42 protein-coding genes are annotated in these 47,658 nt (G+C 51.3%); 11 read left to right on the top strand and 31 right to left on the bottom strand.

Annotated features, from left to right (window positions below):
• Nucleotides 1-264 precede the first annotated feature (264 nt).
• From R6U90_RS05025 to R6U90_RS05010, 4 genes are all read right to left on the bottom strand, one after another.
• Nucleotides 265-1,128 (bottom strand): glycine betaine ABC transporter substrate-binding protein, encoded by an 864-nt coding sequence (locus tag R6U90_RS05025; RefSeq protein WP_410351579.1) that lies wholly within the window; start codon nucleotides 1,126-1,128, stop codon nucleotides 265-267.
• 100 nt (nucleotides 1,129-1,228) lie between these two features.
• Nucleotides 1,229-2,140, bottom strand: coding sequence for an ABC transporter permease (locus tag R6U90_RS05020; protein ID WP_410351581.1), 912 nt, complete (start codon nucleotides 2,138-2,140; stop codon nucleotides 1,229-1,231).
• A 21-nt stretch (nucleotides 2,141-2,161) separates the two neighbouring features.
• Nucleotides 2,162-3,373 carry a glycine betaine/L-proline ABC transporter ATP-binding protein ProV gene (proV, locus tag R6U90_RS05015; protein WP_410351578.1) on the bottom strand — a complete coding sequence of 404 codons (1,212 nt, stop codon included), beginning with the start codon at nucleotides 3,371-3,373 and terminating at the stop codon, nucleotides 2,162-2,164.
• A 479-nt stretch (nucleotides 3,374-3,852) separates the two neighbouring features.
• Entirely contained in the window at nucleotides 3,853-5,616 is a 1,764-nt protein-coding gene (locus R6U90_RS05010; protein WP_410351577.1) for a radical SAM protein, read from the bottom strand.
• Nucleotides 5,617-6,152: 536 nt separating this feature from the next.
• Between R6U90_RS05010 and R6U90_RS05005 the strand changes: the two genes are divergently transcribed.
• Nucleotides 6,153-7,106: an ABC transporter substrate-binding protein gene (locus R6U90_RS05005; protein WP_410351576.1), complete on the top strand. Its 954-nt coding sequence runs from the start codon at nucleotides 6,153-6,155 to the stop codon at nucleotides 7,104-7,106.
• Between the two features lie 4 nt (nucleotides 7,107-7,110).
• A complete protein-coding gene (locus R6U90_RS05000) occupies nucleotides 7,111-8,841 on the top strand; it encodes a diguanylate cyclase domain-containing protein (RefSeq protein ID WP_410351575.1) in 1,731 nt (576 codons plus the stop codon).
• A 297-nt stretch (nucleotides 8,842-9,138) separates the two neighbouring features.
• Here R6U90_RS05000 and R6U90_RS04995 read toward each other — a convergent pair whose 3' ends face one another.
• The 5 genes from R6U90_RS04995 to R6U90_RS04975 all read right to left on the bottom strand — a co-directional run bounded on the left by R6U90_RS04995 (nucleotide 9,139) and on the right by R6U90_RS04975 (nucleotide 12,901).
• On the bottom strand, nucleotides 9,139-9,783 hold the full coding sequence (locus tag R6U90_RS04995; RefSeq protein ID WP_410351574.1) for an adenylate kinase: 645 nt from the start codon (nucleotides 9,781-9,783) through the stop codon (nucleotides 9,139-9,141).
• 304 nt (nucleotides 9,784-10,087) lie between these two features.
• Nucleotides 10,088-10,279, bottom strand: coding sequence for a DUF3330 domain-containing protein (locus R6U90_RS04990; RefSeq protein WP_410351573.1), 192 nt, complete (start codon nucleotides 10,277-10,279; stop codon nucleotides 10,088-10,090).
• Complete coding sequence (locus tag R6U90_RS04985; protein WP_410351572.1) at nucleotides 10,279-10,791, bottom strand: hypothetical protein; 513 nt, start codon at nucleotides 10,789-10,791, stop codon at nucleotides 10,279-10,281. The genes R6U90_RS04990 and R6U90_RS04985 overlap by 1 nt, the downstream gene beginning before the upstream one ends.
• A 709-nt stretch (nucleotides 10,792-11,500) precedes the next feature.
• Nucleotides 11,501-11,776: an MOSC domain-containing protein gene (locus tag R6U90_RS04980; protein ID WP_410351580.1), complete on the bottom strand. Its 276-nt coding sequence runs from the start codon at nucleotides 11,774-11,776 to the stop codon at nucleotides 11,501-11,503.
• A gap of 381 nt (nucleotides 11,777-12,157) precedes the next feature.
• Nucleotides 12,158-12,901 (bottom strand): LysM peptidoglycan-binding domain-containing protein, encoded by a 744-nt coding sequence (locus tag R6U90_RS04975; protein WP_410351571.1) that lies wholly within the window; start codon nucleotides 12,899-12,901, stop codon nucleotides 12,158-12,160.
• A gap of 281 nt (nucleotides 12,902-13,182) precedes the next feature.
• Here R6U90_RS04975 and R6U90_RS04970 point away from each other — a divergent pair, with 281 nt between their 5' ends.
• Nucleotides 13,183-13,899, top strand: a complete 717-nt coding sequence (locus R6U90_RS04970) for a VC0807 family protein (RefSeq protein ID WP_410351570.1) — start codon at nucleotides 13,183-13,185, stop codon at nucleotides 13,897-13,899.
• Between the two features lie 66 nt (nucleotides 13,900-13,965).
• On the opposite strand, the gene R6U90_RS04965 is transcribed toward R6U90_RS04970, so the two are convergent.
• Together R6U90_RS04965 and R6U90_RS04960 are read right to left on the bottom strand one after the other, a co-directional pair.
• Nucleotides 13,966-14,880, bottom strand: coding sequence for a patatin-like phospholipase family protein (locus R6U90_RS04965; protein ID WP_410351569.1), 915 nt, complete (start codon nucleotides 14,878-14,880; stop codon nucleotides 13,966-13,968).
• A gap of 100 nt (nucleotides 14,881-14,980) precedes the next feature.
• A complete protein-coding gene (locus R6U90_RS04960) occupies nucleotides 14,981-16,864 on the bottom strand; it encodes a putative bifunctional diguanylate cyclase/phosphodiesterase (RefSeq protein WP_410351568.1) in 1,884 nt (627 codons plus the stop codon).
• A gap of 1,657 nt (nucleotides 16,865-18,521) precedes the next feature.
• On the opposite strand from R6U90_RS04960, the gene R6U90_RS04955 reads away from it, so the two are divergent.
• Together R6U90_RS04955 and R6U90_RS04950 are read left to right on the top strand one after the other, a co-directional pair.
• Nucleotides 18,522-18,803, top strand: coding sequence for a hypothetical protein (locus tag R6U90_RS04955; protein ID WP_410351567.1), 282 nt, complete (start codon nucleotides 18,522-18,524; stop codon nucleotides 18,801-18,803).
• Between the two features lie 792 nt (nucleotides 18,804-19,595).
• Nucleotides 19,596-20,414, top strand: coding sequence for a phosphate/phosphite/phosphonate ABC transporter substrate-binding protein (locus R6U90_RS04950; protein ID WP_410351566.1), 819 nt, complete (start codon nucleotides 19,596-19,598; stop codon nucleotides 20,412-20,414).
• 219 nt (nucleotides 20,415-20,633) lie between these two features.
• Here the strand turns inward: R6U90_RS04950 and R6U90_RS04945 are convergent, their stop codons facing one another.
• The 3 genes from R6U90_RS04945 to R6U90_RS04935 all read right to left on the bottom strand — a co-directional run bounded on the left by R6U90_RS04945 (nucleotide 20,634) and on the right by R6U90_RS04935 (nucleotide 23,319).
• Nucleotides 20,634-21,302, bottom strand: a complete 669-nt coding sequence (locus R6U90_RS04945) for a rhodanese-like domain-containing protein (protein WP_410351565.1) — start codon at nucleotides 21,300-21,302, stop codon at nucleotides 20,634-20,636.
• Nucleotides 21,303-21,382: 80 nt separating this feature from the next.
• Nucleotides 21,383-22,345, bottom strand: coding sequence for a diguanylate cyclase (locus R6U90_RS04940; RefSeq protein ID WP_410351564.1), 963 nt, complete (start codon nucleotides 22,343-22,345; stop codon nucleotides 21,383-21,385).
• A complete protein-coding gene (locus R6U90_RS04935; protein WP_410351563.1) occupies nucleotides 22,342-23,319 on the bottom strand; it encodes a response regulator in 978 nt (325 codons plus the stop codon). The genes R6U90_RS04940 and R6U90_RS04935 overlap by 4 nt, the downstream gene beginning before the upstream one ends.
• Before the next feature lie 627 nt (nucleotides 23,320-23,946).
• Between R6U90_RS04935 and R6U90_RS04930 the strand changes: the two genes are divergently transcribed.
• Nucleotides 23,947-24,921 (top strand): GNAT family N-acetyltransferase, encoded by a 975-nt coding sequence (locus R6U90_RS04930; protein ID WP_410351562.1) that lies wholly within the window; start codon nucleotides 23,947-23,949, stop codon nucleotides 24,919-24,921.
• A gap of 202 nt (nucleotides 24,922-25,123) precedes the next feature.
• Here R6U90_RS04930 and R6U90_RS04925 read toward each other — a convergent pair whose 3' ends face one another.
• From R6U90_RS04925 to R6U90_RS04910, 4 genes are all read right to left on the bottom strand, one after another.
• Nucleotides 25,124-26,848 carry a BCCT family transporter gene (locus R6U90_RS04925; RefSeq protein ID WP_410351561.1) on the bottom strand — a complete coding sequence of 575 codons (1,725 nt, stop codon included), beginning with the start codon at nucleotides 26,846-26,848 and terminating at the stop codon, nucleotides 25,124-25,126.
• A 701-nt stretch (nucleotides 26,849-27,549) separates the two neighbouring features.
• Nucleotides 27,550-27,729 carry a dodecin domain-containing protein gene (locus R6U90_RS04920; RefSeq protein ID WP_410351560.1) on the bottom strand — a complete coding sequence of 60 codons (180 nt, stop codon included), beginning with the start codon at nucleotides 27,727-27,729 and terminating at the stop codon, nucleotides 27,550-27,552.
• A 654-nt stretch (nucleotides 27,730-28,383) separates the two neighbouring features.
• Nucleotides 28,384-29,118, bottom strand: coding sequence for a DUF72 domain-containing protein (locus R6U90_RS04915; protein WP_410351559.1), 735 nt, complete (start codon nucleotides 29,116-29,118; stop codon nucleotides 28,384-28,386).
• Between the two features lie 7 nt (nucleotides 29,119-29,125).
• Nucleotides 29,126-29,824, bottom strand: coding sequence for an SDR family oxidoreductase (locus tag R6U90_RS04910; protein ID WP_410351558.1), 699 nt, complete (start codon nucleotides 29,822-29,824; stop codon nucleotides 29,126-29,128).
• A gap of 1,163 nt (nucleotides 29,825-30,987) precedes the next feature.
• Between R6U90_RS04910 and R6U90_RS04905 the strand changes: the two genes are divergently transcribed.
• Nucleotides 30,988-31,935 carry a mechanosensitive ion channel family protein gene (locus R6U90_RS04905; protein ID WP_410351557.1) on the top strand — a complete coding sequence of 316 codons (948 nt, stop codon included), beginning with the start codon at nucleotides 30,988-30,990 and terminating at the stop codon, nucleotides 31,933-31,935.
• Between the two features lie 460 nt (nucleotides 31,936-32,395).
• Here the strand turns inward: R6U90_RS04905 and R6U90_RS04900 are convergent, their stop codons facing one another.
• The 6 genes from R6U90_RS04900 to R6U90_RS04875 all read right to left on the bottom strand — a co-directional run bounded on the left by R6U90_RS04900 (nucleotide 32,396) and on the right by R6U90_RS04875 (nucleotide 36,088).
• Complete coding sequence (locus tag R6U90_RS04900) at nucleotides 32,396-32,845, bottom strand: ion channel (protein WP_410351556.1); 450 nt, start codon at nucleotides 32,843-32,845, stop codon at nucleotides 32,396-32,398.
• A gap of 141 nt (nucleotides 32,846-32,986) precedes the next feature.
• Nucleotides 32,987-33,736: a transposase gene (locus tag R6U90_RS04895; protein ID WP_410351555.1), complete on the bottom strand. Its 750-nt coding sequence runs from the start codon at nucleotides 33,734-33,736 to the stop codon at nucleotides 32,987-32,989.
• A gap of 307 nt (nucleotides 33,737-34,043) precedes the next feature.
• Nucleotides 34,044-34,544 carry a DsrE family protein gene (locus R6U90_RS04890; RefSeq protein ID WP_410351554.1) on the bottom strand — a complete coding sequence of 167 codons (501 nt, stop codon included), beginning with the start codon at nucleotides 34,542-34,544 and terminating at the stop codon, nucleotides 34,044-34,046.
• A gap of 208 nt (nucleotides 34,545-34,752) precedes the next feature.
• The gene (locus R6U90_RS04885; protein WP_410351553.1) at nucleotides 34,753-34,989 is read right to left on the bottom strand and encodes a sulfurtransferase TusA family protein; all 237 of its coding nucleotides are present in this window, start codon (nucleotides 34,987-34,989) and stop codon (nucleotides 34,753-34,755) included.
• A gap of 11 nt (nucleotides 34,990-35,000) precedes the next feature.
• On the bottom strand, nucleotides 35,001-35,417 hold the full coding sequence (locus tag R6U90_RS04880; protein ID WP_410351552.1) for a DsrE family protein: 417 nt from the start codon (nucleotides 35,415-35,417) through the stop codon (nucleotides 35,001-35,003).
• 74 nt (nucleotides 35,418-35,491) lie between these two features.
• Nucleotides 35,492-36,088: a TetR/AcrR family transcriptional regulator gene (locus R6U90_RS04875; RefSeq protein WP_410351551.1), complete on the bottom strand. Its 597-nt coding sequence runs from the start codon at nucleotides 36,086-36,088 to the stop codon at nucleotides 35,492-35,494.
• Between the two features lie 210 nt (nucleotides 36,089-36,298).
• Between R6U90_RS04875 and R6U90_RS04870 the strand changes: the two genes are divergently transcribed.
• Nucleotides 36,299-36,916: a rhomboid family intramembrane serine protease gene (locus R6U90_RS04870; RefSeq protein ID WP_410351550.1), complete on the top strand. Its 618-nt coding sequence runs from the start codon at nucleotides 36,299-36,301 to the stop codon at nucleotides 36,914-36,916.
• A 38-nt stretch (nucleotides 36,917-36,954) separates the two neighbouring features.
• Here R6U90_RS04870 and R6U90_RS04865 read toward each other — a convergent pair whose 3' ends face one another.
• The 3 genes from R6U90_RS04865 to R6U90_RS04855 all read right to left on the bottom strand — a co-directional run bounded on the left by R6U90_RS04865 (nucleotide 36,955) and on the right by R6U90_RS04855 (nucleotide 42,045).
• Nucleotides 36,955-37,407, bottom strand: a complete 453-nt coding sequence (locus tag R6U90_RS04865; RefSeq protein ID WP_410351549.1) for a YtoQ family protein — start codon at nucleotides 37,405-37,407, stop codon at nucleotides 36,955-36,957.
• 388 nt (nucleotides 37,408-37,795) lie between these two features.
• On the bottom strand, nucleotides 37,796-39,421 hold the full coding sequence (locus R6U90_RS04860) for an aspartate:alanine exchanger family transporter (protein WP_410351548.1): 1,626 nt from the start codon (nucleotides 39,419-39,421) through the stop codon (nucleotides 37,796-37,798).
• Between the two features lie 266 nt (nucleotides 39,422-39,687).
• The gene (locus R6U90_RS04855; protein ID WP_410351547.1) at nucleotides 39,688-42,045 is read right to left on the bottom strand and encodes a DUF748 domain-containing protein; all 2,358 of its coding nucleotides are present in this window, start codon (nucleotides 42,043-42,045) and stop codon (nucleotides 39,688-39,690) included.
• Between the two features lie 250 nt (nucleotides 42,046-42,295).
• Between R6U90_RS04855 and R6U90_RS04850 the strand changes: the two genes are divergently transcribed.
• Nucleotides 42,296-42,778, top strand: a complete 483-nt coding sequence (locus tag R6U90_RS04850; protein ID WP_410351546.1) for an HU family DNA-binding protein — start codon at nucleotides 42,296-42,298, stop codon at nucleotides 42,776-42,778.
• Nucleotides 42,775-43,419 carry an HU family DNA-binding protein gene (locus R6U90_RS04845; RefSeq protein ID WP_410351545.1) on the top strand — a complete coding sequence of 215 codons (645 nt, stop codon included), beginning with the start codon at nucleotides 42,775-42,777 and terminating at the stop codon, nucleotides 43,417-43,419. The genes R6U90_RS04850 and R6U90_RS04845 overlap by 4 nt, the downstream gene beginning before the upstream one ends.
• 419 nt (nucleotides 43,420-43,838) lie before the next feature.
• Here R6U90_RS04845 and R6U90_RS04840 read toward each other — a convergent pair whose 3' ends face one another.
• Both R6U90_RS04840 and R6U90_RS04835 read right to left on the bottom strand, forming a co-directional pair.
• Nucleotides 43,839-44,087 carry an addiction module protein gene (locus tag R6U90_RS04840; protein ID WP_410351544.1) on the bottom strand — a complete coding sequence of 83 codons (249 nt, stop codon included), beginning with the start codon at nucleotides 44,085-44,087 and terminating at the stop codon, nucleotides 43,839-43,841.
• 497 nt (nucleotides 44,088-44,584) lie between these two features.
• On the bottom strand, nucleotides 44,585-45,205 hold the full coding sequence (locus tag R6U90_RS04835; protein WP_410351543.1) for a hypothetical protein: 621 nt from the start codon (nucleotides 45,203-45,205) through the stop codon (nucleotides 44,585-44,587).
• Between R6U90_RS04835 and R6U90_RS04830 the strand changes: the two genes are divergently transcribed.
• Nucleotides 45,191-45,826 carry a hypothetical protein gene (locus R6U90_RS04830; protein ID WP_410351542.1) on the top strand — a complete coding sequence of 212 codons (636 nt, stop codon included), beginning with the start codon at nucleotides 45,191-45,193 and terminating at the stop codon, nucleotides 45,824-45,826. The genes R6U90_RS04835 and R6U90_RS04830 overlap by 15 nt on opposite strands.
• Nucleotides 45,827-45,935: 109 nt before the next feature.
• Here R6U90_RS04830 and R6U90_RS04825 read toward each other — a convergent pair whose 3' ends face one another.
• Both R6U90_RS04825 and R6U90_RS04820 read right to left on the bottom strand, forming a co-directional pair.
• Nucleotides 45,936-46,871 carry a lipase family protein gene (locus R6U90_RS04825; protein WP_410351541.1) on the bottom strand — a complete coding sequence of 312 codons (936 nt, stop codon included), beginning with the start codon at nucleotides 46,869-46,871 and terminating at the stop codon, nucleotides 45,936-45,938.
• Nucleotides 46,872-47,362: 491 nt separating this feature from the next.
• Nucleotides 47,363-47,488 carry a hypothetical protein gene (locus R6U90_RS04820; protein WP_410351540.1) on the bottom strand — a complete coding sequence of 42 codons (126 nt, stop codon included), beginning with the start codon at nucleotides 47,486-47,488 and terminating at the stop codon, nucleotides 47,363-47,365.
• Nucleotides 47,489-47,658: the final 170 nt, after the last annotated feature.

The raw sequence follows: 47,658 nt of genomic DNA, 5'->3' as shown, positions 1-47,658 counted from the left end.
CGGGTAATCGCCGACCACATAATTGGCCCGCATGGCGCCGCCGACGGTCAGATTACCAAACTGGATTTTATCGCTGGCCGTGGCCTGGGTTAATGGGATACTAAACAGTAAAGCGAGAGTGGAACTGCCGGTAATTAGAGCACGAGAGTGGGACTGCAAAAGGGTTGTTATTTTCATGCCGGTTTCTCTCCTTGGATATAGCAACAGCTTGTTTTTGTTACCTGCCCGTTGCCGGGCAGGTTCTGTTTTCTACCAGCGATACAATCAAAGCTCCCCGCTGATCCAGTACTCGACGCGCTCTTCGTTCTCGTCGATGTATTTTGTAACGGCCTCTTCATACGAGGTTTCCTGGGCATCATTCATCGCTGACTCCAGGTCCTCAATGGGCAACTGCATGCGCGAGAAGAAGCTGGCTGCCTTGATGTTATCCTGATAGAACCCTTTGCGGGCCACGGCATGGATACGCTCGTAGCTGCCGAGTACACCTTTGGGGTCTTCCAGATAGCGTAGATCAAAAGCGCCAAACATCCAGTGCGGGCTCCAGCCGGTTACCACAATCCATTCATCGCGGCGTACAGCCCGTTTCAGTGCGGCCGTCATGCCGGCACCCGAGGAAATCTGCAACTCATAATCCAGGCCATATTCCTCGATAGCCTCTTTCGAGAGACGGGTCAGTCCGGCACCCGGGTCGATACCAGTGATAGTGCCATCCAGTTTTTCACGCACTTCCGGATTTTTCAGGTCTTCAATCGAGTTGAGCTGATCTTTGGGAATACTGTTTGGAACAACCCAGCCAAGACGCGCATGGGTGTACAACAATCCCAGATTAACCACATCGGTACAGGTCTTATCGATATAATCCTCGTGGGTACCGGGCTGCCAGGACATCAACATAATATCGATACCGCCGGATTTGAGCCCCTGGTACTGGGGCGCGATATCGGTCTGAACAAGCTCAACTTCCTGATCCATCCGCTCTTCGAGAATGCGGGTGGCCAGTTTGGTGACAAACTCGGCATCAGACCAGGCGGTCCAGCCGATCTTGAGCTTCTCCTGGGCCAGGGCGCCGCTGACGCCCAGCGTCATGATCATGACGAGGAATAGATACGATAGTTTCTTGATTGACATGCTAGCTCTCCGTTTCTTATGTAATTAATACGCAGGCATCGAGCCCGATAGGCCGATCCCTTGCCGGTATCTGATCACAATGCAATGCTTCTGTTTGTGATCAGTTTGAACCTGATTGGCGGCCATTCACCCGGCCGAGACTGAAAAACTGACGCAGTCGCTCTACCAGACTGCTGGTCGTGACTCCATGCCGACCCTGGCCGAAACTCTGGGTAATCCGATCAAGCAATATCGCCAGCAGAACTACGCCGAGTCCGCCTTCAAAACCCAGCCCGACATCCAGACGTTGAATCCCGGTCAGCACCGTGTTGCCCAGCCCCCCGGCGCCAATCATCGAGGCGATGACCACCATGGACAATGCCAGCATGATCGTCTGGTTGACACCGGCCATGATGGAAGGCATAGCCAGCGGCAGTTGCACCTTGAGCAGCAGCTGGCGACTGGTACAGCCAAATGCCAGGCCGGCCTCGACGTTTTCCTGACTGACCTGACGAATCCCCAGGTTGGTCAGCCTGACGGCCGGCGGCATGGCAAATATAAGTGTAGCAATCGAGCCCGGGACCTTGCCCAGTCCAAAAAATATAGCAGCTGGAATCAGATAAACAAACGGCGGCATGGTCTGCATCAAGTCCAGAACCGGCCGCACGACAGCTTCCACGCTTTCACTGCGCGCCATGGCGATGCCGATGGGAATGCCAATCAGCAGCGCCAGCAGGCTGGAGCCGATAACCAGGGCCAGGGTGGAGACGGTCTCGTCCCAGATACCCATACCGTATATAAGCACTACCGCGAGAATCGCAAACAGGCCAAATTTCCAGCTTACCCGCCACGCCGCCAGCGCAATGATGATGACTGACAGAACCAGGGGAGGTACCGCCAGAAGACCATCCTCAAAGGTATCGACCAGCAAGCCGACAATATCAGCGAACCCATCCAGCAAACCGGTCAAATTGGTTTGAATCCAGTTAACCCCGTTCTCGACCCAGTCACCAATCGGGATATCGAAATCGATTATTTGTTTATCCGCCATGGTTCAACCCGCCCTGTTAAAGGTTTTCAGAAGAATATTCTTGTCGATAACTCCCAGATAGTGGTCAGATTCATCCACCACCGGGACCGGGTAACCCTCTTCGACAACCCGTCTTAATACCTCTTCCAGCTCCATTTCCGCTGGCGCTGACTCCCCCGCGGTGAGGAATGCTTCATCCCAATCCTGATCGTTTTCTGTGGCGCGGATCAGGCAGTTGACACTGACCATACCACTATAATGCTGGTCATTATCCACGACCACGGCCAGGTGACGGTCGTCGTCACGCATCTGGCTCAGGGCATCACGCACACTCGTCTCGGAGCGCTTGAACAGGGCAACGGATTTTTTCTCGGCGATGTCACCGGCATTGAATACCTTGCTGACATCCACACCATAAAAAAAGGAGCGTACATATTCATTGGCCGGGTTGGTAACAATCTCCTGCGGCGTCCCGATTTGTACAATCGCACCGCCATCCATGATAGCGATACGATCGCCGATCCGGATTGCCTCGTCGAGATCATGAGAGATGAAGACAATGGTATGTGCCTCGGTTTGTTGCAGTCGAACCAGCTCGTCCTGCATTTCGGTTCGGATCAACGGGTCCAGGGCCGAGAAAGCCTCATCCATCAGAAGTATGGACGCATTGGTGGCCAGTGCACGCGCCAGACCAACACGTTGCTTCATGCCACCGGATAGCTCATCGGGATAACTGTCCGCATTGGCCTCGAGTCCCACGGTCGACAGTGCCTTCAGGGCGTGCTCCCGCTGCTCCTGTTTCTCCATGCCGCCGACATCCAGACCAAAAGCGGCATTTTCCGCGACCGTTTTATGCGGCATGAGTGCAAAAGACTGAAACACCATGCTCATGCTCTCCCGCCGCATGCGGATGAGCTCTTTTTTGTTCATGGCGGTGATATCGCGGCCATCCAGCAGAACACGGCCCCGCGTCGGTTCTATCAAACGGTTTAACAGACGCACCAGTGTGGACTTGCCGGAACCGGAAAGCCCCATGACCACGAACACCTCACCGTCACGAATCGAAAAATCGGCATTCTGTACGCCGACAGTCGTGCGGGTGCGCTCGAAAATTTCGTCCTTGGACAACCCCTGCTCCAGCAGGCGCAGAGCCTCGTCGGGTTCGGGACCAAATATTTTGTAAAGATTTTCGACAACGAGCTTGTCTTGCGGATCATCACTACTGATGGCGGCCATTCGACTCTCTCCCGGAGTTTATTAGCGCAGTATTTACCATGTGTTGCGGTGATACCGTTCGGTATATCAGGACAATCAAATCAGGAATCAGTGAACGTCAGAGGTGTACAACGACGCCCGGTATATTCCCCGCTAATAACGTCGACAATCAATCGCCAAGTTATTGTTTTGGATATTTAAACCTTACGCATGCTTATGCCAGCTGTCAACTCGCATCCCCACGGAGAGAACTGTTCTGGCATCTATCCTGCAGGGTATCGTCATGTCGATGCCGAAGAGATTCACGGCCCGGGTCCGGGCACCGAACAAGTCATCCGGATATCGGGGGATTAACTCAGCAGTCTGGATCATGGAGCAAGACTACGCCGCCCGGATTTACCGGGACATGTGAATCCGCTTCGCTTTTCCCTGGGTGGCATGTTCGAATATCGGAGACCTTATATTCAGAAATCGAAAGGGGGCAAAAAGAAACAGCATTTTTACATTAACCGACGAGTCATATGCAATCTGACGTCAGCTTCTTCGGTGAGAGCATGAAACAGGTGATGAGGACCGGTTGCGGCGTCGATTTTGCTTTGAAGATCGCCGCGAACTTCGGCATAGTAATCGAGTAATTTGCGATCGAAACGGTACAATGCCCGGGTTAACGGATCCTTGCGTTGCCGGGCCATGATTTTCTCCATCCCATCCCGGTACAGCTCCCCCAGGCAGATGTGTACGGCATTGAACAGCGTTACCCAGCCGTTGAACCACAGCATCATATCGATATCGAACGATTCCCCCTGTGGTGGACCCTGTGTAAGTATCTGCTGCAGCAGATCCTTTTCCTTTACTATCTCCCACTCCTCCAGTAGCGCAGCGCGCCCGTAACCGTCGATAGTCGAACTGGTCAGCAATACCGGGCTGCCCGGGTATTTGTCGAGCACAAACGTCGCATCCTTCAACACCTGTTGTGGCTGCTGTGGGGATTTGGGATTGCGTTTCAGACGCGGCGAGGTTTTCACATCCAGCACCTGTACCTGATGACCGCGTTTATCCAGTTCCTGCGCCAGGCGTGCAAACACCCCTTTTTGCAATACGTCCCGGGAGAAATTCAGGGTCGTCTGCTTGTGCAACAGGGCCAGCTGGATTTGTTCGGAATAACATGGATAGGCTTCGACGATATTGGCGATCTTGGCCACGGGGATACGCTCGGCCAGCAGACCCTGCTTATCAACATAAACCTCGTTATGAAACTCGTCGAAGCTGATCTGCAACAACACTCTTGCAGTGGCCCAGGTCTTCGGGCGGGAATCGATGGCCTGTGCCATCTTGCCCAGCACTTCATGGGTAATTTCGCGGCTGTCGGCAAAGTCGCCATTGAGCAGCAGAGCAAAGTTCTTGATATGCCGCATACGGCGGATGGCCGCGTAAAAATGATCCAGCTGGCGGGTCAGATCACCACCGGTAAACAACACGCTGTCAGTGTGTTGATCCACCAGGTCGAAGACATGATTCGGGTCTTCATTCTTGCCCCGCGGGGGACGCCAGGTGAACATGCAATGCCGGCAGGTCTGAGGACAGCCCATGGCAGGGATAATTCCCATCTTCTCGTAACGCGACGTCACCCCTTGCAGTTCATCCGGCAGAGCGTCCACCAGAGCGAGCCGCTCTTCATCCTCCGGGCCGAGCATGCCCTCGTAGCGCTCGCGTTCCTCGCGCGCTACATTTTTGAACTCGACCATGTAGGTTTGGGTGAACAGTCCCAGGCCCTGCCACAGGGAAAGGATGTCCTGAACCAATTGCCCGGTATTCCCGTTCGCGGCTGCCAGCAGGGACTGAAACTCCTGCCATTGTTTCTGGCCTTTGGCCGGATGTTCGCGCCAGTGCTGGACATAACCGCTGACGAATTGCTCGGCACTGTCGCAAAGCAGCAGCTCCATGAGAAAACCAAAGCGGGGACCGCGGAAGGTCTCCAGCACCTGCGAGCGGTAATTCTCGTGGACATTGTGTCGCAACCAGTGCCAGGCATAGAGATAGGCCAGGGGAAAAGCGAGCTCGGCGGCCCGGGCTTGCCCGGCCAGCATCTGACGCATAGCGCCACCGGTGGTGAGCCGGTTAACCTCGTCCTTGAAGCGCTGGCGCATCGTGGTCAGATATACGGGTAACAGATTCGCCTGATTCGCCACCCAGACGGCCTTCCCCTTGCCACTGACCACGGCAACACCTTCCACCCCCTTGTGTTCGTCTGTTCTACCACGCACTGACGCCATGCAATATCCTGTCGATTCGCGACTCGTAAATGATTAATTATACATACAACTTTCGCCGGGCTTTTGACACGCACTATTTAGTAACACGATCAGACGAAATAGGGTGCCTGCTGATCAGCTATAGTGCATGCCGCCAGTTTACATGGGTAGTAAATTACCGCCCCCCACACAAGAGATCCCGCAGAAATAATACGGCATAAAAACGGGTTTCCCTGACTATAAAATGTACCGTTCCTGAAATAGCAATCGTCCGACCCCGCTATGACAATAGTTATCCTCGCCCCCATCTCACAACTTGTTTGAATTCCCAAATGATAATGAGACGCGTTTTTTTAAAATAAATCTATCTATATAATTAATCGAGTATTGGCGACAAGATACTTCACTGACCGTAGGGAAATTTCAGACACATCCCCCTTAATTGTAATACTTATATTGCAGCGGTAAGATGAAAGAATTAATCCTGCTAACGGCATGCTGAGATGCAATAACCCAGTTTGGCACACCAGTCCTCCCATAGAGGTAAAATGACGACACAAACACTACTTGCTATTTTACTCATAGCGACTGTCGCACTGATCTCGGCCTGTTCTCCCGGTGACACAACACCAATGCGGGTCGGTACCAACCTGTGGCTGGGCTATGAACCGCTGTATGTGGCGAATGAGCGGGGTACCTGGCCCCCAAAACAGATCCATCTTGCACAGTACCCGTCAGCGACAGAGGTTATACGTGCGTTTCGAAATAACGCCCTGGATGCCGCCGCACTCACACTGGATGAAGCATTGCTGCTACGCCAGGACAACATTCCTGTCAAAATCATACTTGTCATGGACATCTCTCAGGGTGCTGATGTCATCCTGGCCAGACCGCCTGTCAATCATTTAACCGGCTTAAAGGGCAAGCGTGTCGGCGTAGAGAGCACGGCTCTCGGCGCCTTTATCATTACTCGCGCCCTGGAACTTCAGGATATGTCGTTATCTGATATCGAGATTGTCAACGTGGACACGAATCGCCATGAACAGGCCTATGTAGATAAAAAGGTCGATGCAGTCGTGACATTCGAACCGGTAAAAACGCGGTTACTCAAAGCCGGAGCTAACCAGATTTTCAGTAGCAAAGATATTTCGGATGAGGTTGTCGATGTGCTCGTGGTGCATGAGGATTACATAAACTCCAGGCCAGAAAAAACAAGACTATTAACCAGCGGTTGGTTTAAAGCTGTTGATCATCTTAACAACAACATGCAGGAGTCCGCCAAAAATATTGCCAAGCGACAAAGACTAACCCAGGAAGAGGTCATAGAAGGCTATAGGGGACTGATCCTGGCAGACAAGAAAAAGAACAGAGAGCTTTTATCCGGCACCCCGGCAAGCCTCGAGTCGACGATATATAAGATGCGCAACATACTCACCAAATACAATTTACTTGATAAAGAAACAGACACCGACAACATGATCTCTGCACGGTTTGTCAATTAGAACTATGCTCAAACCGATTTTCAGCCTGCGCTTTCAGATCCCCATATTAACGATTGTTATCGTTATATCTGTATTGATTATCGCTTATTTAATCAGCAGCAAAATTGCAATTAAGACTATCATCGAAGAAGAAAAACAGCGTGTTTATGACCGACTCAACTTCATACAAAATGGTGCTGAACAATTACTAAGAGTAGAACAGGACGATAGCCTCCAACAATTAATTTCCAGTTTTGCCTCTGAACCCGATGTCAAAGACATAGTTATTGTTGATACCGAACTTAAGGTTCTCGCCTCCTTGCAATATAGTGACCTGGGGCGGCCCTGGGACCCGTCATCACACAATATATCTTCAGAAAGGATTGCCCGTTCAATAAATAATAATATTTCCATGGTTTATCTGGATAAGAAACTATGGGAAATCAATGGTCTTGCGAGGGTCTGTAATCTACGGTTTTCAGATCAGCTTCGTCCATTTAGATGTGGCCTTCTTTTTTACAAGCTCGACATGGGCTTCCACCTGGACTCGATATCCGAAACTTTATCTAACCAGATACTTATCATTGGCGGCGGTGTCGGATTAACTGCTCTGTTAATCATGGTATTTGTTCACAAGTTTATTACCCGGCGCACTACCATGATTACTGATAAGGTCGAAGAATTTGAAGCTGGCAACCGGGATAGCCGCCTTTCTGTGCGGGGCAATGATGAAATTGCGTTACTCTCCAAACGTCTCAACCATATGTTCGATACTATCAACGAGAACCGCCGTACCATTCTGGATCGCGAAAAACGCTTGTCCAACATCCTTGACACTGCAATTGACCCTATCATCACCATAGACTCGCGGGGGAGAATTGAATCCTTTAATTCTGCGGCAGAAATAATTTTCGGTTACAAAAAAGATGAGATCATTGGTCAAAACATCAACATCTTGATGCCTCAAGAATATGCTATTTATCATGACACATATATAAATAACTATATTAGCACCGGCACCGCTAAAGTTATCGGTAAGACACGTGAAGTCGTCGCCAGGAAAAAGGATGGCAGTACCTTTCCGGTTGAATTATCTATTTCACAATATGACGTCGATGGACAAATTCATTTTACGGGAATAGTGCGGGATGTGTCCGAACGCAGAGCACTACAAGACGCATTGATAAAAGCTAATGAAAACCTTCTCGAGAGTAATGCCGAATTAACTGATTATGCACTTCAGGACAGCTTGACAGGGCTGGCCAATCGCCGACAGTTTGATCATACGCTATATAATGAACTGCAACGTGCCCAGCGGCAGAACTCCTCGTTATTATTAATGTTGTGTGATATTGATTATTTCAAGAAATATAATGATGCTTACGGCCATCAAAAAGGTGACGACGCTCTGGGGAAAGTTGGTGAGATCCTGCGGGAGACTTTTCAGCGCAGCAGCGATCTTCCTGCCCGTTATGGAGGAGAGGAATTTGCTATTATTCTTCCCGGCCTGAGCATCAGCGAGGGCCTGGCAATCGCAGAAAAGCTCCAATATTCACTGAAGCAACAGGCTATTCCGCATTCGGGGTCAGAAGCTTCAGGCCATATCACTCTGAGCATCGGGATTGCCAGTCTTCACCTGGAATATGATACACCCCGGGAGCAGGCGGCTGTACTGATTAAACATGCTGACAAGGCGCTGTACGAGGCAAAATCTGCGGGGCGCAACTGCATACGGATTTACAAGCCGGAACATTGACCAGAATATCCTTGACTTTGATTCAAAATCACTGGTTTGCACTTCGCGATTGAATTTTCCAGTTCTTTACTCAATCTATCTGGTCATGTGCGACTGTCGTTTGCTAAAAAATAATCTATTTATACTTATAATTCATACCGACATCCCTTTTTATCCGGCTCAACGAACGAAATGAATATAGCAATGCTTTACTATTCACAGCCTGGTAGCAGGCTCCAGGTTGGACCGGGTCAGAGCGCAGTTATTGCTAACCATCAATAATCTGCGCTCTGAGCCCTGAATGCTGACCACAAGAGGTTATGCGAGACCGCATTTCTCTTTGATCGCAATCACAACGTCATCACTGGAGGTGGCATTGATACGCATCAGCATGCCTTCCTTCTCATAGAACCCTGCCAGTGGCGCGGTCTTCTCGTTGTAGGTATCAAGCCGACTGGCAATTGCCTCTTCGGTTTCGTCATCACGCTGCACGACTGGTCCGCCACACTCGTCACATACGCCTTCGACCCGGGGCGGCTTGCTTTTGACGTTGTAGATTGCGTTGCACTGGGTACAGGTACGGCGTGTGGTCAGGCGATCGAGGATGACCTCGCGCGGCACAGCCAGATCAACTACTGCATCCAGTTTTTCACCCATCTCTTCGAGCATGGTCTTGAGCTGTTCGGCCTGGGGAATGGTGCGTGGGAACCCGTCCAGCAGGTAGCCGTTTTTGCAATCGTCTTCCTTCAGGCGCTCTTTCATGATGCCCATGATCAGCTCATCCGGGACCAGGTCGCCCGCGTTCATGTAACTCTGGGCTTGCTTACCCAGTTCGGTGCCCTCTTTGACCGCCGCACGCAGAATATCGCCGGTGGAAATTTGTACAGAACCGTCAATATCGCTCAGCATGTTGGCCACGGTGCCCTTGCCGGCACCCGGCGCGCCTAACAGAATCAGTTTCACTACGTTTCCCCTTTTATTCGGATGAATGGTAAGTCAGAATCAGAGGAGGGTTATTTCATAAATTGGGCTAAAGTGCCAAATAATTTTTTTTAGCCGCCAATAAACTGATATCTAGTACGGCAAACAGTCGATCAGATACCCTGTCACCTTGCATTGATCGGGTATCCCGGGGGGGGGGTCCTGAGCTCGTAGGGCCTTTACAGGCTTGTTGGCCACACACCCTGTTATAGCGGCATACCTCGAAATACCGGCAGCAGAACAGGAAACAACGATGAGTTTCTGATTTCGAACTCGATTTGTTTGCTCACTGGCGGCTTGCTGGCTCGCTGTCCTGTTTCCGGCTTTGATAACAGTCAAAACCACAATACCAGCGCATATACTCACCGCCTTCCTCCGTAATGGCGTCAACCCGCGGAATCTCACGGCGGCATACCGCGCATTTGACTGTTTCCGGTAGCCTTGCGCTCTTTTCCGATTTGTCTGGCGTATCAGACATCAGACGCTCACTTCCTTGATTTCCATGGTCGAATCCATCAATTCATGTGCCTTTTCAGCCTCGCGCTTGTCACTGGCGTGGACTATCAGAACCGGATAACCCTCTTTCAGAACGTCTTCTACCAGGGAGGTCAACATATCCTCTTTAACATGGAGTCCGCGTATGGCTCCTGCCAGCCCGCCGACGGTAGCGGCATAACCGATGACCATCAGGGGCGCAACCACCGGGGCACTGACATACAAGGCAGGCAGCCCCAGGCCTATACCTGCTGCACCGATTGCACCGCCCACACCGCCAACCCCGGTACCCATCGCGATATCCCGAACGAATTCCTTACGCACGCCCGTGGATTCGGGTTCAATTTTTTTCTCCTGCTCGCGCACAGCCTCCCCGGCCTGGACAGGGTTTACCTGTTCTTTGGAAAACCCGGCGTCATGAAACAACTTCTCGGCCTGGGCCAGAGAGGTTGAGTCGGGGAAAATTCCTGCCAGTTTGTGTGGATATTGTTTCATGGCGATGCTCCCTGATGAGGGTAATTGACTCAGCATATACTCTGTAAAACATAGCCGGGCGCGGTGGCCGAAACATTGATATTAATCAATGCCTGCAAAATCTGATAGACAGGGCGCCCCGATAATCACTGCAACCGGCGGCAAAATGTCCGCAAAGCTCGCACGACCAGGCAGGTAGTTTCTACCCGATGCCCGAGACACTTCCCCCCGGAAAAGGGACCCGTCATCTTTTCGAACAGTGCCCGGCCTGATGGATACCCTTTGTCATATCATGTGTTAACGATTTTCATGCCCCTGTGCCAGCTCGTGTAACCTGATCGGCGCCGTGGCAAACTCTGCTGCTGTCGGTGTCAGAACCCGTATTGCGTAGAAAGCCAGCGCCGCTTGTTTGCCTGTATCATTTAAAAGTTGATTAAGATTTCTGTCATGGCATCAGTCTCATGGGCCAGGCGAGTGAGCTGGCATCAAACAGCAGCCTACATAAAATACGCGCAGGCTTGTTTTAAACAACAGTACCGCAACAGGAGAGTCGACGAATATCGCAGTAATGTTCACAACTTTTGATATAAGGATGAGGAAAAGAATGAACACACGGCTCGGCAAACACACAAGCAATGATCAAAGAGGTATTCCCGGGTGCAAAGCCAGAGCAGAAGAATCGTGCAGTAATTATTTGAATATTGAAAAAGGCTTATCCGCCGGTGAGTTTTTAATTGCGCACAATCTCAATCCGGTCACCGACCGCGACAACCCCACTACTGAGAACGGTGACGCATATCCCGCTGTTTTTACCAAGTGCGCCACCAAGCCCTTTGCCTTCTATCTTATCAAGGTAGCCACACGGTGGGCGAGGTTTGTGATAACAAAAAACGGCATTGCCTATTCGGAATGTCTTATCCTGCAAGTCTCTGGTTTTAAGATGGCTGATAACAAGGTTACGGCGATGATGTCCCGTATCCAATCTGGCGCGCAAGCTGTCCGACAAGCCCTTTTTGGCTTTACTCAGGTCATCCTGGCTAATCAGCGTAACCTGACAGGCTTCGGTAACCTGCCAATACCCTCTGGCAGCACTGTAGCGGTCACCCTCCAAACCAGTCTGTTCAAGCGCCTTTATACGATGGACAGATTGTATTTCAGCGCCAGCCGAACAGGCAATATAGATCGCCTTGAGTTCCGGCAAAGCTTGATGACGAGAAAAAGAGAACAACTTTTTCAGAATTGACAAAATATCAATCCCCTATTAACTAACAGCATTCCTGCATGCAACATTGCTCAACCAGATGGCAATATAAAAATTATCTCTGATACCTGAATTATCATATTAATGAGGCATGTCCGTCACTGATCCGTTTTATTGCTTTATGTTTCAGATTCGTATACGAACGATTTCGCCGGGATAAATCATGTCCGGATTTTCGATTTCGCTTAACGTAGCCAGCTCCGGATAACGGAACGGATCATTTACATAATATTCTGCTATATCCCACAGAGTGTCACCTTTTTTAACGACATGAGTAATGATACGTTGTTCCTGAAAAGAATTGGCGACCCCCTCCGTTTTGCCTGGTAAAACTGACTGTACATCCTGAACCGGTTGAATTTCTGTCTTTTCTGACACATCACTCAATACTACCGGCATAACCCGGATAGCATCCTCCATTGCCACATTATCGCTCACATCGACATGCTCGGTGTTCGTGCTTACAAGAGCGTCATTATTTACGCTAAAATGCATGTAAGCGAGACCACTCAGACCTATTATCAAAACCAGAGCTAAAACCCCCGGGACAGACAGGAAGGATCTGCGTTTTAGTATCTCGCTTGTTTGTGTGTTTACTGAGGAGGATGATCGTTCATCTGCCATCATCTGTGTTGTGTCTGCCGTGTCTGGGGCGCCACGGGTATTCCGCTTTTGGGGATTGACAACCGGGGAACCAGGATAGATTGCCCGTCGTTCCTTCTCAGGAACATCTCCCGGTATTTCCCAATCAACGGAAGTTCGCATGGGCTCCCGCCTGGGGAGCGACTCCGAATCAGTCGTTGCCCCCTGTTCAGGCAAGGCAGTCTGCCTTTCCTGCTGATGTGCCGGTTTATTTTCAGTTTTTTTCATAACTTATGAGATTGCCTCAGAACAGGAATCCTTCCGGCATAAATCCCCGATTATGCAGTACATTTCACTATTCGCTGCGAATGAAACCGGGTCCGGCTTCATCATTCGCTCGTAGAAACTGGTTAAAAAATAATCCCTTATCAATTTCTCCACCCTTCTACCGCCGATTTATCGGGTTAACCGGAACGAAATGGATGCAAGCCTGTCAGAATCTTGATGTAGCACAACAAGACATCAATATATTAATATAGCATATTGCAAACACAACCCGTATGAAGCCGATGAACGACGAGACAACGACAACACAGCTCCCCCCCACGCATAAACCCCGCCCTATGGTCGACCTGCTGGTCAGCATCCTGATTCCATCCGTAATCCTGATGAAACTTAGCGGTCTGGAACATCTGGGCCCTGGTGGCGCTCTTGTCTTCGCGCTGGCTTTCCCGCTCGGCTGGGGCACATTTGAATTGTTCAAATACCGGAAATTCAATTTCATTGCGCTGCTTGGTTTGGTCAGTGTTCTGCTCACTGGAGGCATCGGCCTGTTACAACTCAGTCCCGAATGGCTGGCCGTCAAGGAAGCAGCAATTCCCGCCATCATCGGTATCGCGGTTCTCATCTCAACCTATACACCCTATCCGCTAATCAGGACATTGGTATATAACCCACGGATTATGGATATAGAAAAGATCGACATGAAACTCCATGAGCTTGGTAACCGGCAAATATTTGAAAGCCGGCTACAGAATGCAACGTACTTTCTGAGCGGCACCTTCCTGTTTTCCGCCATCATGAACTATCTGCTCGCTACATGGATCGTTATCAGCCCGGCGGGGACGAGCGCCTTCAACGAAGAACTGGGAAAAATGACCCTGCTGAGTTACCCGATGATCGCCATCCCATCCACTGTCATGATGATCGCAATTCTGTTTTACCTGTGGCGCACGATTCGCCTGCTGACCGGGTATAAATTAGAGGAAATTATTAATACTCCGTGAGAATCGGCAGATAAAATATCCGGCCTGCATTTACCGGGTTTTATACATAATAATAAAACACGATTGTCACTGATTCCCTTCAGTTCTGTATTTTGTGATTTCTTGTTGCAGCCTGTCCCGGCCTGAGCGGCTTTGACCGTATATCTCATTAGCCTTGTAGAACTCCAGCACACGAATATCCTGAATATCAGGCTTGATATAGATGTCTGGCGATCGGTTGCGCATTTTTTCCCGCATCACCGTCGCCTGCATGATCTGAAAGGTATTAAAAACAGTTTCAAAATAGGTTGGCTCGTTGTCAGTCTCAGGGGTACGCTCACCCAGCACATCAATGGCTACCACCACATCACAATCATCAAAAAGCAGGTCATAAGGCACAGGGTTGACCAGTCCGCCATCAACCAGCACTTTTCCCTGATACTCTACCGGCTCAAATAAACCGGGTACGGCGATACTCGCCCTGATCGCGGAGGACAGTTCGCCGGATTCGAATACCACCTGTTTGCGGCTCCAGAAGTCTGTCGCCACAACCATTAACGGAATTTCGAGTTGACTGAAATCGGTAACTCCAATCAGATCCAGCAGATATTGCATCAGGTCCCTGGATTCGATTAACCCTCCTCTGCCCATACTGGGTTCTATAAACTCGGCCCAGTTGAAAATTTCTTCACTGAATAATGTATCGAGCCAGTCCTCATCTTCCGAAACTGTCATACGTTCGACGACCTCGCGGATTTGCCCGCCGGAAAGTCCCGATGCATACAGACAACCCATCACCGCACCAATACTGCATCCGGCAATGCGATGAGGCCGGATTCCCAGTTCATCTAAGACTTCCAGCATTGGAATATGCGCCAGGCCTCTGGCACCGCCACCTCCCAGTGCAAGTCCGATTTTCTGGTCTTTCAGCTCACGCCCGCAGCCTGTATTGAGCAGGCTGACGGCAAGGAATGCCAGAAATTCTCGCCGGGTCAATGTCATTGTTTTATCCATTCATCAAGCATAAGAAAAAGATCAGTGACAAACGAGCGATATCAGAGTCAGAAGAGAATATTTTCTGATATTGGCAAAAACTGGACACTTATCCAGAGGTTTCCCGGCGCTGTTCGCTCAGATAATTTCCGGTATCGGCGACCGTCATGGGTCTGGCAAAGAAATACCCCTGTCCGGCCTCGCAACCCATATCGGTCAGCATGCGCTGCTGTTCGGCATTCTCGATGCCCTCGGCGACCACCGTCATCTCGAGACTGCCGGCCAGACCGAGCACCCCGGCTACTACGGCCCGGTGGCGCTTGCCCAGTGTCATCGCGCGGATGAACGAACGATCCATTTTGAGTATGTCCATCGGCAGGCTGGTCAGGTAACCGAGCGAGGAGAAACCGGTACCGAAGTCATCAATTGCGACCTCCACGCCGGTCTGACGCAGCATCGCGATCTTTGTTCTGCTGTTATCCAGGTCCTCGATTAGCGTACTCTCGGTGAGTTCAACCTTGATGTCCTGTGGGCGTAACCCCGCCTCGTGAATGATGCGGAACATGTCCTCGCAGAAATCGGCCTGCAGGAATCGACGGGCCGACACATTCACCGACACCTTGATGTCGTGGCCTGCCTCGCGCCAGACGTGTAACTGGGCGCAGGCCTTTTCCGCAACCTGCGCGTCGAGGCGATGAATGAGACCAATTTCCTCCGCCAACGGGATGAACGTCATAGGAGAGACCTGGCTGCCATCCGGCTGGTTCCAGCGAGCCAGGGCCTCGACCGCTTCTACACGGCCCGTATCCAGGTTCACGATAGGCTGGTACTGCACCTCGATCTCGTTGCGGCTGATCGCCTCGCGCAGCAGGGTCTCCCACTGCACGGCCGCCGCCGCGTGTTCGCCCATCTCCTGCGAAAAGAAGCGGATATCCTGACTGACCCGCTTGGCCTGGTACATGGCCGCATCTGCATTTTTGATCAACGACTCGGCGTTGATGCCGTCAGCCGGGTAACTGGCGATGCCGAAACTCGCGCCGACAGTGAACCGCATACCTTCATGGATAAACGGCTCGTCGGCCAGGCTGAGCAGCTTGCGTGCTGCCATCTCCGCATCTTCACGGGTGGAACCGAGGGGTAGTATGAAGACAAACTCGTCACCACCAAAACGGCTCAGAAGCACATCCGGCTTGCACGAAATGCGCAGTCTCTGCGCCAGTTTAATCAGCAAAAAATCCCCCACCGAATGACCATGGGCATCATTGATGTACTTGAACCGGTCGAGATCCATGAAAATGACGCAGAATTCGCAGTTCTGCTGTTCAGCCCGGCGCAGGATCCCGTCGAGTTCCCTTTGCAGATGGCGCCGGTTTGGTAGCTCGGTGAGCGGATCGTAGTCGGCCAGCATGCGTACGTGGTTTTCATAGTCCTTTTGCCGGGTGATATCGATGGTGGTCGCGCGCACCGAAACCATCTTGCCATCTTCGTCGATTACCGGTCCCGCATAGTGTCGTGCCCAGCGCATGTCGCCGTCGGCCGTAATGAAGCGAAACTCGATGACCTCCAGCTCTCCTGTCTTCCATAAACGGGCTCGTTGCTCGGCCCACAGGGCGGCATCGTCGGGATGTACTATACGATCCAGCAGCGAAGGTTCGGCCATCATGTCGCTGGCACTGTAACCGGTGAGCCGTTTCACGGCAGGCGAGATGTAGCGAAAGCGCCCGTCAGGACTCTGAATATACGAGCATTCGAGCGCAAAATCAGCGACGGCCTTGAACAGCTTGCCCTGTTCTTCCAGGTCGCGTCGCAACCAGGCCACTGTGCCGATGAGCGAGCCCAGCACCAGAGCCACGATGACTGGGATGACGATGTACTGGATGCGGAATTCGCCGACCACCACCAGGTTCTGGATCAGCGCAAACGGTGCGATAACGATGATCGCAAGACCGATGCCCTGTAGATAGGCAATAAATTTTGAATTATGATGTTTCACGTAATCCAGCGCACTCCCCCGGTTCTGCGATCATTTGAATCCAATGGATTAGGACGATTATGCATCGACCTGTTCTACATCACACCGCTATTACCGCCAAAAACATCAATGATAAATCTACCTTATGCCCTTTCATGGATAAAGCCCGAATACGCAATCTCTTCTCAGTAAACCCACTCCAAGAGCATCAGCTGACAAACGAAAATTATTCACACTTTACTGGCTACTGCCCTCGTTGTGCAGCAGACACTTCCTGGCGTGCTGAGAATCGCCGACGACAGGTCCTCCACCAGATTCGACCGGTACAGATTCTCTGCATTCTCTATCACGTATTGCACAGCGTTGCGGTCCCTGCAATACAATCTAAGGGAAATCGATGAAGACCAGAAAATATTCGCTAGCGTTGCGGAACAGCCAATTCCTCTGCGCGAAGACTCTGGTGTTAAAGCAACTGCATGATTGATTGAGTTTGCAATATACGCATTCCCTGGCTTGTGTGATTTATTGCCGTTGGCATTTTTTATACCTCTCTCGCCAGTATCTGGCTTGTATTGCTGATGTGCCAAAAAAATCACGGCCTCAACCTGCTTTATGAATAATACAACAAATTGTGAAATTTATTATAGACTGACAGTTGGTATTTTTAGCCCGTGTTCCCGCACACAAGCATGAGTTGATGTACTCATAAACTGCATCAATATTAGCGGAGAATGGGATGTCCGTTCTGCCTGTCAGACTCCAGGTAATCTTCTACTGCTTGTTATTGGGATATCTGGTTCTGCTTGCGCCATAACTTTCTGCGCACAACTACCTGGCGCGAGCTTCTCTGATTGTTCAATCCCCTTGATGAACTTAATCCAGCCACACGGTTTCCCGTTTTTTTCTCCCAAAACAGCGGATAAATAAATGTTCAGAATACCCGATCACTTTGTTCAAAATATTGCCTCGCTTTGCTCGCAATGACTGATAATAGAGAGGTCATCTCGAGGAACAACGTGACAAAGGAATCTCACTGGACTGGTATTTGGACCAGCTATTTAGTCATCTTTATACAAACCTTTGATTTAATCAGGGACGGGGCCTTAAACGTCCCCCGGCAAGAGTGGAGATCTCTTTCAATCTCAGTGAGGTAAAGGTATCTCGACATGATGCCCGTATCTGATAATAGACGATAATTCTGCGGGTTTCCTGTTTACGGGGATTTTCAGGCACAGGCCGGTTACGAGAAAGCGCAAATGCAGGGATAAATGTAAATCTCTCAAGCTGTTGCCGGAGACCGACAACTCACTGCCGCCCCGGGCAGGTTGTTCTCGTCCTCCAGGGAACACCCTGGCAGGCTATTACAGCCCGGGCGGCGAAAGATATGCACCCGCGCCAGATAACCTCGCTCAGGATATGTAACTGGCGCGGGCTCAAATAATACTGTTTTTTATCTGTGCTTTCGTCACATATTTATGACACGGCAGTAAGCATGTCCCGCTTTCTTCAGCCAGATGCCCTCAACCCCCAATAGAAATTCGGCCATATCACTCTAATCAGATATGCTTATAAACCTGATTCTTCATCATCATTGTGTTTTATCAATGACCGGATAACCCTGCCTTGCTGAGATAGGTTTACGAGTTTGATTTGCATCAAAAACATCGGAGAAACAGACATGCACGAAGACAACAATATTGAACAACGCGGCCAACAGATACAGCGATTACGCGACAAGCTTGAAGTATTGCGGCAACAACAGGAGCATGTACCCGACCACCTGCGTCATGATTATAGTAATGAGTTGCAACGACTACAGGATATGTTGCTTCAGGCGGAACAGCGACAACATGAAGAACTGGCCAAGCACCAGCCGGGCCTGGTCGCCAGGCAACAGGATTATGAGGAAATGGATAATGCGCTGGACAGCGCTCTGGCCCGGTTTGGTCCACCTGATTGAAGCGATACGTATCATGGCGATACAACTATTTGAATTTTCACGATATTTTACAAAGTCAAAGTCAGAATCAGATAGTCCCGCAAAAAGCATTTTACTATTACGCCTCGGAGTACAGCGGACGATGTAAACTGCCTGCTTAAAGTTCATCTTCTGAATTACCCGGTCAGATTTATGTAATACCGGCCATCCTGACTAAAGGATGGCATAACATTTCTGTTTTGAAGGTAGTAGCCCGGTCTCGTTGATGTTGCTTTTTGACTCCTGCAAGCCTGTCCACCAGCCAGATGGCAAGGGATGCCAGCATGCCGATCAGTAGCAAACTTTCGGTACACGCGGTTCCAGTGTGCACGGCCTGATACACTCAATCTTCGGCGACTGTTCTATACCTCCCGCAAGCCCTGTTCATTCGGCATACATTCTCACTGGCAATTCATCACGTTTTTTTGCCATTTGGAGCACATTCCGGCGAGGTCGTGTTCAATCCATAGCGAGAAGACTTTGATCCGACAGATTGAGGATATTGGTAAAATGAGAAAAGAAGACGGGAAGGGGGACATTTTTTTCCGCTTTTTGTTCATGCATTTCATCCGTAAATAACCCAGTAAATCATTCCACTTTTACTGATTATCAAACTGCAACCAGCTTGAAAGGGGATCCGACAATTCAACCCGAATTGAGTACAGAAATACTTCAACTGCTTTTGCAAAAACCTTATACTTTTAAGACTATTAAACATATCCGGGGCGTCAGCTCGTGAATTAGCTTTTTCACAAACCATATAAGGGGAGGCTTATGCAGTATATACCTGGAGTGATGCTGGCTATCGTAATTCTGTTGGCTTTTCAACCGGCACATGCGGCAGAAAAACCATTGATCTTTTCTACCGCTCCGACACATTCCGTCGAAGTCACCCGGCAAATATATACACCGATTGTCCGTTACCTGTCCGGGAAAACCGGCAAAAAAATCATCCTGGAGCCCGCCAAAAACTTTATCGAATACTCAAACAAATTCAAAAAAGATTATTACGATTTCGTCTTCGATGGCCCCCATTTTGTCGGCTGGCGCATGACCAAATACAGGCACACCCCGCTGGTTAGTCTCTCTGGCAAGATCAATATCGTGGTGGTCAGTAACAAGGATATTACGGTCAAGGATTATCATGATCTGATTGGCCATCGGGTTTGTACCTTCGCCTCACCCAACATGCTCACCATGGCCTTTCTCGAGTATTACCCCAACCCGGCTCGCCAACCGATACTGATCACGGTCAAAGGCTTCAAGGCCCTGCAGCAATGCCTGTCCCACCCGGGCAACTACGGTGCCGTGCTGCGCGACAAGATGTGGAACAAGATCAAAGACAAGAAAAACATCCGCATCGTCCTCGCTCCGCAACGTGACTATCCCGAACGGACCATCTCCGCCTCTAGCCGGGTCGATACAGAAACCCGCCAGAAAGTCATCGAGGCACTATTACATGAAGACGCCAAACCCCATATACACAACCTGCTGGAGACCTTCAAAACCAATGGCATCGTCGCCGCCGATCCGGAGGAATACGAAGGCCTTGGTCTTATGTTACGCCATGTATGGGGATTCGAACTGCCCTGAGCGAGCTCAAGCCAATGGATTGCGTGGATCGGATCACCATGACGCAGGGAATAACAAGTCAGGTTCTTTCTCTTCGGTACTTTTTTTGCCTTTACAAAGCTGATTTCGTCATAAAATCAACCTGATGGCCACGGACGGCCCCCGCACTGGGGACAAAGAGCTTCAATCCCTTAAAGAAGGGGTCGGCTCCCATCGTGCGGGCAAAGGGCTAATGCCTTGCTAGTTACTTTCTTGAGGTTGCTTGACCGTCTCAAGTCCCAGGTTGAACCAGTTCTGCATACCGCCGCGATACCATTTGAGTTTATGTGCAGGATAACCGTATTCCAGCAAGCTGCGAATATTGGCGGGCGACTGGCCACACCACATACCGTTACAGAACAATACCAGGGTTTTGGCTTTCGAGTAATCAAACAGTCCGTCCTGTTCCTTCACGCCGAACTTCCCGGTCAGAATATCGACAATATCAAATGGGGCTGCGCCCTGAGCCGGATTGAGTTCTACCCAGGGTATGTTAATCGAACCGGGAATGGTGCCGCGCTTGACCCACTTCGGAGTCCGCGAATCAATCACCAGAACCGACTCGTCGCCGGAAGAGACCTTTGTCAGGTAATCCAGCATTTCCACCTCGCCGACAGTCTCAACCCCCGGTGCCAGGGACATGGGCTGAATACAAAACGGCGGACAGTTGCGCGAGGTTTTGGCAAAGTCATCCACTACTTTGTTGTCATTGTTCTGGTTACGCTTGATGGTTACGGTTTTACCATTGTGCTTAACATCCACACTGCCAAGTTCCGGGGTGATCTTGACTTTCAGTTCTTGCGCATAGGCTGGCTGCGCGTGGACGCCAATGAATAACACAGCGGTGAAAAACAGATATTTTATATTCATGCTTGGACTCCGTGATATTGCGTTTTTTGAGTGAAACCCGTTTCTGAAGAGGGTAACCGGCAGAATTATGCCTGTCGCCGCTACTCGACACCGAAAACACTGGCCCGGTTCCGGCCGTTCTTCTTGGCATGGTAGAGCGCCTGGTCGGCCTGCTCAAGCCAGAGAACGTAATCGCCTTGCTGGCCGTTTTCGGCAAGGCCAAGACTGATGGTGAAACGGATATCAGTTGACCCGCAGGATACTACACTCTGTTCGATGGCGCGGCGCAACCGCTCGGCAAAATGGAGTCCGCCGTCAATATCTGTGTCTACCAGTATCACACCGAACTCCTCACCACCATAGCGACCGGCAATATCTACCTCACGCTTGACCTGACGCAGCGACTCGGCCACCTGGCGGATCACTTCATCGCCGGCCTGATGGCCGTAGCTGTCGTTGACCTTCTTGAAGTGATCGATATCGAACATCACCAGTACCGACTTCATCCCGCTACGTTCGCTACGCTTGAATTCCGCGCTGAGCAGTTCTTCCCAGGCGCGACGATTGTAGAGTCCCGTGAGGCCATCGGTCTGTCCCAGTCGCGCCAGCTCCTTGTTGGCCTGCTGCAGTGCCTGCTCATCGATGGCCGTGTCGGTAACGTCATAGATAATCAGGCAAACCTGCTCTACCTCGCCGTTAACTGATATGAGCGGAATAATCGTAGAGTTCTGATACATAAACTCTGCGTTGCCGGTGATCGGGTGGTAGCTATTGAAACGGAACAGATAGGGACGCTGGTTCCAGGTGGAGAAAGCCCGGTTATTGAGCAGAAAGACCGATTCGATCTTGCCCACCAGCCATGCCTCGGGCAGCTCGGGAAACAGGGAAAAAAGATTCTGATTGCGTACTTCGCCGGGGGTCAGGCCGCTGTGGTTCTCCATAAAGCCATTCCACAGCTGAACCCGCATTTTTCTATCCAGCACCACCAGACCCACATCAACATCCTGCAGAATCCGCAGGAGCCAGTGCATCTCGGCGAGATTACCGTCATCGCGGTCATTCATAACCGTACCACCTCCATGTGCTGCTGCAGGGCATTGATCGACGTTTCGGTAAAGAGCAGCACCTGGTCGCAATGGACAGGCACACTGCCTATGTCGTAACTTAACTCGATGGCAAGCGTGCGTTGAGCACCACCTCCCTGCAACAACTCTTTTGCCTGACTGTGTAGATAGAGCCGCGGATGGCCTTGGCTGAACTTGACATCAAGCTGTTCACTAATCCCCTTGAGGAAGGCGCCCACCAGCACGTTACCTACCTCCATCAGTAACTCCAGCTCGCTCTCTTCCGGTGCGCTGTCATCGTAGTTCATCAACCGTGCCAGCGCTGGCACGCTGCTGTCGTCGAAAAAAAGCAGCGTCTCGCCAGCCAGCCCGGCGCCAATGAAGCCCTGCGAGACGATTGACACACCGTGGTGGCCGACACCACCCAGCAGCATCACGAGTTCACTGCGCTCCAGCAGGTTGACTCTGGGAATAGACAATTCCACCCCTTCGTGAATCACCCCGGCGAGCAGGCTCGCCGCGCGACCCATCGCCACATTAGCGATCTCCTGGCACCAGTCGTAGAAGTCCACCTCTTCCAGTTGAGCAGCAGGTTCAGCATTCAGCAGCTCGAGTACCCCGTAACCTTGCAACACCTCGACAAGCTCTGCGGGATTGACCGGTTTTTTTATAAAAGCGACGGCACCGAGCTGCTTGACACGGCGCTGGCTCTCCTCCTGGATATCACCGGAAATAACGATGGGCAACGCAGGCAGGTTATTGTTACGAATAAATTCAAGGACATCGAAGCCGTCCATGTCGGGCATGGTCAGGTCAAGAAACAGCACATCTCCCATACCCTGGCGGATCGCCTCGATCCCCTCGCGCCCGCTGGCGGCGTAGGTGATAGAAACCTTCCAGTCGGAAGGCAGTGCGCGGGCAATCTGCTTGCGGGCGAAACTCGAATCGTCACAGATGACGACAGGGGTAGTCATAATTTCTGATTCCAGGCCTGGTACAGGCGCAGTATATTTAGTCGGCCAGAGTGTTAAAAGCGAGGCGGCACTATCATCCCACGATCATCCGTGGAAGTTGGGATATAAAAGAAAAATACGCGATTATATTTTACCCGCCGCTGCTGAATAATATCTTCTTTCAATTTAAAATACGACCCGACATCGCAAAAGAGCTGCACATGCAACACTTATGTATTTATCATGCGTCGTATCATATCGTGCAAGGGACAAACAACCGGGAAGTTTGCTTCACCGGGTCAGGATTTCCGATCTGCCACGGAACCCCGCAAAGAACTATTAAAGCACCATGACGAGGCTGTGCATTTCCATATCATAAGTAAGGAATTAGAAACCTTGAGTTCGTTAAGGTTGCTCTCGCATTCATGAAAAGTTCACTACGCAAGCTTCAATGTATCACTGGCACGTCGAGAAGATATATATGCTTCTGCAGCCGACGTCCGGCAATGTCTGCCCATCTAAAAAGCGTTAAAACGCTTAACAAAAGTTAACAAATTTTACAGCCAGTAAAGTAGACGGCCAAGGCGTTTTTACGTATACCTTGTCATCGTAAAATCTACAATAGCACCGGAGTGAAACCCAACAGACATGCCAGCGACAAATAACACATTCAGTCATACCTATCAGAAAAATGGTACGCTATTTCGCCCTTTGCAGGAATCCGATGTTAATGAATATGCAGAAATGCTGTATAGCTCATTCAATGACTGGTACTGGAAGCACGGTTGGGGAAAGAATTATTTCAGTTGCCAATCACAGCAGACCCGAATCTTTTTCGACATCTATAATGATCTCACTCCCGGAAAAAGTATTGCCGCATTCTGTAGTGAAACCGGAAAAATTATGGGAGCCTGCTTTTATCATCCCCGCAAACAACATGTCTCCCTGGGCATTATGAGTGTACACCCGGACTATACCGGCAGAGGCATTGGCCGGGCCATGGTCGATCATATTCTTAACTACACCAGGGAACATGAATATCGAAGCTGCCGTCTGGTAGGTAGCGCCATTAATATGGATTCATTCTCGTTATATAACCGCGCCGGTTTCATCCCGCGGGAGACTTACCATGATATGGTTCTCAATATCCCGAACGATGGATTCATATACCCCGTCGAAAACACCGCGCGCATACGGGAAGCGACGCTGCAAGATATACCGGCAATGGTTGATCTCGAAATGGAAATCAGCGGCATACACCGGGAGATGGATTTTGAGTATGCTATCAGTAACCCGCGGGGTTGTTTACATGCCAGCGTGTATGTTAATGATTATAAACAGATTGACGGTTTCATCCTTTCCACCAGACACCCCGCGCTACATATGATGGGACCTTGTGTGGCACGCACTGAATTGATTGCCAACTCCCTGCTCGGCTCCGAGGCGAACCGGTTCAAAGGAACCTGGGTACTGTTTTCTATTCCGATGCGCCATCGCAAGATGGTAGAACAGATGTATCAGTGGGGTGCTGTCAACGTGGAAACCCATCTCAAACAGGTCTGGGGAGAGTTTCATGGCTTCAACGGGGTGAGCATGCCAAGCTTTTTACCCGAGACCGGATAACCCCATTGAACAAAAATGCAAGCTTTTCCGTTGATACTAATTATACATATCAACTACTTTTCATAGACAGAGTTTCACAATAAAGCCTCGCGCTTCAACTGATTTGACATGCTGGTAATTGCAGGTAGTGCCGAACGGGGCATCAACAGCTCGTGGCAAACTTACCCGGGTATGACCGGCATTCAAGCCCGCTATTCAAGTTTTATGTCTCCTTCACGCCACTGATTTTGCTTCGGCCGGTCCATGGTTCTTCAGCGCGGCCTTGATCGGGGGTACGCCGTGGCGCGGCCTCTTCGTCACGCAGCGCTATTACCAGCGCATAAGCCATAATTGCCATAATAAGGGAAAATGGCAAACCTGCGGCGATGACCGCCGCCTGCAATGCCGTAACTCCGCCACTGGCCAACAATACAGCCGCGATGGCGCCCACACCAATCCCCCACACGACCCTGTGACGCACCGGCGGCTCGGAATCGCCAACCGACAGGATAGTGGTGATGGCAAGTGTTCCGGAATCGCAGGAAGTAACAAAATATACAGCAATCAATATCGTCACCAGTACCGATAAGAGCCATTGCAAACTTGCATGCACCTCCAACCCCGCGAACAAAGCGTAAAGGCCGCCGGTCACATTCTGGTTCACAGCGGCGGTGATGCCACCCGAACCGAATAATTCCACGTGCAAAGCTGTCCCCCCAAAGATGATCAACCACAGGCCAGTAAGCAGTGTGGGAACCAACAATACACCCATGATGAACTCACGGATCTTACGCCCGCGGGAAATTCGGGCGATAAACAAGCCGACAAAGGGCGCCCATGCAACCCACCATGCCCAGTAAAACAGGGTCCAGCGTTCCTGCCAGCCGTCATTGTGGTTGACGTCGGTCCAGAACGATAGCAAGGGAAGGTTATGCAGATATTCGCCTAATGTGGTAAGGAAGAATCCCGCCAGATAAAGCGTGGGACCAAAAATTAGTAAAAAGACCAGCAGCGCGAAAGTCAGGTACATATTAAGATCAGACAATACACGCACACCGCGTCGCACCCCTAAAATAACCGATAACAGAGCTACTGTGGTCACCAGAGCAATGATGACAAGCTGGGGGACTTCACCCGTTGGAACACCGGCCACCACATTAAGACCGGTATTAAGCTGCTGCACGCCCAGGCCAAGAGACGTCGCTACACCAAAAACGGTTCCCAGTACCGCAAATACATCAACGGTGTGCCCAACAGGACCGTAGATCCGCCGTCCGATTAGGGGCCAGAATGCGGAACGTATGCTCAGAGGCAGTGACAACCGATAGGCGAAATAGGATAAACTCAAACCGACAAAGGCATACACCGCCCAGGCATGCATACCCCAATGGAAAAAGGCCAGACGCATCGCGGTAGTCGCTGCCGCAGGCGTGCCACCGTTCGTGATAAACGGGTTTCCCTGAAAATGCAGAATAGGTTCGGCGACACTCCAGAAGATAAGCCCGATCCCCATGCCCGCTGCAAACAACATGGCAAACCATGAGAACAACCCGAATTCAGGAGCCTCGTCCTGGCGACCCAGGCGCACGTTCTTGTAACGGCCGAAACCCAACCACAACACGAAGACCAGTATTGCTGCAACCAGCAACACATACCAGGATTTGAAGAGCACTAGTGTCTCGTCACGCATTTGCGTGAACAATTCGGTGGCCTGATCAGTCCAAACGCTGCCAAGAACAACAAATGCAACCACGGCCAGTATCGTGATGGACGCCACAACCGGATTCAGCCCGATGAACAGCCCGCTGGCCGAACGCAGCTGAGCCTCGCGCCCTTTGAGCATGGCACGTTGTCGTGATGGTTGTTTCGGCTCGCGTGGATTGTCAGTTTGCTCGCGTGTCGACTCGGCCTCCATGGACTCAAGTACCTTGTTGATGGGGTTCCTCATATTCTGTCAACCGTAGATTACTTTCAGACCAGGAATGAACTGCCAGGCAGAACACGGATCAGTTCAACCTGAAGATGGATGCCGATTTTTCTGAATGTCGAATTGAGTTGGGTGCGGAGATTGTTCAGATTACCCCCAGGTTTTATCTATCTATATTACGTGGGTTTATTGCACATATATACCTGGTAGTGAAAATCCTGTTTTCGTCTTCATTTATACAGTCATCTTCTCATCCCACGGGGAAGAGACACCGTTTCACAACAGACTAAAATAGCAAAGCATAAAATTGCCAGTAAAAAAAGACTGATTGAGATAATCACTAATCACGACCCATTGCAATCCAACGTATAATCTCCCGGCTTTTAAATATAGTCGTTCACAAGACCATATCTGTACACCGCACCATACAATGTACTCTGTAGTATGAGTTTCTATTATGCTGAGCACGGCGAGACTGGCGACACAAAAAACAGAGCAGATATTTCTCTCCGGAAAAGGGACTACCCATTTCAAGTTGTATTATCGAGAAATACAGGTAATACACAGACCATCTGCACTCTTGAGGGCGCCCTGACAGCCTGATCTTGTGCCAGCCTTGACCTCTTATTTTTCAACCTGATTAGCGTGTTTTTTATCTTGCCCGCCACGAACGATTTTGCGCAACGGCGGGGTAAGACGCACTCACTCCAGTTCGAAAGTCACTATTGCATTAATTCGATATTGACTGAATTGTTATCGACAACCTTCGCCTCGAATACGTGTATGTATATCGAACTAATATTGTGCAATGATTCGAACGGCTTATCTACGGCATTCACGGCGGCGTCTTCCCGGCTTATTCCTGATTCCGCAAGAACCTCGATAATGTAAGGCGCACTCACACCCCCTCAAGATTTAAATTAAGTAACAACAATTCAGAGAACTCCTCTCGCTTATCGAAATCTACACAGGAAGAATAAATAAAAACTTTAGAGTTTTGAATATTAGCATTCTCCTTCTGTTCCTTCATTGACAAATTTCAATGTTACATCAAGGAAGCCAGATTATTATCGACAGCCATCTTTGTATGGTGCTGCATAAATATTATTATTAGTGGTTGTTTTATTCAGCGCGAGATTTGGCGTATACCCCCCCTTTTTATTCTTCTGCTATATTTTATATTTCTTTTACCTGGTCAATAATATCGCTTACTCTTTAAGCTCTATCTGTAAACACTCATCGCCTGGGGCATTACTTTCCTGGATACTCGAAATACGGCGATCGAAGACAACAGGATCGTCAAACCGTAAAGCATTACACGACAGGCTTCAAGCCGCCGTTTATTGCGAAATCTTTGTGGTGTTCAGTACCAACAATACCGACCAGATAAACATTACTCAGTTGGTTCACTTGCTACGAATTCCCGGAGTCTAGAAACGTCGTAAGCAGACCAGCTATAACCCCTGGTAATGGTATATATCAATAGTCATTGCGATAGTTGGCGGGTAACAAAGAGTCTCTTGTCTGTACCTGTACACTTACGCTTGGGTAAGATGCTACTGAATCATCGATTTCAGCGAGCGGGCATTCAATGGCGCATACCCGGATTGGTCATTATCGAAAAAACAGAATACATCCTTCCCCTGTGAAGACCAGCTGGAAATAGCACCGGCCCAACCGGCCAGGGATTGCTTGTCATACTCGCCCTCATAAGCGTCGCCGGGACCATGGAGTCTTATATAAACAAAGTCCGTCGTCACTTCCCGGGGTGAGAGGAACCCGTTGAAATCGTAAATGCAAAAGGCCGTATCGTATTTTGCAAGAATTTCATAGGCGCGAGGATTCAGCCAGCTACGATCCCGAAATTCAAATGTGTAGCGGAATTCCCGGCTCAATGAGGCAAGAAATTCAGACAGCCGTTTCTCATTGAATTTCCAGTTTGGCGGCAATTGAAACAATACTGGCCCGAGTCTTGGCTGCAGCACGGATATATGCTTCAAAAAGCGGGTTACGCTATCACTTGAGTCTTTAATTTTTTTCATGTGCGTAATATAGCGACTGGCTTTCACTGTAAACAGAAAGTCTTCTGTTACTGTATTTCGCCAGTGTCGCAGTGTTTTCTCATCCGGTAATTTATAAAACGAATTATTGATCTCTACACAGGAAAATTCTTCAGCGTAGAATTTCAGCTGTTCTTCGCTGGACATATTTTCTGGGTAAAAAGGACCTTGCCAGTGGCCATATGACCAGCCTGAGGTGCCAATGTATACAGAGTTCTGAGTGCCACGCATAATCTTTCTACCAGGGCATAGGTGTGCCATCGTAGCTGATGAAAGTGCCTGATTTATCCATACTGAAATCATCAATCTGGTTACGCAGTCCTTCGACGGACTGAGAAGTGGATATACCATTAGAAGGCCCCATCCTTGTTGCCACACCACCAGGATGAAGTAAGAGCACACCGATTCCTTCCGGTCTCAGGGCGTTTGCGAGGCCTTTCATCGCTGCATTGAGCGTCGCTTTGCTGGATCGATAATAATAACTGCCGCCAGTGTCGATGTCCGCAATACTCCCCATATGGCTGGTCATAACCGCAATCAGAGGCTTTTCGCTACGAGATAGTTGATCTATAAATGCTTCCGACACACGCACCGGCCCGAGAGAATTAATATCAAGGGTTCTGAGCCACACGCTGTATTCTATATTCCCGGGTTCTGGCGAACTGTAAGAGTCCTCCAGATAAACGCCCGCGTTGTTGAACAACAAATCCAGACTGACTCCTTCCAGTTTTCGCTGAACTGCACGGATATCCTCAATCAGAGTCACATCCAGACGATGCACCGAGACATTTTCATGCGAGCTGGCCAGTGCCTGTAGCGCCTCTGCCTCTGCCGGGTGACGGCAAGTTGCATAAACCCGCCAGTTGTCTCGGGCATATTGAGTCGCCAGCTCCAACCCGATGCCCCGGTTGCTTCCTGTAATCAGAATATGCGGCATAAACAATTACCCTCATATAGTTTTTGCTGTTAAAATTCAGTACCCGAATTTTCGAAGTTATCCAGCATTCGAAAACGCTGGTCCTATTCAATAAACACCAGCTTCCAGGCCGATGATTCCATCACGGCGTTTATAATCGTCAAAATGTCTTGATTTATTTGCCTGCCCATAAACCAATTGACCTGGAAAGAAGAGCCTTCAGAATCGCTGCTGGATAACTTTTCTCAACGACGAAAGCAGCAGGAGTTGTATGAAATTCGCTCACGACCTGGTTCGCGGTTTGCTCTGCAAGCAACTCTGATGTCACGTTGACAAACTTTTCCGGTTCGTTGGCTTAAATGATTGAGATCACGACCCAGTCTCCGTTTGTCAATCGCTCTGGTCTGAACAAAATAAAATCATAATTATTATCCTCGTAGTGACTAACAAACCTTTTTGCATACGGGTTATCTCAAGCTCGCATCGGTTTTTTGCCATGCAGAATTATGGCTCATCTCATCTCATATGCAATATTACTATTTCCTGCCAGGCGGCCTATGAGACTGTTTATGTCTACGAGTTAATACATCTAAAGATTATTCATTGTTATGGATATCACCTGCAAATAAAATATTTATTAACTAACTTAACCCGACTATAAATGTGCTCATTGATATATATCACACATTAACAATGTATTCATGAATATCATGTGTAACTCGATATATTCCCGGAAATATCGTCTCCTCAAGACTATAGTTAATATTATTTGATTACGAAACTATACTTTCTCTTTCTTCACTGAAAAGTATTCGCCTATCCCGCTGCTTAGCGAATAGAACAAAAGACTGGGCATAGAGGAGGAGTAACGAACGTGAATTATTCGCACATCCGCTACAGAATTTTCTCACTGCCTTACTCGGTAAAACGTTATTATTTCTTGCACAGGAGAACGGCTACCGTCTGTCATTGACATTTTCAAATGAACTACCTGGTATTTTTTGGTTATACTCATAAGTTTTTCGATCTTGCTCTTCTTATTACAAATAATCAGGCATTTATAATGCCGGTAAATACACAGGAAGCACGCTTGTGCAGCTATAGATATACAGCTTCTTGACCATGCAATTTACTCATATTACGAACCGGAAAAAAGATCTCGTACACGTCCAGGTGGAGGGAATATGCAAGAATACATCGACGTCATTCTCAAGACAGTAAACTGGGAAATAATCATCTTTTCAGCCTTGCGCATCCTGTTCATTTTAGTCGTTGCCTGGATTGCCATGAAGGTAATCGAAGCCGGACTTCGTCGGCTGGAGAAGCGTCTCATTAAACGCGGCAGGACGATCGGCGAAGTAGCCGGTGAGGCCGAGAAGCGGGCCGATACGCTGGTGCGACTGCTAAATCAGGCGATTCGGATCACGATGTGGGCAGTGGTGTTGCTAATCATCTTGCGCGAGGTCGGTATGGATATCGCTCCCATCCTCGCCAGCGCCGGTATCGTCGGCCTGGCTGTGGGTTTCGGCGGTCAGAACCTGGTGCGTGACGTAATTTCAGGTTTCTTTATCCTGCTTGAAAACCAGGTGCGCGTCGGCGATGTGGCCATCGTCAACGGTACAGGTGGGCTGGTCGAGGCAGTGAACTTCCGCACTTTGATTTTGCGCGACCTTTCCGGTGTGGTGCACGTCTTTCCCAATGGCACTATCACCACTCTGTCGAATATGACCCGCGAGTGGTCCGCCTATGTGTTCGAGATCGGCGTGGCTTATAAAGAGAACACCGATCGGGTCATAGACATCATGAAACAGGCTGGCAAGGAGCTGCACGAAGATGAAACTTTCGGCCCCTTGATGATTGATGATGTCGAGATATTCGGCGTCGATCAGTTCGGCGACTCGGCCGTGGTCATCAAGGGCCGGCTCAAAACACTCCCCATCAAGCAATGGGATGTGGGTCGTGAATACCGCAGGCGCGTCAAATACGCCTTTGATCGCGAAGGCATTGAGATACCCTTTCCTCATCGTTCCATCTACTTCGGCGAAATGAGCAAACCCTTCGTCACCCAGTTAATCAACCAAACCGGACAATTCGAGACACCTAACCGTGAGGAGCAAAAGAGTTCATCATGACGGCAGGGACACAACATCAACCTTGACCATGGTGCGCTTGAACACTTAACCGCCCTGCCTGGGCCAAGTACGAATTTTCCATTTATTAGCGACCACCGTACCTGACACGGCTTTTTACCAGGCTATCGTTCAGCCATGTTCACGAAGAAGGCGGCGAAGAGGGAACTCTTTTGGGTTTGCTCTGGCCACAAATATCCTGAGATGTCTTTGAATCACTCAATCTCGACTGGCAATCATAAACAACGTGTGCATGGCATACGAGTCCACGGTTATTTTCAGTATCTGGTCACATATTGAGCGATCGCATACCTGGCAAGGCCACCACAGGGCACCTTTTATGTGGCTTTTCAAATATTATTAACAACAGACAGTAAAAAGTGCGGCCCGGTAGAAGGACAGCCACTTTCTACTTATTATGAATATCCATATTCAACTGTAAACATCCATCCAGCAACCTGATTTATCTTTGTGTACTACCCCAATGACGCTGCATTTCTATAAATGTTAATGAAGCCGACCAGGTAATAAGCGCAAAGCCGCTGAGAGCCTCGGTCCCATACAGAAACCGGATTGGCCCTTCAGGGTAGATTTCGCCGTATCCAAGCGTGGTAAAGGTAATCGATGATAAATAAACATGATCAAGAAATAACACCGGATAGGGGGCAATGATATTCCCGCTACCAGAAACATATTCAAGCAATATCCAGGCAGTGGTGGCAAACAGCGTGATCTCTACGGCATGAACCAGGATCAGGGCAATCACCATCATCAGAATACGCTGCCGCCCACGCTGTCCCGAGCGTTCCAGCCAGGCGCTGAGCCGGACAAACGCTTCATAATGCAGCGTCACAGCCAACAAGAGCGTCATTATCGTCATACTCACAATGATAATATGGAGTTCGTTTAGCATATTTTTCCCTGATAATATCCCTGATTTAAATCATCTCGTTTTTATATATTGTCCGGGAATATAGCAAGAACTGTCAGGGTTGGACCAACATAACCTATTGGAAAACCGAATTAATCCTTCTAATTCGGTCATGCCTGGCCCTTACAATGGCGATTCGCCTCCAAAACCAGCCCTGTAATCCAGGGGCGACTCCCGCATTGCCAGCATCCCGTGCTGTTCTTCAATGTCACGGTAGCGGCCATGACTGCCTGGTGTTGCCCTGATCGCCTCAAGAAAATCCCTGCCACCCACCGCCAGGCTCTGTGTCCAGCAGGGTTCGTGCGCATAGTCCGCGTTGGCCATTGCCGTTTCAATCCAGCCGGCATGCTGTTCGCTTAATCCGGCGTTACTCTGAATACCCAACAGTTCACGTAATGCCAGGCGATCGATTACGGTGTAGCGTTGCGGCGCGTGCTGTATCTCACGGTAGCCGCAGACAGCCCACTCGCCGGGGTGGCTGACCACGCCGGCGCGTACCATGTTCAGATCGATATACACCATACAGCGCGCCAGATATCCCTCGCTGTCCACTGCCGTGGCATGATACCGATCCTCCCAGAACGCCCCCTTGCGGCCTTTTCGCCGGTTGTATTCCTGCGCGACCCGTCCGGCAATCAGCTGCATTGACTCGGCAATCTCGCCCTCGCCGCGATCGCGGACCAGCAGGTGAATGTGATTGGAGGTGACGATGTAATTCAACACACACAGGCCAAATCGCTTCCTGGCCTGGTACAGCCAGTACCGCCAGCGCTGGCGGTCTTTGGCAAATTTGAGTAGAAATTCCTGGCGGTGGCAGCGGTGCGAGATGTGCCAGATGTGATTGGGTAAAAAATGGCGGTTGGCGCGCGGCATGACGGCTTCCTCCTTAAAGCGACGTTTTCATCCATGAAAAGAGGCGTTTAAGGCCTCAGACAGCGTTTATTTTAGTAAAAAATATTGCTTATTCAACTGGTTGCGGTGGTCCGACCCAGGCATTGCAGGCATTGTTCATCCTTATTCAACTGGTTGCGGTGGTCCGACCCAGGCATTGTTAACGCCTCACTCAGTGTTTATTTTGGTAGAAAGTCATTCTTATTCAACGGATTGCGGTAGTCCGACCCGGGTTCGAATCTTGTAGCCCGAACCGGGTTCGATTTTCGTCCTGATGGCTTGAACGGCTTTAGTAGACGGGCACGAGGTGATACCCCTGTGCCTGATAACCGATTAGTGAAATAAAACCATCACCAACCAGATTAAGCTCAGATAGCAGGGTTTGGTTATCGATAGCGAATGCATCGGTCGCCACGGCACAGATCTCCTGTTTAATTCCCAGTCCTGCAAGCTTTTCGACATTGCCTTCGATTTCCATCAGCAGGGCGCTGTGCGTGTCTTCAATTTCAGCTGTCGGGGAAGTACTGAGATATTGAACGCTGGGACCGATATATACCAGCACAAAATCAGGCGTTACGCCCTGATCCTGCATACCCTTGAAGGTGCCCTGAATGACTTCCAGATAAAAATTCATTTTCTTTGCATCGGCAATATCAATCAGAAACACCGCCTGGCCGACTTTTAAATCAGCCAGTGCAGCACGGTCGTTTATCTGGCTACTGGCATGGCTGTAGCTGGTTGCCAGGGCCAATGACAGAACCAGCACTGTGTAGTAAAACAATTTTCTCATGATGTACTCCGGGGGTTATCGGTTTTGCATGTCCTGTAGGTCAACAATCGAGCAATGAGTTTTGCGTGTTTGCTGGCAGTTTTGATCGCCTGGCTGATGATCGTATGAACAGCTTTTATTCTGAAGTTCACGATAGTCAGCTTCACTATAGGCTGTTGCGGGGAGGTTGGGTGGGTAATACACGCAATCCCCGCACAGCGCATTAACGTCAACCTTTTTTGACATAGAACTGCATCACCCCGTCACTTTGCCCTGATTCCATCAGTATGTGTCCCGTCCGCTCACACCAGGAGGGGATATCTGTCAGCGTCCCGGGATCGGTGGCGATAATCTCCAGAATCTCGCCACTGTTGATTTTTTTCATTGCCACATTGGTTTCCACGATCGGCATGGGGCAACACTTGCCACTGGTATCCAGCTTGCTGTCGGCTTTGATATTACTCATCGTTGCGCTCCTTAAAAATACTGGCAATGTTCGGCTTTGGCGGCTTTTTCGTTCAAAAACCACGATGCGCCGACAATACCGCTGGCTTCCGGGATCAGGTTGTCCTCGTTCACGCCGAAGATACTGGACGCCAGAGAGCAGGCATAAAAATTAACGTTATCAGTGGCTTTAAGCGCCTGAATCACGTCGTAGATATCCGGGGGCAAGCCCGCCTTCTCGACCTGCTGGCGAACCCAGGCATCCTGCTCGGCATGCTCCCCCTGGATCACCTGACCCTTGGCACCTTCCTCGGTCAGCGCCCTGACCGCCCAGTTCACAAACAGCAGATCGACCTGGGTGCCCTCCGCCCCCTGCAGATAGGCGAAAGCCAGGGGTGTGAGCAGTTTGTCGTAACCGTCCTCACGGACCACGATTGCGAGTGATTTCATCGTTGCCTCCTTAGAACGAACGTTCGTTCTAATTTATGGGCTAAAAAAAGGCCGATGCCGTCTGAACCAATGGTTCAGACCGCCACCGACCGCCAGGCACATTGCCAGATCTCATCGAGATACTCCGGCAATGGCGCGTCCAGAATCCCATCCAGACGTAATTGAATTAACCGTAGCGCCCCGCCAAACACCGCCGAGGCGGCCACGATCGGGGTCATCTCCCGGACTTCGCCATGCTTCATTCCGGCCACTACCATTTCGCGCATCTGCACGAAGGGGCGCGAGGAACAGACCGGTTTCTGGTCCGGAATAAACTCTTTATGGCGCGAAAACAGCATGAACCGCATCACCGCCGGCTCCTGCTCGGTCAGCTCGAACAGCAACGCAATGGCCGCCCGGCAGCGATCGTGCGCCGTGGCATGGGTCGCTTCGATCTCGCTGAAGCTCGACTCCATGCGCTCGACCAGGGTCTCGTACAGACTGCGGGCGATACCTTCCTTGTCGCGGAAATAGTGATAAATGGAGCCGGTGCTGACCGACGACGCCTTAACGATGTCCGGAATCGAGGTATTGAAAAAACCCTGCTCGGTAAACAGGTTCAGCGCCGCCCCCAGCACCTGCTCGGTGGCCGGGCTGGAACGGGAACGTTGGGTTTCAGCTGTCGTATTCATATCTACAGACTAGAACGAACATTCGTTCTAGTCAAGCAAACGATTGCATTTTTTATCAGGGGCTTGGTAGAGCGCCCGTCAGCATCAGCAAAGGACTGAATCGCGACGGATTCCAAATTAAAAACTCCTCACTATAAGGGGGCGACGAGATGTAGTCACCGATCCTATTTACCCCTATTTACCCGGGCTGTCTCTAGTATCATGTCCTTTATGAATCGTCGTAACGCATTTTCCGTCCCGGTTGTCCCGGCGCTACTGATCATCAATGGCCTGCTGTTCCTGCTGGAGATGACCGCCAGTGGCCGCCAGTTGATCGATCTGTTTGCCCTGTGGCCGCCCGGTTCAGGCGCTGCACCCGGCTTTCAGATCTGGCAGCCGGTCACGTACTCGTTCCTGCACGGCGGGGTATTTCATTTACTGATCAACATGTACGCCCTGTGGCTGTTCGGCTCACGCATGGAAATGGTGTGGGGTTCGAAGGCCTTTTTGATTTACTATTTTGTCTGTGTCATCGGCGCCGCGCTGGTGCAGTTGCTGGTAGCCGGCCTGAGCGCTGGACCCGGCTACCCCACCATCGGCGCTTCGGGCGGGGTATTTGGCCTGCTGCTGGCCTTTGGCCTGACCTTTCCCAACGAGAGGCTGATGCTGCTGTTCCCGCCGGTGGAGATATCCGCCAGGTGGTTCGTGTTGATCTATGGCGCGATCGAACTCTATTTCGGTGTCACCGGCAGCTTTGCCGGGGTGGCCCACTTCGCCCACCTGGGTGGCATGCTGTTCGGTTATGTGCTGATTCGCTACTGGCGCAGCCATCCACCGCGCTATCGTTAGTCACATTTTAATTCTGTTTTGACTGCAAATATCGCGGTTCAACGTTTATTAATGACATACTCCAGTATTTCAACCACCTGCTCGGGGCTCTCACACACGGCGTTGGCGGCCCGATCTACTTCTTTCAACGCATGGGTCAACGCCGGGTCATGCAGGGTGATAATGGACTTGCCCAGCGCGGCGGCATAGCCGGCATCAAACGCCGCGTTCCACTGGCGATACTTGTCCCCGAACCGGACCACCACGATATCCGCGTCTTTAATCAACGTCTGGGTGCGAATGGCGTTAATCCCCGCGCCTTTATGATCATGCCAGAAGCTGTCGTCCTCTTTGCCCAGGATAGTCACCCCGACATCATCACTGCTGGCATGATCGGTAACGGGACTGACACACGACACATCCAGACTCGCGGCCTGCGCTCCGCTTTTAATTCGCTCACGCCAGTCGGTATGTATTTCACCGGATAGATAAACGATCCACTGCTTGCTCATGTTTTAAAACCTTTAATTGTTTAATTTTCACTGTGAACCTACCCCCTGTCATTGAGCAGAAATTTTCCCGGTGGCAGTGATGTGCCAGATGTGATGGGGTAAGAAATGACGTTTAGCGCGTGGCATAACAGCGCCTCCTCCTTAAAGCAACGTTTTCATCCATGAAATAAGGCGTTTAAGGCCTCAGGCAGCGTTTATTTTAGTAAAAAATTACGTTCGTTCAACAGGTTGCGTTGGTCCGACCCCGGCCCGCCCGGCCATCGCGGATATAGACAGTATCAATCCCCTTTCGTTGAATAATTCCCTCTGACCACTCCGCCTTAACCCGGGTTTTTCGCGGCCGGGCCTTTCCAATCTCTCCCCCCTGGAAAGGGGCTTTGAGTTTTGATCAGCCGACGGCACCGAGGGCGACCAGCGCAAGATTCATCCCCTGCACCAGGGCAATAACCAGGATGAGCGCGACCGGATAGACCGAGGAATACGCGATCACCGGTCGCTCCGAGACGTCGGCCTGACGAATAATATCCAGTCCCGGGGTAAAGGTCATGCCGCCGCAAATGACACCAAAACATTCGCTCACCGGGATTTTCATGAAAAAGTGTCCGAACAGGAAACTGACCAGCATGGGAATGACGGCGAACAGGATCGCGTAGGCCGCGTAATAGACCGCCTGAAAGTCCAGCGACTCGACAAAGCTCTGCCCGGTATCGAACCCGACCTGGACAAAGAACAGTGCCAGTCCCAGTTCCTTTAGCACCGCTGTCGCATTGCGCGGGAAACGCCCGATAAAATTCCCAATGCGACCAAAGTGGCCGAAGATCAGGCCCGCCACCAGCGCCCCACCGGCGAGCCCCAGAGAAAACGGTCCCAGTGTCGGCACCGGGATAATAAGACCGCCGATGGCAAAGGCAAGAAACAACGTCGCCGCCAGCGAGCCAATATCCACCCGCCGCTGCACCGTGTGATGTTCATGGCCAAGGAACAGCTCCAGTTGATCAAGCTGGTAGGGCGTCCCTACCGCCACAACCACATCGCCGTATTCCAACGTAAGATCGTGGCGCGGGACAAATTCCACATTAGAGCGAATGACACGGGTGATCGAAATATTGTATCGAAGCCGGACACCGAGATCGTTCAGGGAACGATTCAGTACGGACGTGTTCTCCACCACGATCGAGCGGGTGTCGAGTTCCGAGTTCTCATCGAACTTCTCTTGAATTTCCTCACCGAGCACCTCGCCCACGGTTTTTACATCGTCGGGCAGGCCTTCCAGGCGTACGACATCGCCAACCAGTAGGACGGTGTTACCGCCTGCCGTTCGCAGCGAGAGATCGCGCAATATCCCGGATATCACCACGTTGTGCAGCTGGAATAGCTCGATATCGCGGATCAAATTGCCGGATAATTCAGTGTTATGCACTTTGTATACGGCCGTATGCACTTGCGAACGGGATTGCACTTCCGCCTCCATTCGCCCGCGCAATAATTTTACCGAGATCGTAATAAAAAGAATCACGCCCAGCAGGCCGAAAGGATAGGCAACGCCGTAACCAAAAACAACCTCACTCTCCGGACTGAACTGCAAGGCACTGATCAGCGCCGGGCTGGAGGTGAAGGCCCCGGCAAACAGACCGAGTCCAACGCCGGGAGGTACCGATGCAATGGCAATGATCGCAACCACGGTCACACCCGCAACGGCCAGCAGTACCAGGACATTGGCAATATAACGTTTTCCGTGTTGTTTAAAGGCACGGAAAAAACTCGGACCGGCCTCCAGTCCGACACAAAGCAAAAACAGAACAATGCCGAGATCCTGAAGGATGATGATAGGCTCGAATTGATAAAAATAGCCGGCAATCATCGCAATAATCAAAACACCACTCGATCCAAAACCGACGCCCTTGATCCGCAGATTGCCAAATGCAACCCCGAGCATAATGATCAAAAAGGTGACAATCAGCTCGGTCTTGCGGAAGAAGAACTCAATCGGTACAACACCTTCTGTTTCCAGCATAGGACCTGATTCCTGTTAATGTGAAGTGCCGCGGCCTCCGATGAGCCGTGTTCGATTTACAGGAAAATGAATCACTCGCACGCTGAGAAGCGATCCACCGCGCCTTGCAAATCAAGTTCCAGCATAGTTGGTCAGACCGCCTGGATCGATTCAATCTGGTTCGATTCAATCAGCGAGCACAACCTGGATAAGTCAGGGTCAGCGCACCGACTTCTCTAATAATTAGCAACAACTGTGCCCTGGCCGGTTTTTCCTGCCCCTGCGTCTCAGTCGGCGGCAAGACCGATCTCCAGGATCACCGCACCATTGGCCTCGACTTCAATGGGGGGCATCCAGCGTACGCGTTCGGGCTCGATCGCCGGAGCATCGCCCTCGCCCAGGATGAATTTGCGGACGGCGTCTGCGCGAGCCTGCGCCAGCGCTTTGAGGTCCACTTCGGTAACGGTCTGGGCGGCGGTCACTTGCGTGGCCAGGTGTTCGCGATAGGCGGTGGCGTCGAATTTCGGCGGCTCATTTTCTGCTGCGCTGGTGAAGCGTTCGCGAACATCGCCGAGCGCCCGCTGCGGATACCGATCGGCGAACATCGCCTCCAGCGTCTCGCGGGTTTCGGCGGCCTCCAGGCTCGGATTGGCAACGTTAATGCCTGCCTGGTCCAGCCGCTCGACCAGGGCAGCCCGGGCCCATTGCCGTTGAAGCGCCGGACGATCGACATCCGGTGCATACGGTGCGGGAAGCGCAACCGCGAGTTCGGGCCGTTTGTTAAGAGCGGTGCGCAGTTGGTCCAGGCCTTTGCGTTGCGGTGGTGCGACCTCGCTGGAACCCGGGGCGAAGGCCACCTTCGCGAGCTCGTCGGGATCGGCGTCGCCGCCAACAAGGCTGGCCAACAGCCGAAACGGCGAAGTGATAATGCTTTGCAATATATCCGTGAGCGCCTGTCGAATCGCCGGCCCGAAAGAGAACTCGGGATCGTTGACATTACCCTGAACCGGTATATCGACCTTGATCACCCCGTCGCTATCCTTGAGCAGTGCGATGGCCAGACCCAGCGGCAGGTTTGTCGCATTCGGGTGTTCGAAGGATTCGCCCAGCTTCAGGTCGCGCAGAACGATGTGGTTGCGGGCGTCGAGACGGCCGTCGATCAGCTCGTAAGTGAGATCGAGATCCGCACGGCCCGCAGCGATCCGCCGGCCGGCGAACTGGACCGCATAGGGGGTAAACGCCGGAATAGCCAGGTTATCGAAGTCGAGAGCGACACGCGCCCGGCTGAGGGGGTTCCATGGATTGAGCTCCCCGTTGATCTGGGCCTGGCCGTAATCCGCGACCCGCCCCTCCAGATCAACCCGCGCAGGTTCCTCCACGCCGGGCGAAAGCCGTGAGATACCGCCCTTGAGCTGCTGCACGCGGGTGGCGAACGGCAGCGGCAGAGAATGATCCGTAAAGGCCAAGACACCCCCGTCGAGGCGAACGCCGTCGACCACAATATCGAACGGTTCGGTCTCATCTTCCGGGGCAGCTCCCGGGGTGGCGGGCTGCTCGACCAGCAAATCCCCCAGATTCGTGCTGTGGTCCTCGGCGATGAACACCCGGGCGAAGGGCTGATCGATCCGGATGACCGACAGCTCAAGCAAACGGGCGCCGAGGCGAAAATCGATCTTGTCGACGACCAGCGCCTGCCAGCCCACGACTTCCTTGTCACCGTCGCGTTCGCCCATGTCCAGGGCATCGATCCGGGCGCTGCCGGCGTAGGTCAGCGGGTCGTCGGGGCCACTGCGCAGTTCGCCTTCGGCACTCAGCTTGCCGCTGTCGATCCGAACGTGCACGAAGCGTTGGGCAAATGGTTCCGCCAGCGCAAGCGCCAGATCCTCGACCTCGAGCGTACCGGCCAGGTCGAGTCCGGGCAGTAGCTGGACTTCCCCGCCGAAGGCGAATTCCCCGCCCAGCGCGAATCGACCGCTGACCTGAAACGGCGCGACGGCGTCATCGGCAAGGATGAAATCATCAACCGAGAAGTCGACATCGTCGAGCGCGATCGGCACGGTTGGGCCGCGCTGGACGGGCCGGACGATCATCCCCTCTTCATCACGCGGCAGCGGTCGGCTTATGAACTCGGCCAGCAGACGGGTGAAACGCGTCTGCCCCGAGTCAAACCCTTCTTCGTGCACACGGGCACCTTCCAGGCGCGCCGTGGGTACAACAGCCGTCCACTCGAACAGGCTGGACCAGGCCGCCACGTCAACAAACAGGCGTTCGAAGCCAATGAGTTCCTTGCCATCGACGTCGTCCAGTGCGAGATCCTCGACCTCAAGGGTGAGCATGAACGGATTGGTGTGGACGGCCCCGATACGCAGATCGCGGCCGAGATCGTCTGCCACCATATTGACCGCATAGCCCGTTGCCACCCACGGCAGAACGAGGAAGCCAACAAGCGTGTACACAATGACGACGGCGACAAGCCAGAAACGGATTCGGCGCAGGTTGAGCCAGTACTCGTGCAACCAGGACCATGCTGAGCGGGCGGTAATTGTCTTCATGGATTTGCCTTTGGCACGCATGGCGCCCATGTAATAGAGAAAGCGGGATGCGAGGCATGCTGGTTTAGCTTTTACGTGGCCTTGAACGGACATTCGTAAACCGTCACCTCCACTGTCTCAATCCACACCGCAAGGTGTCAACCATTGGAGGGCCCCGGACAGATAAAGTATAGGAGGTATAACCCCTCTTTTCACTGAAAAACGCCTCTGACCACCCTGCATCAACCTGGCTATGTCGCAGCCAGGCCTTGCCAATCTCACCCATTGGAACAGGACTTTGCCCCCATCAGTTTAAGTTGATGATCAATGTGCGCTGACGTACGGATGCAAACGACAAGTTCCAATGAACTCACAGAACCTGCGCAGATGCAGGGAATATTGCAGACACTCGAGTGTCAACTATACTGAGATATCGAGTCGGGCATTAATGACAAAGAGTGTTCAAAAAAATGCTATGGATTCGGTAGCAGGAATGTTGCTTCCCGGCACTTTACAGAAACCGGCCCACCAAGGAGCAACCATGAACCAATCTGAACTTATTGAACACATTGCAAAGGAGCTGGGCATCTCGAACGCTTCGTCACAGCGGTTGCTGAAGGCGACACTCAGCGAGATTCGTGACCTGCTCCGGGCCGGAAACGCGGTAACCATCCCGCACCTTGGCACTTTCGACACGGCGACGTACGAGGAGCATCGTGGTTATCGGCCAGCCAGTCATGACTTTGCGATCTTCCCCAAACGGCGCGTCCCCGTGTTTCGCACGGGCACATTGCTGCGTGAAGATGTTTACGATATCGAATCGGACGAAGCGGGTCCGCAGACATGAGCGACGACAACAAGATCACGCTTCCCGCCTTTGCAGAGCTGGTGGCCGCACGCGCCAAAGTCAGTAATGCCGAAGCAAATACCTATATCCACCAACTGGCCAAGACCATAGGTGAGGAATTGGAGTCCGGCGATGATGTTCATCTGTATCACTTCGGCCGCTTCCATACGACCCATGTCGATGAACAGGCGGGCCACGACCCCAACTCCGGCGCGCCCTTAACGATTCCCGCGCACTCGCGTGTCCACTTCCGCCCCTACAGTGCATTGCGTTTTGCTGTCAACGCGCCTTTCCGTCAGCTGCGAATCAGGGAACTCACTCCGGAGAAAACCGCCTGGCGTACCCGAACAGGCTTTTGGATCTTGCTGGCACTGTTTGCCTTGTTGCTGATCATACTTGGTATCTGGGCAGCGAACCGGCTATCCACTCAGGATGAGCCCCGGGTTTCATCCCCGGATCAGACCCAGGCTCCAACCCCGACTCCGTCTCAAATTCAGCCACAAGCTCCATCCCCGACTCCCTCCCAGGCTCCGCCCGAGAAGTCATCGGATAAAATGGTAGTAATACCCACCGAACAAACTCCCGGAGCGATAGCCCCTACAATTGCTACCGACGCCGCCCCCCACAACCACTTCCGATGAGCAAGCACCCGCAGCCGCTCCTGCTGACTCTGTAAAACCGGAAACCAGCCCGTCGCCAGCGGCGACAACCGAGATCGTCGTCTCGCCCGGCGATACGTTATGGGGGAGTGCGGCAACCAGACTGGGGGACGCCTTCTGGTGGCCGATTATCTATGCGGAGAACAGACCCGAATTGCCGCGCCAAAACCCGGAGCTGATCGAAAGCGGGATCACATTGCGCATCCCCACACTGGCCGGTAGCGTGAACAATCCCACTGTCGCTGATCTGCGGCTAAGAACGAACGGCTACCAAATCGTGGCCGACGATTACCGGAAACTCGGCAATCCGCGAGCTGCGGCGTATAAGGCCGTCGCGGTTCGGTGGTCGAAGGAATGATCGGGTAAAAAGCCAATGGGGAAAGAGCATTGAGCCCTTGAAGTTATTTCTTTGGATATCGAGCTCTGAGCTCCGCCATGACCTGCTCGGCATCCAGGAGTTCGACTCGTCCCGCCTGAATATCTTCCAACCGACGCCTGATCTCTTCCGTCCAGGCGGCTTCCCATTCTTCGCGCGAGAGGGACTCGTTGTCTTTGTCCAGGCTGCGGATTAAATCGAGGGCAATACGCACCCGATTCTCTCCGGGCAGGGCAAAGACTTCCTTTTCAAGGTCGTTGATACTACGTGCCATGGTGTGCCCCCTGCAACGATTGTAGTCCATGAATTTTGAGAAACGCTATCTTCATACATACTGTCCAGAGGATAGATCGCAACGGAGCTTAATATGCCAGAGGTAATGGGGGGGGTAAAAAGTAGCAATTAGCGCGTGGCATAACACGCTTCCTCGTTAAGGCGACGTTTTCATCCATAAAATGTGATGCTCAAGGCCTCAGACAGCCTTTATTCGAGCAAAAAATTAAATACGTTCGACAGGTTGAGATGGTACGACCCTGGCCGGAAATCAAATACGCACAGGCGGACGAACAAAAAACGCCGAACCGGGGTTCGACCTTTTTCGTAACTGCCGCTGCAGTGCTTAAGGAACGCTAAAGTACCTTACGTTGTTATTCTCATTGCCCTAGTAAACCTTCTTGTACGCGTCGGCAAAGAACTTGATACGATCACCGCGGTCAATATTGGTACTCGGCACCTGGAAAATCATGGCCGAATACTTGTTCGGCGTCAGAGTCAGGATGGGCGTGGTGCCGCCGTCCCCTGGCCTGTAGTGTCCTCGCCCGACAACACAGCACCACTTGCAGTTGTGTTGCCGATGTTCTGCACCTTGACCTGAAACCTGTTATCGAAGCCCGGTACCTTGGTGACCTCAATGATGGTTAGATCAGGGTAGGCCCGGGGCGGCAACGAGATCGTCTTCCTGATCGGTACCATCTTCGTCGGCATAGAGCTTGAAGAAGTGCCCGGTTGGGCGCTCGGTTTCGCGCGCATCAATAAAGTTTTGCATTCCCAGCTACCGGCGCGCAGACATAGCAGCTCCCTCCTCAAAGCCGTGTTTTCACTCATCAAATGAGACATCCAAGGCCTCTGACAGCCTTTATTCCAGTAAAAATATCGCATGTTCAACAGGTTACAGTAGTCCAATCCCGGCATTTCCTCCTGAGGCGGTTTTTCTGGAATTATGTCATTCCCCTGCCATACTTGGTGATTGATACCGGCATTGCCCGCCGGGGAAACCGGCGGGATATCGGGGTACTGGCTTTCACCAGGAATGAGTGTGTTCAAGGCCCCGAGATCAAAACCTTCGAGCGAGAGGATCCAATGGCGCACCAAATTACGATGAAGCTTGCGCAAACCGGTCAGTCGGGTCGAAAACTGAAGATTCAGCTGCTGGACAATCGCGCACTGCGAATCCGCGAAAAACGCAACAAGCGACAGCGCGTATACAGTATTGACCTGTTGGCTCTGGACCCAACCAGTCAGCAAAGACTCGCTTTGTGCCGACCCTGGCTGATTGGTAGTGTATTGACCCTTTTTAGTGTGCTTTTCATACTCTGGTTGTTACCAGGCTACCTGCCCGGTAAAGCCGACGGTTATTTACTTCTGACGCTGGTACTGGCCAGTCTCCTGCTTACGGGGCAACTCTACCTGTTCTGGAAATACAGCAGCCGCCAACGGATTTACGTATCCAGACACGCTGGTGTCCCATTAGTAAAACTTCAGGTTAACCAGCCTTCGCGCACCGAATTTGAACAATTTGTTCAACACCTGGAGCGGCGTATCGCCAAACTGGGCGAAGATTTCGTACTCCCCACACAAAACCAGTTAGCCGGTGAATTACGTATGTTAAGGCGTCTGAATAATAGTCAGGTCATTGCCCATACCCAATACGAACAGGCCAAGGAAAAACTTTTCGGCAGATTCGAAGAGTCATCCACTTCCAATTCCGGGCTGCACGGGATGGCAGATGCCTGATACTGTGGTCTGACTCTTTGATTTATGATTGGGCCACATTATCGAGTCAGAGCAAAGATTTCACTAATATTAGCAAACTGTGTTCTGTCCCCGGTTTTCTGGCATAGTTTTATTGTTGCTGTTCCGTCTCTTTATCACCGCCAAACAGGTTGAAAAGATTCAGGTCGATCTCGTGAGAAACCTGATCGGCACCGTCGAGCTTGCTCTGCAGCAAGGCTCGATAGCGCGCCATTTGATGATTCTGCAAATTGCTCTCCGTGAGCGGTTGCTGGGTGAAGTTGGCAATACGCATCATGCTGGCGAGCCCATCGAGTAGCGCATAGCGCTTATCGGCGAGCAGAATCACCTCTTTGCCAAGATGCCAGTAGATGTCCAGATCTTTGATATCCATGGCATCCAGTGGCGGGAGTAGCGGCACGATATCTTCGGGCGTCACCAGGCGGTAAACCCCCAGGTCTGCAAACTTGTCGGCCCCGGCCACATTGGTCACCTTCGGTTGCCCGAACGTCACCACTTTATCAATATCTGCCCCGTCAAGGTCCAGGTACATAGCCAGTACCAGTGCGACCGCCCCGCCCAGGCTGTGGCCCGTGGTACTGACGGTATACCCCTTCTTCAATAACGGTTTGACCTCTTCGTAGATCACCTGCGCCGCCATCGAGAAACCGCGATGTACGCGGACCCCGGTATGCGGGTCGGTCACCAGTCTGGCATCCATGTTCAGCAGAGTGTTGGCGATATTAAAAGTCCCCCTGATGGCGATAACCTGGTGTTTGGTTTGATCATTGGTCAGTAAATAGTAAGTGACCGCCAGCCCCGGGATGTCACTGTGACGGGTCAACAAATAGCCATGGGATTGAACAATCTCCTTGACCTGTGACTCGGACAGATAGGCCGCTTCAGAGAAAATCGCGTACTTTTCCAATTGCGTAAAATCGATGTGATCATTTTCAGCGCCCGTCGCGCAGAAACTCATACCCATGGCGAGAAATATCGCCCATACGCGAAGCAGCAGTATCAATTTGCTATGGAAAAGTCGAGGCATCGTTTGCGTTCCGGAAACAGAAATGGGAAAACCCCGGAACATGCGAATTCCGTGGACAGGATTTCATTTATACATTTCACAGGCGGGGATTGCGGGAAACAGAGCACAGATTGTGAAACCGGGCAGGGCAAAAGACAAGACCCGATATTCAGATATTTAGATATTTAGATATTTAGATATTTAGATATTTAGATATTTAGATATTTAGATATTTAGAGATATTTAGGGTCAGAGTAAAAATAGCGACTGACTGACATTAAGTTTTTACTCTGACCCTAAATACTCGGCTGTTGCCGGTGTGGTGGCCGGCTGTGTCGTGCTTGGGATAGCCGAGATGGTCCGTCATCTCGCCTTCGAGCATAGCCTCAAAGGCTTTTTGCTGAAGCTGCTGGGTCAATGCGGCAAGCTGCTCTGGCGTTTTGACTGCCTAGATATTTAGGGTCAGATATTTAGGGTCAGAGTAAAAATAGCGACTGACTGACATTAAGTTTTTACTCTGACCCTAAATACTCGTCGTCGTTGTCCAGGCTGCGGAGTAAATCCAGGGCGATGCGTGACCGGTCCTGTTCAGGCAGGGCCATGAGTTCCTTTTCGATGTCGTCGATGCTGCGTGCCATGATCTGTCCTCCTGCAGCTGATTGTAGTCCATGATTTTGCGGGTTTCCTGCTCGGCGCTTCGGGCAGGGGCGAGTTGCCAGGTACCAGGAGCGAGGGCTGTTGTTCTACTCCCCTCTCTCCCGCATCAAGTGCGAGGCAGGCTCTAACCTCCCCCTTATACGCGAGGGTA

It is taken from the genome of Thiohalophilus sp. (assembly GCF_046483665.1).
Classification (GTDB): Bacteria; Pseudomonadota; Gammaproteobacteria; order UBA6429; family Thiohalophilaceae; genus Thiohalophilus.
This window is presented reverse-complemented; position numbering and strand designations above follow the sequence as displayed.

Coding starts and splice junctions, on each gene's coding strand:
- R6U90_RS04915 (WP_410351559.1), bottom strand. CDS start 29,118: ATGCGTGGCACTCAGAACTCTGTATACATTGGCACCTCAGGCTGGTCA.
- R6U90_RS04945 (WP_410351565.1), bottom strand. CDS start 21,302: ATGAATATAAAATATCTGTTTTTCACCGCTGTGTTATTCATTGGCGTC.
- R6U90_RS04865 (WP_410351549.1), bottom strand. CDS start 37,407: ATGAGCAAGCAGTGGATCGTTTATCTATCCGGTGAAATACATACCGAC.
- R6U90_RS04950 (WP_410351566.1), top strand. CDS start 19,596: ATGCAGTATATACCTGGAGTGATGCTGGCTATCGTAATTCTGTTGGCT.
- R6U90_RS04870 (WP_410351550.1), top strand. CDS start 36,299: ATGAATCGTCGTAACGCATTTTCCGTCCCGGTTGTCCCGGCGCTACTG.
- R6U90_RS04895 (WP_410351555.1), bottom strand. CDS start 33,736: ATGCCGCGCGCCAACCGCCATTTTTTACCCAATCACATCTGGCACATC.
- R6U90_RS04905 (WP_410351557.1), top strand. CDS start 30,988: ATGCAAGAATACATCGACGTCATTCTCAAGACAGTAAACTGGGAAATA.
- R6U90_RS04820 (WP_410351540.1), bottom strand. CDS start 47,488: ATGGCACGCAGCATCGACGACATCGAAAAGGAACTCATGGCCCTGCCT.
- R6U90_RS04970 (WP_410351570.1), top strand. CDS start 13,183: ATGAACGACGAGACAACGACAACACAGCTCCCCCCCACGCATAAACCC.
- R6U90_RS04985 (WP_410351572.1), bottom strand. CDS start 10,791: ATGAAACAATATCCACACAAACTGGCAGGAATTTTCCCCGACTCAACC.
- proV (WP_410351578.1), bottom strand. CDS start 3,373: ATGGCCGCCATCAGTAGTGATGATCCGCAAGACAAGCTCGTTGTCGAA.
- R6U90_RS04940 (WP_410351564.1), bottom strand. CDS start 22,345: ATGAATGACCGCGATGACGGTAATCTCGCCGAGATGCACTGGCTCCTG.
- R6U90_RS04845 (WP_410351545.1), top strand. CDS start 42,775: ATGAGCGACGACAACAAGATCACGCTTCCCGCCTTTGCAGAGCTGGTG.
- R6U90_RS04935 (WP_410351563.1), bottom strand. CDS start 23,319: ATGACTACCCCTGTCGTCATCTGTGACGATTCGAGTTTCGCCCGCAAG.
- R6U90_RS04890 (WP_410351554.1), bottom strand. CDS start 34,544: ATGAGAAAATTGTTTTACTACACAGTGCTGGTTCTGTCATTGGCCCTG.
- R6U90_RS04955 (WP_410351567.1), top strand. CDS start 18,522: ATGCACGAAGACAACAATATTGAACAACGCGGCCAACAGATACAGCGA.
- R6U90_RS04965 (WP_410351569.1), bottom strand. CDS start 14,880: ATGACATTGACCCGGCGAGAATTTCTGGCATTCCTTGCCGTCAGCCTG.
- R6U90_RS04855 (WP_410351547.1), bottom strand. CDS start 42,045: ATGTCCGTTCAAGGCCACGTAAAAGCTAAACCAGCATGCCTCGCATCC.
- R6U90_RS04990 (WP_410351573.1), bottom strand. CDS start 10,279: ATGTCTGATACGCCAGACAAATCGGAAAAGAGCGCAAGGCTACCGGAA.
- R6U90_RS04840 (WP_410351544.1), bottom strand. CDS start 44,087: ATGGCACGTAGTATCAACGACCTTGAAAAGGAAGTCTTTGCCCTGCCC.
- R6U90_RS04900 (WP_410351556.1), bottom strand. CDS start 32,845: ATGCTAAACGAACTCCATATTATCATTGTGAGTATGACGATAATGACG.
- R6U90_RS04925 (WP_410351561.1), bottom strand. CDS start 26,848: ATGAGGAACCCCATCAACAAGGTACTTGAGTCCATGGAGGCCGAGTCG.
- R6U90_RS04975 (WP_410351571.1), bottom strand. CDS start 12,901: ATGAAAAAAACTGAAAATAAACCGGCACATCAGCAGGAAAGGCAGACT.
- R6U90_RS04830 (WP_410351542.1), top strand. CDS start 45,191: ATGAAGCTTGCGCAAACCGGTCAGTCGGGTCGAAAACTGAAGATTCAG.
- R6U90_RS05005 (WP_410351576.1), top strand. CDS start 6,153: ATGACGACACAAACACTACTTGCTATTTTACTCATAGCGACTGTCGCA.
- R6U90_RS04825 (WP_410351541.1), bottom strand. CDS start 46,871: ATGCCTCGACTTTTCCATAGCAAATTGATACTGCTGCTTCGCGTATGG.
- R6U90_RS04885 (WP_410351553.1), bottom strand. CDS start 34,989: ATGAGTAATATCAAAGCCGACAGCAAGCTGGATACCAGTGGCAAGTGT.
- R6U90_RS04930 (WP_410351562.1), top strand. CDS start 23,947: ATGCCAGCGACAAATAACACATTCAGTCATACCTATCAGAAAAATGGT.
- R6U90_RS04880 (WP_410351552.1), bottom strand. CDS start 35,417: ATGAAATCACTCGCAATCGTGGTCCGTGAGGACGGTTACGACAAACTG.
- R6U90_RS04860 (WP_410351548.1), bottom strand. CDS start 39,421: ATGCTGGAAACAGAAGGTGTTGTACCGATTGAGTTCTTCTTCCGCAAG.
- R6U90_RS04875 (WP_410351551.1), bottom strand. CDS start 36,088: ATGAATACGACAGCTGAAACCCAACGTTCCCGTTCCAGCCCGGCCACC.
- R6U90_RS04850 (WP_410351546.1), top strand. CDS start 42,296: ATGAACTCACAGAACCTGCGCAGATGCAGGGAATATTGCAGACACTCG.
- R6U90_RS05025 (WP_410351579.1), bottom strand. CDS start 1,128: ATGTCAATCAAGAAACTATCGTATCTATTCCTCGTCATGATCATGACG.
- R6U90_RS05000 (WP_410351575.1), top strand. CDS start 7,111: ATGCTCAAACCGATTTTCAGCCTGCGCTTTCAGATCCCCATATTAACG.
- R6U90_RS04910 (WP_410351558.1), bottom strand. CDS start 29,824: ATGCCGCATATTCTGATTACAGGAAGCAACCGGGGCATCGGGTTGGAG.